The sequence below is a fragment of the Allokutzneria sp. NRRL B-24872 genome (assembly GCF_002155965.1).
GTDB lineage: Bacteria > Actinomycetota > Actinomycetes > Mycobacteriales > Pseudonocardiaceae > Allokutzneria.
This window is the reverse complement of the sequence record NZ_MUMH01000116.1, coordinates 1-57,671: the sequence shown is the minus strand read 5'-3', so window position 1 is coordinate 57,671 and position 57,671 is coordinate 1. Positions and strand designations below refer to the sequence as shown.

Sequence of the window (57,671 nt, the reverse complement as noted above, 5' to 3'; positions counted from 1 at the left end):
CCGCCCACGCCTCCGCCTCAGCGGTGGACTCCAGCGACAGCCGGTGCCACTGCCGGACGTCCGGATCGGCGAAGGCGACGAGCAGCGCGGGCGCGTCCTCGGCACGCCACGGCCGCAACTCCAAGTCCGCCGAGGTGATGACGGGCTGCGGTGATTTCGCGAGAGTTCCGGGTTCACAGACGGGGGCGACCAGGAGAGGCATGGTCGCCAGTCTGCCAATCCTCACGGCACAGCGGCAACAGTGGGAAGCTCCGTGGTGGCGCGCTGCTGGGGGAGGTCGACGGTGTCCGTGTCCGCGACCATGGACAGGTCGCCGTTGGTGATCGGCACGCGAAGCAGGTCCTCGGGCAGCTCGAACGCGGCGAGCAACAGGTCGACGTGCGGCGTCAGCTCCTCGCACAGTTCGTTGAGGCGCCCGGGGATCGACCGGACCTGAGCGGGGGTCAGCAACCCTTCGCAGAGGTACCACGCCGCAGCAGACTGGATCTCCGTCAGGGCGTAGAGCTCGGTCAGCGGGCGCAGCGCCGCTGCGGCCTCCGGAGAGTTCACAGTGGATACAGCCTCCAGGAAGCTCGCCAGGATCAGCCGGTTGCCGTGGGCCTCGACGAACTCCACGGCCTCGGTGAGGCTGTCGTGGGACTTGAGGGCGCGGTGGAGTTCGCGTTCGCGGGTGCCGAGCAGGCTGAGCCAGAGATCGCGGTCGAGCAGATCGGCCGACGGCGGCTCGTAGTGGTGGTCGGCGATCATCGACCGCGCGGCGTCGAGGCACAGCAGGAAGTTGTCACCCCCAGCGGCATTGCTGACGATGGCCAAGCCCTGGTAGTCCAGCAGGCGGTTGACCGTGAAGACACCGCGCGCGCCGCACCGCTGCCTGCACTCGGCGGTCAGGCGCTCGGTCTTCCACGTGGTGATGGCCTTGGTCAGCGACAAGGTCCTGGGCAGCGGGTCCAACGGCGACGGCGGGACCTGGCGGTTGGTGGAGTTGTGGATCATCGCCGTGGCCTTGGCGGCCTTCGCGCGGTTGGCGTGGCACGTCAGGGCGTAGGCGGTGGCGAGAGCGCCGTAGAGCGCGCGCTGCTGGGTGCGGTGGCGGATCACCGGGCCCCACGGGCTGTTCGGCTCCATGGCGGGGCGGTTCATCGAGTAGCGCAGCGCGATCTGAGCACTGGCGCGCGCGGCTGCGGCGAGCGCGGCGGTCTGGGCGGTGCGCACGCTCTGCGCGACGGTGAGCGAGCGCACCAAGCGCGCCTTCTGGTCGTCGATCGGGTCGTGGAAGTCACCGTCCTCGGCGATGGAGGCGCTGTCGTGCAGCAGCGAACTCATCGGCACGCGAACGTGGTCGAAGGAGATCACCGCGTAGTCCATCGGCACCTGCGTCGCCTCGGGCAGCTGGGTGATCGTCACGCCCGGGAGCAGCCCGTCATCCCCGCGCAGGTGCACCACGAACAGGAAGACACCACGGTCCTCGCCGCCGATGTTGAGCTGCGCGGCGACGGTCGCGAGCTTGGGCACACCGGGAAGGCCGACGTTGGGCATGAACTTGCGGGCGGCCTCATCCGGTGTGTGCAACACGAAGTCGCGGCGCTCGTGGTCGTAGGTCGCCCGTGTGCGCATGGAAACGTGGCTGTTGCCGTAGCCGAGCTCGGTGATCAGCAACGCGCCCGTCGAGGTCATCTTCTCCAGTGCGGTGACGTACTCGTCGAGGTCGTCGCGGCCCGCACCGAGTTCGCGGATCGCCGCCAAGGCGCCGCAGTAGTGCGTCACCATGGCGATGAACAGCGACGGGCTTACCACAGCGGAGAACTCCAGCAACGCGAACAGGCGGTGCGGGTGCTCCACCAGCTCCTCCGGGCTGACGTGGTCGTTGGCGAAGCGCATCCGCTCGTAGGTCAGCCGCAGCTCCTCCTGGTAGGTGAGCCCGTCGCGCCGGGCGAACAGCTCATCGCCGAAGATCTTGCGCAGCTCGTCGCGGAACTCGGGCTCACAGTCACCGTGCACCAACCGCGCCAACGCTGACAGGCTCTGATCGCTCACTGGCTTCTCCTTGTCTCGTTTCCACTCCGGACACCACGACGAGCACGGTCCCGGCCGCACTCGCCACGGCGGCACCGGAGCCGTCCGTGGTCAGCACGATCGACTTGCCGTGAAGGGAGAGGAGTTCGACGTCGTTGAACTCCGTGCGCAGTTCGACCATGCCGATGCGCACGGGGATCGCGATGCGCGGCAGCAACAGCAGCTGCACCAACGCGTCGACGAGCAGAACAGGGGCCCGGAAGGACGAGAAGTCCCATTCCGCCAACGACGGCGCGAACACCGCTGAAGCACCCGAATCGGAGATCTGGACATCGCGGAGCGAGGCGAACGGCCCGCTCAGCTCGACCTCTCCACCCGGCGAGTAGAAGGGCGGCGTGATCGCGGCCCCCACGACTCGCTCCACGGACGACCGGGACGACTGTCCGGCGTGGACGGTGCAGGTCATGTGCGCGCGAGGCGCCTTGAGCACCGCGAGGTCGCTCAGCACGGCGTCGGCCGTCACCCGGTAATCCGAGTCCGGCAGCACCGGCGCGTGGAACTCCAGGTCGGTGAGCACATCGCCCGGACGCGCGATCTGGTCGATGATCATCGCGGCGGGCACCACGGCGCGGCCACGGATGCGATGACAGGAAAGGAAATCACCGGAGGGCCGCCAGCGCAGGGAGACGAGGCGCCGCTCCGCAGGACCGAGGTAGGTCACCTCCGGCGTTCCATCCACAGTGGACAGTTCGCCGGCGAACAGCGCACTGCCGTCAATGTCGGAGAGCCCGGTCAGCGCGTTCTGCCGGAGCAGGAGATCGCGGATCACCGGCTGGGCGGCGAAACCCGACTCCGTCCACAGCGCCCAGGACAGCGTCGTCTCGTGCGTTCCGCCGAAGTTCCGCTGCCAGCTCGCCGCCGCGTTCAGGATGTCGTTGCCGGAGCAGTAATCCGCCTCCCCCGGCCAGCCGAGCACCGCGAGCAAGGAGCCGAAGTTGATCCACCGCGCCGGTTCGCGGCCCGCGAACGCGCGGCGCAGGTTGAGGTAGCCGAGCAACTTGGTGTCACGGACCGCGCGCGCCCGCTCCAGCGACACCGAGCGAACCCCACCGCCGTTGTGCAGCCCGGCGGCGTTGATCAGCAGGTCCACCCGCGCGGGGAGCTGGCCGACCGCAGCCGTGACGGCCTCCGCATCGGTGACGTCGCAGGGTATGTGGTGGACCTTCCCCTCGCCGCACAGCTCGGTGAGCGCCTCCAGCGTGCGCCGGGCCTCCGCTGCCGCGAGCCGCCGGTCGAACTCCGCCGAAGCCTCACGAACAGTCCACTGTGGATGCTCGGCGATGAACGCCTGCCGGGTCGCGACATCGGTTCCGGGCCCCGTCCGGCTCAGCACGTAGATCGTCGGCTGGTGCTCGCGGGCCAGATCGCCGAGCAACCGCGCGGTCAGCCCGCGCGCTCCTCCCACGGCGACGACGACGTCGATCGGCTCGACCGGGCCGGGAACGACCGGGGCCGGGCACAGCACGTGCTCCATCCGCCTGCCACCGGAGTACACCGCCACGGCCAGCTCGCGGTCCAGCGCGGACTCCGTTGCCAGCACGTCCGGAGTCATGTCCACCGAATCGGTGAGGACGGCGAAGGCGAACCTCTCCCTGGCGAGGCTCTTCACCAGCCCGGTGAACGGCGCGGTGGCGGGATGGACGACGCCGTCGCGCAGCGCGTCGACCATCAGCACCGCGAACGAGCCGTCCTCCTCCCACAACTGAGCCGCCTCGTAGGCCAGGTCGTGCACTTCTCGCAGGCGCGACAAGGCCGACAGGTCTTCTGGCGACGTCCGTGACGCGCCGATGTCGATGATCACGCGGACGTGCCGAGCGGCGGACACTGCCTCGGTCTCCTCCGTGATCACCAAGGCTCCGTCGGGGATGGCGGGCAGTGGTGGCCGGACCGGGCGCGGCGGCGCCTGCGCGAGGCGGCGCTCCATCCGCTCGACGGCAGCGGGCGGTGGCGCGAAGACGATCTTCGGTCCCCATTCGCACGCACCGCCGATCGTGCTCGACCGACCTGAAGCCAAGGCCGCGGTCATCACCAGCAGCGGGTCCGCGCCGAGGTAGGTGCGTCCGAGCCCGGCGAGCGGGCGAACTGCCTGCGGCCGGGAAAGCGGCTCCACAGAGCCGAGTTCCGTGCGAACGGTGCCGAGAACGGGCAGGCCGTGCCGCGCGGCGGTGGACTTCCTGGTCAGCACCACCATGAAAGCGCCCTCCGCGACCGGCGGGTGGTCGGCGATGACGGCCGCCAGCTCGGGGCCGCTGTTGCCGCTGACTCCGGCCACCACGGCGACGTCCAGGTCTCCGTGGCGGAGATACCGCTCCGCGCACCGGATCGCGTCGATCCCGGCGTCGACCCCGGTGTCCACGGTGAGGTTCAGCCCGTGCCAGTCGGCCAGCGCGGACAACCTGGCCGGGATCAGGTTCGGCATGATCCCGGGGAAGGCGTCCTCCGTGCTGGGCGGAACGGCCGCGCGCACCTCCCGCTCCAGTTCACCGAACCCGGGCTCCGATCCGGCGCAGGTGCGCAGATCGCCCAGGTAGCAGCGCAACGCGTACTGCACGGCGCGCCGGGTCGGCCCGGTGTGACCGACCACGACACCGGTCGTGTCCTTCAGCTCCTCGCACATCGCCCGCACCCGCGGGTCGAGCTGGCCGGCGGCGCGCAGCACCATGATCTGGCTGCGGTCCATCGTGCGCAGCGTCGCTGGCGGCAGCCGCACTTCCGCGAAGGAGGGCAACGGGTAGTCGGTGCCGAAGCCCACGGCCGGAGCGGCTCGGTCACCGCGGAGCCACGCGGAGGCCTCAGCGGCGTCGAAACCGGGCAGGTGCGCCGACCAGCCGACCACGACCAGCTCGTCGGTGGAGAGCGCGTCCTCGCGAGCCGTCGGGGTGTCGGAGAGCAGCAGGTGCGCGTTGGTTCCGCCGAACCCGAACGAGGAGACCGCCACGCGTCGAGGTTTCCTTGCTGGCAAAGGGGTTTCGGTGGTCATCGGCCGAAACCGGCTGCCCTCCAGGATCGGGATCGGTTGTTGGAGATAGCGTTGCGCCGGAACCGATCCGCGCTCCAGCCCGGACAGGGCCTGCACCAGCGACACGATGCCCGCGCTCCACCCGGTGTGCCCGACGATCGGTTTGTTCGACGACAACAGCGCGGGCGGGCCGGAGCCGGCGACCCGGTGCAGCGCGGCCAACTCCGTGCTGTCGCCCGCCTGCGTGCCCGTGGCGTGGCCGATCACCCACTGCACCGAAGCCGGGTCGGCACCAGCGCGTTCGTAAGCGCGGCGGAGCGCGAAAGCCTGCCCGGCCTCGTTGGGCGCGTAGATCGCCTTGCCGCGCCCGTCGCAGGACAGGCCGACGCTCTCGATCACACCGAGCACCCGATCACCGTCCGCACGTGCCCTGTCGAGCTGTTTGAGCACGACGACCCCGGCTCCGTCGGAGAACAGCACGCCGTCTGCGGCTCGGTCGAAGGAGCGGACCTGCCCCGACCTGGAGAGCCCGGAGAGCTTCGAGAAGAGCACCAGGTTCCGCGCGCTGTAGGCGAAAGTCCCACCGCACACCGCGACCTCGCACGAGCCCTCGCGCAGCGCCTTCATGCCCAGGTCGATCGCGTAGAGCGAGGACGAGCACGCCGTGTCGACCATGACCAGCTCGGTCCTGTCCGGCAGCAGTCCCGCGATGGCGTTGCGGCCGATGCGATGGGGCAGGTACTCCGAGGGGTCCGTTCCGCGGACGTAGCGATCACGGAGAACCTCGTTGTCCCCCAAGTGCTCCCGCGCACCCGCGTAGACCAGGTACTCCTCCAGCTCCTGGCTGCCGTCCGCCGTCGCACCGAACGCGGCGAAGCACCGGTCGCCGGTGCGCACGCCCGCCAACGCCGCGATCAGGCTGTGCCGCAACCACTGCGTGCTCCGGTCGGCCAACTCGGGATGCGGGTCGAACGACGTCACGAAGCCGGACCGCCGCGTGTACGTGCGGTCCTCGGCGGCCGGATCGGTGGAGTGGAAGGAGGAGATGTCGAAGCGCTCCGGCTCGACGAAGACGTTGTGCTCGCCGGAGAGCACCTTCCACAGCTCGACGGGGTCGGTCGCACCGGGCGCGACCACGCCCATGCCGACCACGGCGATCGCCCCCGGCACCGACTCGGGCTCATCGCGCCTGGGGGACAACGACATCGCGCCCAGTGACAGGCCGCCGTCGGCGATGACGGTCTGCCCGGTGATCCAGGACGCCTGCGGGGAGGCCAGGAAGACCACCAGCTCGGCCAGCTCCCGCTCGGTGCCGAGGCGGTTGCCCAGCGGCGTGGACGCCCGGACCTGGTCCGCGAGCGCTTGCGCGTCCGGGAACATCCCGGCGATCGCGTTGTCCAGCAGGCCACCGGAGGCGGTGTTCACCCTGATCCCGCGCCCGGCGTACTCGACGGCGAGGTAGCGGGTCAGCGACTCCACCGCGGCCTTGGTGGTGCCGACCGTGGCGTAGTCGCTGATCACCATGCCGCTGCCGAGCGAGGACAGGTTGACGATCGCCGGGTGCTCCCCCGTCATCAGCTCGACGGCCCTGCGCGCGCACCACAGGCTTCCGCGCACGTTGGTGTCGAAGGCGCGCTGCCAGTGCGAATCGTCCACTTCGGACAGTGGGAGCAGTGCTCCGGACGCGGCGTTGTTCACCAGCACGTCAAGCCGGCCGTGGCGTGCCGCGATCTCGTCGAACATCGCCTCGACCTGGCCCTGATTGGCCACCGATGCCCTGATCAGCTCGACCGGGTGGCCCAGCGCCGCGCATTCGGCCTCGAACGCGACCGCCTGCTCACGGGCGTGGAAGTAGTTGGCGATCACCCGGTCACCACGGGCGGCGAACGCGAGCGCGATGGCCTTGCCCAGCCCGCGCACGCCGCCCGTGACGAGGACGATCCGGCTCATGACAGAACCCGCTCTGCGCCCATGACGTGATCGGCGATCGCACCGAGCGACGGCAGTTCCCACACCCGCAGCTCGCCGGGCTGGTCGGGCAGGCCGAACTCCTCCACCACCCGCGACAGCAGAGCGGTCTGCTTCAACGAGTCCACGCCGAGTTCGGCTTCGAGCAGCGCCTGCTCGGTGAGCGCGTCCTCCGGGTACTCCAGCGCCGCCGCGTACAGCGCGCGCAGCTTCGCCAGCACGGCGTCCTTGCCGAGGGCCGTCTCGACCACCGGTTCCGGCTCGCGCGCGGCGGGGATCTCCACCGGCGCAACGACTGCGGAGGCGGTGTCGGTCCGCTGCGGGCGCACATCGGCCTCCCCGGTGAGCGCGCGCCGCAAACCCCCCGTCTCGTCAGCGGGATCGAGCAGCGGGGCGATCGTGCGCACCCCGGGCACCGTCAGCTCGACACAGCGCGTGAGCGCGTTGAGCGCTCCGGACTCCACGAACACCGTCGCCCCCGAGGAGTGCAGGTCGCGGACCGCGTCGGTGAAGCGCACCGGCAGCACCATGCACTCCGCGATGGCGTGCTTCAGGTCGTCGATGTCGGAGTACCACCGGCCGTGGACCGGCGAGTACACCCTGTGCTCCAAGGGTTTCTGCTCGATCCCCGACATCAGCCCGAGGAACCGCGCGACCGCGGGCCGGGCGCTCGGGTGGTGCGAGGCGTAGGGCAGGTGGAGCTTGGCGTAGAACAGCTCCAGCGCCTTGGCCACCCGCCCGGCGCGGTCGATCGCCTCGACCGGGCCGCTGATCACCGTCTGCCTCGGCGCGTTGAGGCAGCCGACCGCGAGCTCCGGCTCGTCCATCGCGCCGATCAGGTGCCGCACCACGGCCTCGTTCGCGCCGACGGCGGCCATCGCCCCCTTGCCCTCCCAGTCGGCGAGCGCCTCGGCGCGGGCGCACACCAGGCGCACCCCTTCGGCGAGGGTGAACGCGCCCGCGGACACGAGCGCGGCCATCTCGCCGAAACTGTGCCCCAGCAAGGCGTACGGCCGCAGCCCCGCCGCCGCGAGCACCCGGTGCGTCACCACCGACGCGCCGAAGATCGCCAACTGGAGGACCTCGGTCGGCAACGCCAGCATCTCGCGGATCGGCCGCGGCTCGTCCCGCAGAACCGCTTGCGCCACAGAGGGAACTCCGTGCTGGGCGGCGGCGCGGTCGATCTCGGCGAGGGTCCGTGAGACCTCCGGGTGCTCGCCGGCCGCCTGCCGCAGCATCCCCGTGGAGTACGCCCCGAGGCCGGGGAAGAGCAGGACCGTCCTGGCGCTCATACCGGTATCCGTCCCATCTCCATCAGCTCGATCAGCGTCGGGCCGCCGATCGTGCTCGTCATGCCGCCGTCGAGGGTCAGGCACGAGCCCGTTGTCATCCGCGCCGCGTCACCGGCCAGGTAGAGCACGGCGCCGACGACGTCCTCCGGATCGCCCCACCGCCGCGCGGGCACCGAACGCAGCAGGCCGTCGGAGATGTGCTCCTGCCCGGACATCGCGCTGGTCAGCTCGGTGGCGATCCAGCCAGGCACCACGCAGTTGACCCGCACCCCGCTCGCCGCCCACTCCGCGGCCAGCGACCTGGTCAGCGACGCCACCGCCGCCTTGGTCGCCGCGTAGTGCGAGAGCATCGGCACGCCGCCGACCCCGGACACCGAGCCGATGTTGATCAGCGAGCCGGAGCGCTGGCGCACCATCACCCGGCCCGCCTCGCGGCAGAAGTGCACGACGGACTCCAGGTTGAGCCGGATCGCGTCGGTCCAGTCCTGCGCGGTCAGCTCCAGGAACGGCCCGGCGAAGCCGAACCCGCCCGCGTTGTTGACCAGCACGTCGAGCCGGCCGAACTGCGCGACGGTGTCCGACACCGCGGCGCGCACCTGCTCGGCGTCGCCGACGTCGCAGGTCAGCACGACCGCGCGGCGGCCGAGCTTCTCCACGATCTCGGCGACCTCGCGCAGCGCGTCGCTTCCGCGCGCCAGCAGCGCCACGTCGGCACCCGCCTCGGCGCAGCCCAGCGCGATCGCCCTGCCGATCCCCCGCGAAGCGCCGGTGACCAGCGCCGTTCTTCCTTCCAGCGCGAACACGGCCCGCCCCCCCTCAGATCTCGCCGAAGAGCAGGTTCCCCGGCGAGGCGGGGTCGGTGCTCAGGTAGAAGTCGCAGAGCGCGTCGAGGATCTCCGCGACCGAGAGGGTGCCGCCGCCGTCGGTGTCGAGCCGGTCGAAGATCAGCCCGGCGTCGTCCATCGCCGCGGCGTTGAACAGACCGAGCAGGCGCGCGAACTCCTGCCGGTCGAGCTGGCCGTCCCCGTCGGTGTCGCACAGGTCGAGGTTGGTACGGGCCAGCGGGGCGATCATCCGCGCGAAGCCCTCGCGGTCCCCGGCGACGCGGGCCATGCCGGTGAGGAACTCGGGCTGGGAGATCCTGCCGTCGCCGTCGGTGTCGATCTCCCCGACCAGCGCCGAGCACAGGTCCTGGTAGCCCGCCCGCACGCGCTGGGCCTTCGCCGAGTCCGGGTCGGCACCGAGCCCCGCGATGAGCCGGTCGGCGAGCTGGGCGAAGTCCTCCGGCTCCAGGTGGCCGTTGCCGTCCACGTCGAACATCGCGAAGCGGCGAGCGTACTTGCGCTCCAGCAGGTTCTCCGAAGAGGTCGCCGGAGAGGCCGTCGAAGAAGTCATTGTGAACACTTCCCATCTTTTTTCGGGCATGCGAAAACGACGAGAGAAAGAATGTGAATTAATGACGCGGCCTGGCCGTGACCACGGCCGATCCAGCCATCATTCGACGTTAGTGCCGGGCGGGGAGGCCGGTAAGTCGCACGTTCGAGAATCATCCCCGTGCCACCAGGCGCACGTTTCGACTACGCAGAGTCGCCTGCGAACAATCCGGTCGTGAAAGGAACTGGAGAACTCCAAGATCGTTTGCAAAGGGCGCCGACCTGCTGCGATTAGTGGGCGTTAAGCGAACCTCCCTACGATGCGCGACGTGAGATTCCGGGTACTGGGCGCTCTGGACGTCCGCGACGCGGCCGGCGCGCCGGTCGTGCTGAACCGGCGCAAGCAGCGGGTGGCGCTGGCGATGCTGCTCGCCCGCGCCAACGAGCCGGTCAGGACCTCGGAGCTGGTCACGCAGCTGTGGGGGGACCAGCCGCCGCCCTCGGCCGCGGCGAACCTGCAGTCCTACCTCGCGGGTCTGCGCAAGGTGCTCGACGACGACGGCTCGGCGCCGCGGCTGCCCGCGAGCCGGGGCGGCTACCTGCTGCGGGTGGAGCCTGGTGAGCTGGACTCCGAGCGGTTCCAGGAGCTCGCGGCGGCGGGCGGGGAGGCGCTGGCGGCGGGCGATCCGGTGCTGGCGCTGGACCGGTTGACCGCCGCGCTGGAGCTGTGGCGCGGAGCGGTGCTGGAGGACCTGCCGCTGCCGCAGGCGCTGGAGGTCGAGGCGGCGCGGCTGGAGGAGCTGCGGCTGGACGCCACCGAGGACCGCTACGCGGCGCTGCTCGCGCTGGGCAGGCACGACGTGGCCGCCGCCGAGCTGCCGCTGGTGACCAACGCGAACCCGCTGCGGGAACGCCTGTGGGAGCTGGAGATGCGGGCGCTGCACCGCTCCGGGCGGCAGGCCGACGCGCTGGCGACCTACCGCAGGGCCGAGGTGCTGCTGCGCGAGGAGCTCGGCATCGAGCCCGGCGCCGCGCTGTGCGAGCTGCGGCGGCGCATCCTGGACGGCGACCCGTCGCTGAACCCGGCGCGGGCCAGCGCGGCGCTGCCCCAGCAACTGCCCCTCGCGGTACCGGATTTCGTTGGGCGCCAAGAAGAACTCGCCCTGCTGGACGAGGAGCCCGGCTCGCTGGTGGTGCTGACCGGGCCGGGCGGGATCGGCAAGAGCGCGCTCGCGCTGAACTGGGCGCACCGGGCGGCCGAGCGGTTCCCGGACGGCCAGCTCTACGCGGACCTGCGCGGCGGGGCGAGCACGCTGGACGTGCTCACCGCGTTCCTGGTGTCACTGGGCGTCCCGGCCACCGAGGTGCCGCCGAGCGTCGACGGCGCCTCGGCGCTGTTCCGCTCCGCGCTGGCCGACCGCAGGCTGCTGATCGTGATCGACGACGCCACCCACGCCGACCAGATCAGGCCGCTGCTGCCCGGCTCAGCACCGTGCACGGTGCTGGTGACCAGCAGGAACCGGCTCAGCGGGCTGGTCGCGCTTCAGGGGGCGGCCCGGGTGGAGCTGGGGCCGCTGCCCACCGCAGAGGCGGTCGCGCTGCTCGGCAGGGTCACCGGCGAGGCGCTGGTGATGACGGAGTACGACGCCGCCGCGGAGATCGCGCTGCTGTGCTGCGGGAACCCGCTCGCGGTGCGGATCGCCGGGGCCAACCGGTGCGGCCAGTCGCTCGCCGCGCTGGTCACCGACCTGTCCTCCGGCGACTTCTTCGCCGCGATGGTCATCCCCGGCGACGAGCTCGCCTCCGTGCCCGCGTCCTTCGCTCGCACCCAGGAACGGCTGACCTTCGCGGCGCAGCGGCTGCTGGCGCTGCTGGGGATGCTGCCGCGCGCCTCGTTCACGGTGGAGGACGCGGCCGGGCTGCTGCGCACCTCGGCGACGAGCGTGCGGCGGCCGCTGAGCGAGCTGGTCACCTGGAACCTGATCCGCGCGGAGGTGGACGGGTTCACGGTGGACCTGCTCACCCGGCGGCTGGCCGCGGTGCTCGGCGGGGCACCGAGCCCGACGCCGCTGTCCCCCACGCTCAGCCCTCGGCTGCCGTCGTGAGGACCTCGGGCAGGCCGAACGCGGCGTAGAGGCTGGTGTCGAGGAAGACGGCCGCGTGCGAGACACCGCCCGGCCCGATGGTCAGCACTTGGACGTTGAACGCGCGCATCACGCCGTCCGGCCCGCGCAGGTAGTTCGCGAAGCCGGGCTGCCCGTTGGCGCTGATCGGGATGAGCCGCTGGCCACCGGGCACGGCCGGGCAGCGGTTCGCGAGGTGCCACGCGATGTCCTCCCGCCCCTGGTACCAGGTGGCGAACGGCGGCATCTCCCAGACGGCGTCGGCGGTGAACAGCGCGACGATCGCGGCGACGTCCTTGGCCTCGAACGCGCGCACGTAGCGGTCGAGCAGTTCGCGCTGGTCCGATCGCTCCACGAGCTGGTCCTGTTGCGGCGCAACGGAATCCAGCTGAGCACGGGCGCGCTGGAGCAGGCTGTTCACCGCCGCGACCGACAGCTCCAGCGCCTCGGCGACCTCGGCGGCCCGCCACTGGAGCACATCGCGCAGCACGAGCACCGCGCGCTGGCGCGGCGGCAGGTGCTGCAACGCCGCGACCAGCGCGAGACGCAGGCTCTCCCGGCCGACGACGATGCTGGCGGGATCGTCGTCGCGGTCCGGGAACGGCTCCAGCCAGGTGATCTCCGGCGGCTGGAAGGGCTCCTCGCCGGGATCGCAGCGCGGGCCGCCGAGACCTGTCGGCAGCGGTCGCCGTCCCCGCCCTTCGAGCGCCGTGAGGCACACGCGGGTGGCGATGCGGTAGAGCCAGGTCCGCACCGACGACCGCTGCTCGAACCTGTCGTAGGCCCGCCACGCGCGCAGGTAGGTCTCCTGCACCAGGTCCTCGGCGTCGTGCACCGAGCCGACCATCCGGTAGCAGTGCGCCAGCAACTCCCGCCGGAACGGGTCGGCCACCGCGAGGAAGGCGTTCATGGCGCAGAAGGTAACCCGCGCCACCGACACTCAGCCGAAGGCCGAAGCGAGCCACTCCTTCCAGGCCGCGTTGTACGCGTCGACGTCGATCAGCGAGTACACGTGGTGCGCTACGGCCGCCGTCATGCCGAAGGGCACCCTGCAGTGGAAGCGCAGGAGCGAGTCGCCCGTGCGGATGCCGACGAAGCCCGGCATGACGATGTCCACGACACCCTCCTGCTTCGGCAGCCCCGGCACGGTCAACGACACCTCGTCGCCGACCTCGGTGGGACCGAGCGAGGCGATGAAGTGCTCCCACCCGGGCCAGGTCGCGGACCGCTCCGGCCCCTCGGCCTCGACGTAGACGGCCGGGCGCCCCGGGAAGTGCACGAGGTACTCCCGCAGCGCGTGCAGGTAGGTGCGCCAGCCCACCGAGGTCATGTCCTCGAACTCGTCCGGCCACCCGTCCCCGACGATGAGTCCACTGTGGACGAAGCGGAGCACGGTCGAGCCCTCGCGCCCCTCGATGAGGTACTCGTAGGCGTCGAAGGAGCCGTCCTCGCGCTCCGGCGCCTTGATCACCAGGTGCTTCGGCGGGTCCCAGACCTCGGCGGCCTCGGGCGAGACCGCGTGGCCGGACATGAACCAGGCGGCCTGGCCCTCCGGGGTGGCGACGGCGGTCCAGACCTCCTCCGGAGTGACCGGCAGGACGATCTCGTTGCTCAGCGAGAACTCACGGGTCATCTCAGACCTCCTGGTAGACCGAGCCGAGCCACGCCGCCCATGCCTTGCCGTACGCGTCGGTGTCGATCGGTGTGTACACGTGGTGGCCGACGGCGATCGGCATGCCGATGCGCGCCCGGCCGTGGAAGCGCACGAGCGAGTCGGCCGTGCGGATGCCGACGTAGCTCTCCTCGATGATGTCCACGACGCCGTCCTGACTGGGCAGCCCGGGCAACGGGATCGACGCCTTGTCGCCGACCGCGGCCACACCGAGCTCCGCGACCAAGCGGTCCCACGCCCCACTGTCCACAGAGGACTTCGGGGCCTCCGCCTCCACGTACAGCGCGGGGCGGCCGGGGAAGTGCACCAGGTACTCGCGCAGCGAGTGCAGGTAGGTGTTCCAGCCCATCGAGGTCATGTCGACGTACTCGTCCGGCCACGCCTCGCCCGACATTCCACTGTGGACGAAGCGGAGCACGGCGGTGCCCTCGCGGCCCTCGATCAGGTACTCGAAGGCGTGGAAGGAGCCGTCCTCGGCCTGCGGCGTCCTGATCACCAGGTGCTTGGGCGGGTCCCAGACCTCGGCGTCGGCCGGGGCGATGTCCTCGGTGCTCATGAACCAGGCGGCCTGGCCCTGCGCCGTGGCGACGGCCTGCCAGACCTGCTCCGGGCTCACCGGCAGCACGACCTCCTTGCGCAGCTCGAACTCGCGCCCCATGTCAGCTCCCCTCGAACTGCGTGCCCAGCCACGTCTTCCACGCCTCGGCGCAGGCGTCGGCGTCGACCGGGGTGAAGGCGTGGTGGCTGATCGCGACCGGCATGTTCTGCGGCATCCGGCCGTGGAAGCGCACGAGCGCGTCGGCCGTGCGGAAGCAGAGGAAGTTCTCGTTGATCAGGTCGACGACGCCGTCCATGGCCGGCAGGCCGGGCAGCGACACCGAGATCTTGTCGCCGACGGCGGAGACGCCCTGCGCCGCGACGAAGCGGTCCCACGCCGCGCGCTCGGCGGAGACGGCGGGCCCCTCGGCCTCGACGTAGACGGCGGTGCGACCGGCGAAGTGGGCCAGGTACTCCTCCAGCGAGTGCAGGTAGAAGTCCCAGCCGAAGGAGGTGATCACCTCGTAGTTCTCCGGCCAGCCGTCCCCGGTCCGTCCACTGTGGACGTAGCGGAGCGAGCTGCGGCCGTCCTCGCCGTCGATGACGTACTCGAAGCGGTGGAAGGACCCGTCCTCGCCGGCCGGGTTCTTGATCACCAGGTGCTTGGGCGGGTCCCAGACCTCGGCCTCGCCGGAGGAGATGTCCATCGGCATGAACCAGCCGGCCAGGCCGTTCGCGGTCGCGACCGCCGCCCAGACCGCGTCCGGGCTCACGGGCAGGGCGACTTCCTTGACGATCTCGTACTCGCGACCCATCTCTCTCAACTCTCCTTGACGCTCGGGTGCAACGCGACGACGACGCGGTGCGGTCGTCCGCCCTCTGCGGACTCATCGTGGTACTTGGCGACCAGGCTCCGCACGGCGAAGCCCAACTCCTCGGCGAAGGCCGCCCGATCGGTGGCGGTGGCGAAGCGGATCTCGCCGTCCACCGCGAAGGTGGCCAGGCGCTTGCGCGCCTTGGCGGCCCCGGTGATCAGCGCGCCCACGTCGCGGACGAGGCGCGCCGCCACGGCCAGCAGCCAGCGCGCCGACAGGTTGTCGCGCGCGCGGGCCGGATCGGGCTGGACCGGGGCCAGCGCCGCCGGGGAGATCACGTACGAGGCGGCGGTGGCGCGCAGGACCCGCTCGGTGAAGTTGCCCCTCGGCCGCTCCTCCACCAGCTCCACCAGCCCGTGCGCCTCGAGGGCGCGCAGGTGGTAGTTCACCTTCTGCCTGGTCAGGCCGACCTTGGTCGCCAACGTGGTCGCCGAGCCCGGTTCGGCCAGCTCGGCCAGCAACCGGGCGCGGATCGGGTCCAGGCAGACCTCGGCCGCCGCCGGGTCCTCGATCACCGCCACTTCGAACATGGCCCCACGCTGACACTGACAAATTTTTTTGTCAAGGGCAGGTTCACCTCGACGGATGACTGTGAGAGCGCTTACCATCCGATGCGGCAACACATTTCGCGGATGGCAACAAGCCGCCGGTTCCCTCCGCAACACCGAAGGGACCCTGCATGTTCAAGCGTCTGTTAGTGCTGTTCGCCGCCTTCCTGTTCCTGACCACGCTGCCCGCTCAGGCGGCTCCGCGCTTCAAGGTCCTCGCGCTCTACAGCGGGACCTGGGACGCCGCGCACATCAGCTTCGTCAAGGAGGCCAACGAGCGCTTCCCGCAGCTCGCGGCGCAGCACAACTTCTCCTACACCGCCTCGACCAACTGGAACCTGCTGACCTCGAACGAGCTGGCGCAGTACCAGGTGGTGATGTTCCTGGACAACCTGCCGCAGACCGCCGCGCAGCGCTCCGGCTTCCAGCGCTACATGGAGAACGGCGGCGGCTGGCTGGGCTTCCACGTCGCGGCCTTCACCACCGATCCTGGCGGGTGGTCCTGGTACCACAACACGTTCCTGGGCACGGGTTCCTTCCGCTCCAACACCTGGGGCCCGACGACCGCGACGCTGCGGACCGAGGACCGCGGTCACCCGTCGACCACGCGACTGCCCGCGACGTGGACCTCGGCGGTGAGCGAGTGGTACAGCTGGAACAACGACCTGCGCCGCAACCCGAACATCAAGATCCTGGCCTCGGTCGACTCCTCCAGCTTCCCGCTGGGCACCGACCCGAACCAGAGCTGGTACAGCGGCTACTACCCGATCATGTGGAGCAACAAGAACTTCCGCATGCTCTACGCCAACTTCGGGCACAACGCCATGGACTACCCGAACAACCGGCCGCTGTCCTCGACCTTCGGCAGCGAGGTGCAGAACCGGTTCCTGATCGACGGGCTCGGCTGGCTCGGGCAGCGCTGACCTTCACAGGATCTGCACAACTCGGCCGCGTGAGCACCACATCCGGTGCTTAGAGTCGGGTCCATGCAGCAGCGAGTGCTGGTCGTCGAGGACGATCTGACCATCGCCACCTCGGTGGCCGACCGGCTGCGGGCCGAGGGGTTCGCGGTGGAGCTGGCGCACGACGGCCCCACCGCGGTCCGCCTCGCCGAAGAGACCCTGCCCGACCTCGTGGTGCTGGACGTGATGCTTCCGGGCTTCGACGGCCTTGAGGTGTGCAGGCGCGTCCAGGCCACGCGGCCGGTGCCGGTGCTCATGCTGACCGCGCGCGACGACGAGGCCGACATGCTCGTCGGGCTCGCGGTCGGCGCCGACGACTACCTGACCAAACCGTTCTCCATCAGGGAGCTGGCCGCCCGGGTCCGGGTGCTGCTGCGCCGGGTCAGCCGCGCGGCAGCGCCCGACCTCGGCGACCTGCGCATCGACGCCACCGAGCGGCGCGTGCACCGCGCTGGCGAGGAGGTGCACCTCACGCCCACCGAGTTCGACCTGCTGGTCTGCCTCGCCGAACGCCCGCGCGCCGTGCTGCCGCGCGAACAGCTTCTGCGCGCGGTGTGGGGCTGGAGCGACGCCAACGGCAGCCGCACGGTCGACAGCCACGTGAAAGCGTTGCGCCGCAAGCTCGGCGCCGATCTGATCCGCACCGTGCACGGCGTCGGCTACGCGCTGGAGGTGCCCCGGTGATCCGCGCCTGGCTCGACCGCGTTCCGCGCCCGCTGGACGGCGTTCCGTCGATCAAGTTCAAGCTCGGCGTCGTCGTGGCCGGCTCGATCACCGTCTCTCTGCTGTTCTTCTGGTACCAGATCGGCTGGCTGCCACCACGCACCGCTTTGACCGCCGTGCTGATCGCTCTGGTGGCATCGCAGGTGTTGGCGCACGGCATGACCCGGCCGCTGCGCGAGATGACCTCCGCCGCCAAGTCCATGGCGCGCGGCGACTACGAGCGCCGCGTCCGCGACACCGCCCGCGACGAGGTCGGCCAGCTCGCCACCGCGTTCAACCGCATGGCCGCCGACCTCGGCGGCGCCGACCAGCAACGCCGGGACCTGATCGCCAACGTCTCGCACGAGCTGCGCACGCCCATCAGCGCGCTGCGCGCCGTGCTGGAGAACGTCGTGGACGGCGTGACACAGCCTGATTCCGCGACCATGCGCACCGCGCTCGCGCAGACCGAGCGCCTCGGAAACCTGGTCGCTGAGCTGCTCGACCTCTCCCGCATCGACGCCGGAGCGCACAGGTTGGACCGCACCGTCTTCCTCGTCGAGCCGCTGCTGGAGTCCGTCGTCGCCGAGGCCCGCGTCATGGCGCCCTCCGCCCGTTTCGTGCTCGTCGTCGCTCCCGGTGCCACCGTCCACGCCGACCGCGCACGACTGCACCAGGTCGTCGTGAACCTGCTCGACAACGCCGCCCGCCACGGCCCTCCCGACGGCTCCGTCCGGCTCGTCGCTTCGACGCGCGGCGCCGACCTGGTGCTCGAAGTGCACGACGAGGGCCCCGGCATCCCACCCGAGGACCGCGACCGCGTCTTCGAGCGCTTCACCCGCGGCGAGCGCGCTGGTGGCGGTGGCACCGGCCTCGGCCTGGCCATCGCGCGCTGGATCGTCGACCTGCACGGCGGCACCATCGCCGCCCTCGGCAGCCACATCCGCGTAACCCTCCCCGCCACCTCCCCCTGACTCCCCTCCTCCACGCCCAACATCAACGCCTAGTTCGGTGCGCCCAACTCCCCGAACGACCCCTTCAGGTACTTCAACTCCCTGAACGACCCTTTCAGTGCGTTCAAGTACCCAAACGACCCGTTCAGGGCGTTCTCCCCAGCCCTGAACGGCCCGTTCAGTGCGCTCAACGCACCAAACGACCCGTTCAGGGCTCTCCCCCCAACCACCTCAATGACTCGTTCAGCACGCTCAACCACCTGAATGACTCGTTCAGTCCGTTCAACCACATGAATGAGTCATTGAGGCGTTCAACCCTGCCCAAGACAAGGAGTGTCCACAGTGGATAAACAAGCAGTGGATAGCAAAGCAGCGGCTCCTCCGGTGCTGGCCGCGGTCGTCACGAGCGGCGTCGTCGCGGCGCTCGCGCTGAGCCCGGGCCGCCCGGGGCTCGGCTGGCTGGTCGCGGCGCTGGCGGTGACGGGCGCGGTGATCGTCACGGCGCGGTGCACGGAAACGAGCGCCAGGAAGAGGAATCCGGTCTGGGCGGTGTTCGCGGTGGCCCTGATCGCGGTCGGCGTGTTCCGCGACTCGCGGTGGTTGTTCACGCTGTGCGTGCTCACGGCGCTGGCCGCGGCGTCGCTCGCGGTGGCCGGAACTTCCTTGCGCGGAGCGGTCGAAGCGCCGATCAACGCGTTGACGCGACTGCACTGGATCAAGCGCGGCGTCCAAGCGATTCGTCCGCGCGGCAACACGAGGACGATACTCGCGATCGCGGTGTCAGTGGTGCTGCTCGTCGTGTTCGGCGGATTGCTCGTCAGCGCAGACCCGGCGTTCGAAGCACTCGTGAAGAACCTCGTGCCCACAGTGGACGGTTCGTCGTTCACGTCGGTCACGGTGTTCGTGCTGGCCGCGCTGTTCACGACGGGGCTGTGCTGGGCGCTGACCCAACCGCAAGCGGATTCTTCCTTTCAGGTGAAGCGAATCAGCCTCCGCCGGATCGAGTGGGTGCTGCCGATCAGCGTGCTCGTGCTGCTGTTCGCGGCCTTCGTCTCGGTGCAACTGCCCGCGTTGTTCAGCGTCGTCGGCGACCTGTCCTACGCGGAGTACGCGCGCCGCGGCTTCTGGCAGCTGCTGGTCGTCACGGCACTCACCCTCGGCGTGATCGCGCTAGCTTCTCGTTTGGCGCCAAGGGAAACGTCCGCTGACCGGGCTTGGCTGCGCGCGCTGCTGGGGGCCTTGTCGTTGCTGTCCTTGGTGATCGTCGCGGGCGCCGCCGTCCGGATGTGGATCTACCAGCAGGAGTACGGGTTCACCGTGCTGCGCGTCCTGGTGCTCACCTGCGAGCTGTGGCTGGGCCTGGTCTACCTCCTCGTGATCACGGCAGGGGTGCGGCTGCGCGGATCGTGGCTGCCGGGCGTCGTGGTGGCCACCGCGATGGCGACGCTGCTCGGGCTCGCAGCTCTGAACCCGGAGCGGTTGATCGCCGACCGCAACCTGGACCGCTACGAGCGGATCGGGCGCATCGACTACCACTACCTGCTGGGCCTGTCAGCCGACGCGGCACCGGCGCTGGCACGGCTGCCCGAGCCGCAGCGCACGTGCGTGCTGAGCTGGCCCACGCGCGAGCTGGAGAGAAACCCGGACAGCCTGCGGGAGTTCAACCTCGCCCGCTCACAAGCACGCCGTTGGTTGGTCGCGCAGCCCGTGCCGTGCCGAGACGTCTCGTTCCGTAATTGAGTGGAGGGCCCGTGCGACCATCTGCCCATGCACGTCTTCCTGGAGACCGAACGCCTGGTGCTGCGCCGGTTCACCGAGTCCGATGTGGACAAACTCGTCGAGCTGGACGGCGACCCCGAGGTCATGCGCTACATCGACAGCGTGCCCACCCCGCGCGAAGAGGTCGAGAACCGGATTCTGCCGGGCTTCCTGCGCGAGGACTCCGGCTACTGGGCGGCCGAGGACCGCGATGGCCAGTTCCTGGGCTGGTTCGCCCTCAGCCCCAACGAGGGCGCGCCGGATGGCGAGCTCGAACTGGGCTATCGGCTGCGGAAGTCCGCGTGGGGCAAGGGGTACGCGACCGAGGGCTCACTCGCGCTGATCGGCTGGGGCTTCCGCGAGGCGGGCCTTCAGCGCGTCACCGCGAACACGATGTTCGTGAACTCCGGGTCGCGGCGCGTGATGGAGAAGTGCGGGCTGAAGCACATCCGCACCTATCACGAGGAGTTCGAGGACCCGCTGCCCGGCACCGAGCACGGCGAGGTCGAGTACGCGCTGACCAAGGACGAGTGGCTCACTGCACGAGCAGGTGGATGACGGCAGCGACGCCGACCACGACGATCACCCCGCGCAGCACGGTCGGCGAGAGCTTCCTGCCGATCTTCGCGCCGAGCACGCCGCCGAGCACCGAGCCCGCGGCGAGCAGGCCCACCACCGGCCAGCTCACCGGCGCGACGAAGGCGTAGATCGCGCCCGCGACCACGTTCACCACCGCGGAGAGCACGTTCTTGATGCCGTTGAGGCGTTGCAGGGGCTCCGCCATCAGCATGCCCATCACCGCGACCAGCATCACGCCCTGAGCGGCGGTGAAGTAGCCGCCGTAGATGCCGATCAGGAAGATCAGGAACAGCAGCAGGAAGCCGCTGCCGGTCGCGGCCGCGCTCTTGCGGGAGGCGACCCACTTCGACACGCGCGGCTGGATGACCACCAGCACCACGGCCAGGCCGACCAGCACCGGCACGATGGCCTCGAAGGCGTCCTTGGGCAGCGACAGCAGCAGGACGGTGCCGCCGATCGCGCCGAGCAGCGAGGCGGCGCTGAAACGCAGCAGCCTCGGGCCCTGCCCGCGCAGCTCCTCGCGGTAGCCGATGGCGCCGCTGATGGTGCCGGGCGCGAGGCCGATCGCGTTGGACGTCGTCGCCGTCACCGGCGGGTAGCCGAGCGCGACGAGCACCGGGAAGGTCACCAGGGTCCCCGAGCCGACGACCGTGTTGATCGTGCCCGCCCAGACCCCGGCGACGAAGATGACGACCGCGTGCCACCAGATCACCGTGCAATCCTTAGCATGCTGAACGGTCCGGGCGCGGTAAGCGGGCGAGCAGGATCACAGGAATGCCCCGCCACCTTCACGCGTTGGGGATCAGCAGAGGCAAGAGCAAGAGTCGGTCGGGTACTGGGAGGCAGCGGTGGCACTGGAACCGGAACAGCTGGTGGAGGTGGACTCCGACGTCCCCGACCTCGACGGCGCCGTGCTGCTGCACAACCTGGACGGGTTCATGGACGCCGGCGGCGCCGGTCGCGTGCTGGCCGAGCACCTGGTGGACTCGCTCGAAGGCCGTGTCATCGCGCGCTTCGACGTGGACTCCCTGATCGACTACCGCTCACGCCGCCCCGCGATGACCTACGCGACCGACCACTGGGCCGCCTACGAGGCTCCCGAGCTGGTCGTTCGGCTGATGCACGACACCGCGGGCACGCCGTTCCTGCTGCTCACCGGCCCTGAGCCGGACAACCAGTGGGAGCGCTTCATCGCGGCGGTGCGCGGCCTGATCGAGCGCTGGGGCGTCCGGCTGACCGTGGGCTTCCACGGCATCCCGATGGGCACTCCGCACACCCGCCCGCTCGGCGTCACCGCGCACGCGACGCGTGGCGAGCTGGTCGCGGACTACGCCCAGGTCTTCAACCGCATCCAGGTGCCGGGCAGCGCGTCCGCTCTGCTGGAGCTGCGTCTCGGCGAGGCCGGTCACGACGCGATCGGTTACGCAGCGCACGTGCCGCACTACCTGTCGCAGTCGGTCTACCCCGAGGCGGGTCTGCGCCTGCTCGACGCCGTCGGCTCCGTCGCCGCTCTTGAGCTGCCCGACCGAGGCCTGCGCGAAGCCGCCGAGCGCACCAACGAGGAGATCGAGCGCCAGGTCTCGGAGTCCGACGAGGTCTCCGAGGTCGTGCGCGGCCTGGAGCGCCAGTACGACACCTTCACCGAGGCGGTCGGCGAGCGCAGCCTGCTCGCGGAGTCCAACGAGCGCATGCCCACCGCCGACGAGCTCGGCGAGGAGTTCGAGCGCTTCCTCGCCGAGCAGTCCGACGGCAAGTGAGCTACCAGCCGGGCATGGGCGGGGTCTTGGCGTCGTAGAGCCAGGAGCGGAGGAAGGCCGTCAGGTCGGTGCCGGACTCCCGTGAGGCCAGCGCGATGTAGTCGGCCGTGCTCGCCGCCTTGTCCCGGTACTGGGCGACCCACGCGCGCTCGATCTTCTCGAAGGTGGCGGCGCCGACCTTCTGGCGCAGCGCGTAGAGCACCAGCGCGGAACCGTCGTAGACCATGCGGCTGAACAGCTTCGGCTCGGTCGGCTTGGCGGGCGGGCCGTAGGTGGAGCGCCACGAGTCGTGCTGCGAGTGGATCTCGCGCATCTTCGACTCCAGGTTCTCCCAGCCCTTCTCGGCGGCGTAGAGGCGTTGGTAGAACTGCGCGTGGCCCTCGGAGAGCCACAGGTCCGACCACTGCCGGACGGTGACGCTGTTGCCGAACCACTGGTGCGCGAGCTCGTGGATCATGTCCTTCTCGGCCGCGCTCTCGGAGCCGGCGAGGTCGCCCTCCGGGAACATCGACAGCGTCTGCGTCTCCAGCGCGACACCGAGATCCGTGTGCGCCACAAGGATTCCGTAGTTGTCGAAGGGGTACTTGCCGACCCGCTTCTCCATCCACTCCAGGTGCCCGGGAGTGCGGGTGCGGTACTTCTCGACCTGCTGGACGAGGTCGGTCGGTACGACGTCGCGCAGCGGCAGCCCGTTGGGCCCGGTGCTGTTGGTGACGGTGAACTTGCCGATCGCGAGGCCGATGAGCTGCGTCGCGACGGGCTGCGGCGAGTCGTAGCTCCAGCGAACGCGGTTCCCGGCGATCGCCGTGCGGGATTTCAGGGTTCCGGTCGCCACGGCGGTGATGTCGGCCGGGGTGGAGATCGTGATCGAGATCGGCGCCTTCTGGCTCGGGTGGTCGTTGTTGGGGAAGATCAGCCGCGCGCCGTTGGGCTGCGGGTAGACGACGGTGCCGTCGGGCGTGGGAATCCAGCCGTAGACGCTGATCGCATCGCTTCGCCTGCGTTGCAAGGTCGGATCGGCGGTGTAGCGGACGGTCGCGGTGAAGCGCTGTCGTGCTGCAACGGCTTTGGCCGGGGTGACGGTGAGCTTGTCGCCCACGCGCTTGGTCGTCGCGGCGGCACCGTCCACTGTGACCTCGCGGAGCTGGTTGCCCGCGAAGTCGAGGGTGAAGCTCGACAGCGCCTGCGTCGCCTCGGCCTCGACGGTCGCGGTGGCCTCGAACGGCCTTTTCGGTGCCTGCCAAGCGAAGTCGAGCGCGTAGTGGGTGACGCGGTACCCGGTGTCGCCGTCGTTGGGGAAGATCGGGTCGCCGAGCCCGGCCGCGTGCGCGGGCGGCGCGATGAGGACCAGCGCGAGGGCCAGTGCCACGAGATGACGAATGTGCTTCACGCGTCTTGTACGCCGTCAGCGTGACGCGCGGTTGTAGGCGGCCGAGCATTCGTCCCGCGCCGAAGCCTGGCCGCGACGCCCTGCACGCCCTCGGGTTCGCCGGTCTTCAAGCCCTCGGCGCCGTGGCCCCATCGTCGGCACGCCTCGCCCGCGCCGGTTTGGCGGCGGCTCCCCTCGGCTCACGCGGGGTACGCGGCGGTCAACGATGATCGACAAGGGGGTTTGCTGGTCTTCAAGCCCCCCAACCCCCGCTGCGGCGGTCTTCAACCACCACAAACCCTCGCGTCACGTGGATTCGTGCTGGTTGGTCATGATCGACAGTGGAGCACACCCGTCTGCCACGCCGGGGTTCGCGGTGATCGAACGAAGGGCTTTGAAGACCGGCAAACCCGGCGCGGCGCGCTCAGCTCGCGGCGCGGGAGCCGAGAAGACGGTGTGCGCCAACGGTGATCCGCTCGGCGGGAGTCTCCTCCTGCACCACGTCGGCGACCACGCAGGTGATGTTGTCCGGCCCGCCCGCGCGCACGGCCAGCGTGATCAGCCAGTGCACGGCCTCGGCCGGTTCGGCCGCGGAGGCCAGCGCCTCGCGCACGGCGTGGTCGCCGACGACGTCGGTCAGGCCGTCGGAGCACAGCAGGAAGCGGTCGCCCACGTGGGCGTCGACGCGGAACAGGTCCGGCTCGAAGGCGTTGCCCGCCTGGAGGGTGCGCATGAGCACGGAGCGACGCGGGTGCCGCTCGGCCTCCTCCGCCGTGAGCCGCCCCGCGTCGACGAGGGACTGGACCATCGTGTGGTCGTGAGTGATCTGGCCGAGCAGGCCGTCACGCAGCACGTAAGCGCGCGAGTCCCCGACGTGGGCCACCGCGAAGCCGCTGCCGTCCCAGAGCAGCGCCGTGACCGTGGTCCCCATGCCGCGCAGCTCGGGATCGGCGTCGGCCAGCACGTCCAGTCGGCGCGCCGCCTCGGCCACGCCGTCCCGGACGAGGCCGAGCGTGTCGCGTTCGCGCAGGTCAACGCCCTCGGTCCAGGTGTCGAGGTCGACGAGGGCGCCGATGGTCGCCGAGCTGGCCACCTCGCCGTGGACGTGACCGCCCATGCCATCGGCGACCGCGAGCAGGCTCCGGCCGAACAGCGCGGAGTCCTCGTTCTCCGCTCGGTGCGGCCCGGGGTCGGAGCCGATCGCGACGCGCAAGCTGTGTGTCATGCCCCCAGTAGAACACCTGTGAACTGAGTTCACAAGCAAGTCGGCTGTGCATGCGCGCGCTGCTACATTGGGCGGATGAGTGAGGCCACGGTCAACGCGGGTGACATCGCGCGTCTCGTCGACGTGGGCCGTGCCGCGGTGAGCAACTGGCGGCGCCGCCACGAGGACTTCCCGCAGCCGGTCGGCGGCACGGCGACCAGCCCGCTGTTCTCGCTGCGCGAGGTCGAGGACTGGTTGCGCCGCAACGGCAAGTCCTACGAGCTGTCCCTCGCCGACCGCGCGTGGCAGCGGCTGCGCGCGGAGGGCGACGATCTCCGGCTCGGCGAGTTGGTCGCCTCGGCCGCGGTCCTGCTGCTGCGCGAGGCGGGTTTCTTCACCGCGGGCGCCATGCCCAACGACACCGAGGCGATCCTCGACCTGGCCAGGGAGAACGGCCCGGCGACCGCGCTCGACCTGCTCTGCGAGCGCTACGTGGAGGCGCACTCGCGGCGGCTGACCGTCACTTCACCCGAGGTCGCCGAGCTGATGATCCGCTTGACGGGCGCGGGCACCGGCACGGTGCTGGACCCGGCGTGCGGACTGGGCACACTGCTGCTCGGCGGCTCTCCCGACCGGGTTTTCGGCCAGGACATCGATCCCGTGCAGGCCAAGATCGCCGAGGCGCGCCTGGTCCTGCACGGGCTCTCGTCCGAAGTCGTGTGCGCGGATTCCTTGCGACAGAACGGTTTCCCCGACCTTCAGGCCGATGCCGTTGTGTGCGAGCCGCCGTTCGGCGACACCAAGTGGGGCTATGCGGAGCTGACCGGCGACCCCCGCTGGGAGTACGGTCTGCCGCCGCGCGGGGAGCCGGAGCTGGCGTGGGTCCAGCACTGCCTCGCGCACGTGCGGCCCGGCGGACGCGTCGCGATCCTGTTGCCCAGCGCCGCCGCGAGCCGTCGTCCCGGTCGGCGCATCCGAGGCAACCTGTTGCGCGCGGGGGCACTGCGCGCGGTGGTGACGCTCCCGGCGACGGGCTCGGACCTGTGGCTGCTGCGCCGCCCGGAGCCGCAGGAACGCCCGCCGTCCCAGCTGATCCTGATGGAGGCCGACGCCGATCTGTCCACAGTGAACCTCGATGCCGGTGACCAGGTCCGCATCATCGACCTCCTCGATGACGACGTGGACGTCAGCCCGGCGCGGCACCGGGGCGGCAACCGCGATCTCGGCGGCGAGTTCTCCTCTGCGCTGCAACGCTTTCGCGACCTGGCACCAGCGGCTGCCCCCGAGCTTGACGTGTTCGCGCGCCGCAGGTCGCTGCCCACCACGACGCTCGGCGAGCTGCTGAAGGCCGGGTTGGTGTCGGTGCGGCACTCCCCCGCCAGGATGAGCGACGGCGACCAGCTCGTGCTCACCTTCGACGACCTCGCCGACGGCCTCACCCCGACCGGCCGCGCTGGCGGTTCCGACCTGGTCACGGCCGAGCCCGGCGACGTGATCGCTTCGCCGCTCGGCATCGCGCGCGTGGCCACCGCGCCGGTCACGCTCGGCGCGCACCTCGCGGCGTACCGGGTCGACCCCGAGCGGATGGACGCCGACTTCCTCGCCGGAGCGCTGCGTGCGGGCGACCACCGCGCTCACCTCGGCTCCAGCCGCGTCGACGCGCGACGCACGCAGCTGCCCCGGCTCTCCCTCGCCGAGCAGCGCGCGTACGGTGCCGCGTTCCGCCGCCTCGCCGAGCTGGCCGACGCGCTGCGCGAGACCGCCGCCGCCGGGCAGGCGCTTGTCCGGCTAGGCTTCGACGGACTCGTCGATGGCAGCCTGGGACCGAGGAGCTAGTGGATGCTCGTCGCCGACCGCTATCTGCTCGAAGACCTGCCGCTCGGGCGCGGCGGGATGGGCGCGGTGTACCGGGGGCACGACAAGCACCTCGACCGACGCGTCGCGGTGAAGTTCCTCCAGTTGCCCGGTGGTCCCGACGACGAGCTTGAGCGGCGTTTCGTCCGCGAGGCGCGCATCCTCGCTCGCTTGGAGCATCCTGGCGCGCCCGTGCTCTACGACTTCGGCACCGTGGATCACCGGCTGTTCCAGGTGATGCAGTTCATCGACGGCGTCACCGTCTCCGATCTCGTCGGTGAGCTCGGTCCCGTTCCCGTCCCGTGGGCCGCGTCCGTCGCCGCGCAGGCGTGCGCCGTGCTGACGGCCGCGCACGCGCTGGCGATCTGTCACCGGGATCTCAAGCCCACCAACCTGATGCTGTGCCCTGACGGCAGCGTGAAGGTGCTCGATTTCGGTCTCGCCGTACTTCGGGAGAGCGATGTCGCCCAGTTCACGCGTGCCGGCCAGCTCCTCGGCACCCCGTCGTACATGGCTCCCGAGCAGATCCAGCGCGGTGTCGCCGGTCCGCGCAGCGATCTCTACGCCCTCGGCTGCGTGCTGCACGAAATGTTGACGGGGCACCAGCTCTTCACCGGCCCCACCGCCTACGCGATCTTCGAGAAGCAGGTGAAGGAGCGGCCTCCCGCCGTCCTCGGCGTCCCGCAGGAGCTCAACGCGCTCGTGCTCCAACTGCTGGAGAAGGACCCCGAGCACCGCCCCGCCGACGCCGTCGAGCTGTACCAGCGGCTGCGACCCTTCGCCGCGAATGTGCCTTCCCTACCGGGTTTCCTCACTCCGCCGACCACTCCGAGCCCTGGCCGGATGTACGCCCGCGTTGTCGGCCAGGCGGAGCCGGAAAACCGCTAGCCCCACCCGCCCCCGCGCCGCTACGGTCCCGCTGACCGAGTTGTCCAGCCAGGGATGTGCCGTTGTACGCCTAGTGAGACCTCCCGAGCACGTGCGCGCCGCGCTCTAGCGCCGCCGCGCTTCTTCTTGCTGCGGATTTCTCACTGAAACGGGTGTATTCCTGTGCTCGAACTGCAATGGGTGGTCGTTCCCACCTGCCCTCCGCTCGTCGTCCGGCATTGTCACGTGTGCGCTTCCGATCGTTTCGAGGCGAGCGGCAAGTTCCGCGTCAACGCCCATCACAAGGTCCTCGACGCCTGGCTCCTCGTGCTCTGCACCGTGTGCGGTGACACCGCGAAGCTCCGGCTCGCCGAGCGCGCGAACGTGCGCTCGATCAGTCCAGAACTGCTGAACCGATGGCACGACAACGACCCCAGCCTCGTGACCGAACTGCTCCAAGCCCCGGATGTGCAGCGCCGCAACCGCTTCACCCTGGATTGGGACAACACCTGGCGGCTCGACACCGGCGGCAATTCCCTGCCGGATCGCGAGGTGATTGACGTCCGTGTGCGCTTCGCGGCACGGATACCTGTCCGACCGGTGCGGTTGATCGCCGAGGGCTGCGGTCTGTCGCGGGGTGAGGTCGAGAGACTGATCGCGGAGGGGAAGCTCGTTTCGGCCGTGCGGCTGAGCGGCAAGCTCTCCGATGACTTCACGTTCACGCTGAAGCGCTGAGTCTTTCTAGGGCCCCTCCCCGTGGAGGGGCCCTAGAAAGGTGCCGGTTCGGCGATGGGTTCGGGCTTGGTTTCGTAGGTGTGGCCCCTGGGTGTGGTCCAGGTGTGGACGCCGTCTTCGCCGTTGGCGCACTGCCAGTTGGTGTGGGTCTTCATGCGGTGGTGACGCCTGCATTTGGGTCGCAGGTTCGTGATCGTGGTGTTCGAGCCGTTGTAGGGGCGGCAATGGTCGTAGTCGCAGCGGTGAGCGGGTTGTCTGCAGCCGATCGCGGTGCAGGTCGGATAGCGGGCGGCGATGAGTTCGCGCTGTTTGGCGGTCGGGCGGTAGACATCGCTGATCTCTTCAGCCATGCCGGTGACCGGGTCGGTCAAGATCCGCTTCCAGACGCCACCGGCGGCGATGTCCCTCGCCAAGGGTGCGGGGAGGGGGCCGTAGCCGGTGAGCATCCCCGGATCGTCAGTCAAACCCAGCGCTGAGGTGACCGGCATCGTCAAGTACACCACCGTCTGCCCCTGCGGCGCTGCAGTTTCCTTACCGTGCAACAGGTCACGGGCAACGTCGGAGCGCTTCTGATCCAGCGTGCGATCGTCTTTGGGCAAGGCCTTAGCGATGCGGTCAACGCGGTCGTAGGACAGGGCGGCGTCGTGGGCAGTCATCGTCAGACGCAGGGAGGACATGCCGTCTTCGAGGTTGAACTTCTCCACCAAACGGGCCTTGTGCTTCTCCGCATGGCGACGTTCGGCGGCCTTGGGGTCGAGGCGGTGGATGAACCGGACACCGTACTGACGGGTCGCGGAGTAGGTGTTGGTCGTTGCGTGGGTGACCAGGGCTTCCTCGACGATCGCCGCTTGGGTTGCGGGGAGGGTACGCAACAGGTCGAGGATCATGAGTGACTTGCCCTGGTCAATTCGGCCTTCGGCCATCGCCTCGAAGACCACGCGGTGCTCCACCAACTCCACCGCGCTATCGATCAACCGACCCGCTTTGATGGGCGACACCTTCAACACGGGCGCGATGAAGTTATCGGCAAACTCACGATCACGAGAATCCAAACCCGCGAGGTAGTCGACCAGCGTTGCGGAGAACGTCGCGACAGCTTCAGAGATGGCCGCGTACGCCGCTTTTACGTCAGCTTCGTCCATACCTTCTATTCTACGCCTTTTAAATAGTCGATCATGGCCCTAAAGGATGAAATCCCAGGCGCCCGCCACGCCGAAAACGCAACCCCCGCGAAACAGAACGCGCGGCTGGAATGGTCGGCTTTACCTGGGGTGCGCGTGCCATACGCTCACGCGAGGGCCGGGTTCACCACCCGTGCCCCTGTAAGGCCCAGGGGCACGCGCAAGGGGCCCCCAGGTCAAGCCGACCCCATCCACACCCCCGCGAACCCAACCCAACCGGGCAGACCAGCCGCACCCCGCTGGAAAGAGCTAAAAAAGAGGGCGCCCCCCAAAGAGGACGCCCCCAAACGCAAACCTCAACCCAACGTATACAGCAACCGATTAGGCGACCCACTCCCAGGATTCCGAACAACCCCAGGTGTCCCAGCAGCTACCAACGCCGCCGAAACCTCCGCAGGCGTAGCCCCAGGATGCGAAGAAAGCCACAAAGCAGCCCCTCCAGCAACATGCGGACTGGCCATTGAAGTCCCGCTCATCGTCGCCGTACCACTGTCGCTCGAATGCGACGCCGACGTGATCCCCGACCCGGGCGCGAAAATGTCCAAGCATCGCCCGTAGTTCGAGAAGAACGCCCGGTTGTCAGAGCTGTCCGTCGCACCAACGGTGATCACCGCGGGCACCCGGGCCGGTCCGGCCGTACACGCGTCCGTCGAGCTGTTGCCCGCCGCGACCACGAACGGCACTCCGGCCGCGGTCAGTCGACCGATCGCCTCGTCACCGATACCCGGCGTGTCGAAGGTGAAGCTGCCGTTGACCACCGCGGGTTTCACGGCGTTCTTGGCGATCCACTCGATGCCTTCGACGCCGTCGGAGTCCGGCGCGCTGCCGTTGCAGCCGAGGATTCTGACCGCGACGAGCTTCACCTTCTTCGCCACACCCCAGGTCTTGCCGCCGACCGTCCCGGCCACGTGGGTGCCGTGGCCGTTGCAGTCCTGGGCGACGGGGTCTTCGTCGACGAAGTCGTAGCCGTCCGCCGCGCGGCCCTCGAAGTCTCTGTGCGACTTGCGAATGCCGGTGTCGAGGATGTACGCGGTCACGTTCGACGCGGTGGTGTTGTAGGTGTACTTCTTGTCCAGCGGCAGGTTCCGCTGGTCAACGCGGTCGATGCCGTAGGTCGGATTCGTCTGCGTGTCCGCGACACGCGCGGTTCCGTCCTGGAAAACCTTGCGCACCAACGGGTCTGCGGCCATGCGGCGAGCGGCTCCGTCGGACAGGCCGCGAACGACGAAGCCGTTCATGGCCACGGTGAGCACCGACTTCACGGTCCCGCCGTACTTCTGCGTCAACGAAGCAGCCGCGGAGGGGCCGTCCTTGAGGGACACGAGGAAGCTGCCGGGCACGGGGTTCTTCGCCGGGACGAAGTCGGCCGCTGCCCCGGCGGTGCCCGGAACTCCCAGGGAGAGCAGGAGCACCGCCGCGAGCAGCTTCACTACCGCGCCCCGGTGAAGAGCAGCTTGTTCGGGGAGCCGTTGCCCGCGTTCTTCACGACGCCGTTGGTGGCGGCGCCGGTGAGCGCGGTGGCGACCTGCGCCGGGGTGGCGGAAGCGTTGCCGGCCAGGTACAGCGCCGCGGCGCCGACGACGTGCGGGGTGGCCATCGAGGTGCCGCTGATGGTGTTGGTGCCGCCGGTGTGCCACGCCGAGGTGATGCTCGAACCCGGCGCGAAGATGTCCAGGCAGCGGCCGGTGTTGGAGAACGACGACCGGTTGTCGGCGTTGTCGGTGGAGCCGACGGTGATCGCCTCGGGGGTGCGCGCGGGGCTGGTGTTGCAGGCGTCGGCGCCGTTGTTGTTGCCCGCGGCGATGCCGAAGGTCACGCCGGACTGGATGGCCTTGCGCACGGCGTCGTCGATGGAGGAGTTCGCGCCGCCGCCGAGGCTCATGTTGGCGACAGCGGGCTTCTTGGCGTTCTTGGCGACCCAGTCGATGCCGCCGATGACCTGCGACCACTGGCCGGAGCCCTGGCAGTTCAGCACGCGGACGCCGACGAGCTTGACGCCCTTGGCAACGCCGTAGGTGGTGCCGCCGACGGTTCCGGCGACGTGGGTGCCGTGGCCGTTGCAGTCCTGCGCGACGGCGTCGTTGTCGATGAAGTCGTAGCCGTCGCTGGCGCGCCCGCCGAAGTCGCTGTGCGCCTTGTGAACGCCAGTGTCCACAATGTACGCGGTGACGTTCTCCGCCTTGGTGGCGTAGTTGTACTTCTTGTCCAGCGGCAGGTTCTTCTGGTCGACGCGGTCAAGGCCCCACGTCGGGTTGTTCTGCGTGTCGCTGGCGTAGGCGTAGCCGTCCTGCTCCACGTACTCGACGGCCGGATCGGCGGCGAGGCGCTTGGCGGCGCTCTCGTCCATCCTCGCCGAGAAACCGCGCAGGGCGGCGGTGTACTCGCGCTCGACCGCGGCGCCGACCTTCGAGGCGACACCGGCGGAGCTGATGCCGGGCCCGTCCTTGAGCACGACGATGTAGCTGCCGGGCACCGAGGTGGGCTGGTTGGCGTTGCGGATCGAGCCCTCGGCGGGCGCGGAGCCAGCCTGGCCCGCGGTCACCACGAGGGCCGCGAGGGCGGTGATGGTGGCGGCAGCGATCTTCTGACGTCGCATGGTTCGCACTCCGTTCACACAGGTGGCCGTCGGGCAGGGGGTCAACTTGCAGGGGTTAACTGACAGCCACGCAGTCATCACCTTCTGACGGGTACTCCCGTTCGAACAATCCGGGTAGGCATACGTAGGCATACGGATTCTTATCCGCGAGCGAACCGGAGGTGGACACGTGACGCGCTCATCGGTGTTCGTCGGCCGCACCGCGGAACTGGAATCGCTGCGCGCGCTGTTGCTGCCGCGCGGGAGCGCCGCGTTCGCCGTGGTCGAGGGCGAGGCCGGGATCGGCAAGAGTCGCCTGGTCAGGGAAGCACTTGACCGAGTCGACCGCACCGTCCTCATGGGACGCTGCGGCCATCCGTTCCCGTACGGCGCGATTCTTGATGCGCTGAACGGTCTAACGGAAACGGCCGAACAGCCCAGTCGGATAACGGGAGTGCTTCGAACACTCCTACCCGAGATCACGCGATTATTGCCTCCGGAGCCCGCTCCGGTCGGCGATCGACGGTTCGACCGGCACCGGATCTTCCGCGCCGTGCGCGAACTCCTCGCCTCGCTCGGCCCGGCGGTGCTGGTGATCGAGGACCTGCATTGGGCCGATGACGACACCAGGCAGCTCGTCGGCTTTCTGATCACCGATCCGCCGCCGGAGCTGGCCGTCGTGGTGACCTTCCGCCGCGAGGAGCTGCCCGGCGGGCTGGGCGGTCGTCGCCCGCCGGAACACGTTGCGCGCACGCAGATCTCGTTGCGGCCCTTCACCATTGCCGAAGTGCGCGCTCTCATCGGCGAGGAACCCGTCTCCGCCGAGGTGCTGCACGAGCGCACCGCGGGCATCCCGTTCGTGGTCGAGGAGGCGCTGCGCTGGGGCTCCGACGGCGTTCCGCCGATGGTGCGCGAGGACGTGCTGGAGCGGCTGGCACGGCTGCCGATCACCGCGAACCGCGTCGCTCAGGCGGCGGCGGTGCTCGGCGTCGCTGAGACGGCGGAGGTCATCGGCGAGGTCGCGGGCCTGACACCGCAGCGCTGCCGCGTGGCCCTGACCGCCGCGCTCGCCGCCGGAGCGCTCCGCGAGGTGGGCGATTGCCGCTACGGCTTCCGGCATTCCTTTGCCCAGCAATCGGTTCACGACACCGTGGCAGGTCCGGACCGTCGCGAGCTGCACCTCCGCGCACTGCGCGTGCTCGAACGACGTGAGCCGAAACCGTTGCTGCGCTTGGCCGAGCACAGCCGCCGCGCCGGAGTGCTGACGAACTGGATGCGTTACGGGGAAGCCGCGGCGGCACAGGCGACGGAGTCCGGCGACCACGCCACGGCGACGGATCTCTTGCAGCGCCTGCTGGAGGAGCCTGAGCTGGCGGCGGCCGACGTGAACCGGCTCGCCGTGCGACTGGGCCAGTCCGCGCACGTGGGCATTGACCAGCTCGACCCGATCACGACGCTGCGACGGCTGCTCGGTGACCGTCGACTGGCCACGGCCGTGCGCGGCGAAGTGCGGCTGTTCCTGGGAATGCTGCTCATCCGCCAGGACGGCAATCTCTCCGCCGGGCTCGCCGAGATCGAGCTGGCCGTGCGCGAACTCGCCGAGCGACCGAATCTCGCGGTCAAGGGCGTCGCCGTGCTGGCGCAGCCGTTCCTGGGCTCGGCGCAGCTGCCCGTGTTGCGGCGCTGGCAGAAGCAGCTGCACGACGGAGTCTTCGACTGCGTCGACCCCGAACTGCGTGTTTCCTTGCTGGCGAGCCATCTTCCGGCGCGGTTGCACATCGGCGAGGGCGGCGGAGTGCGGGAACTGCTCGCCGCGTTGCCCGAGGACGTGGCGACGCAGGGCGAGCAACGGCAGCTCGCGCGGGCGCACTGCAACCTCGCGGACGCGTGCGCTTCCATCGGCCATTACGAGTGGGCGGGCAGCCTTCTGGTCAGCGGATTGCGGCTGGCCAACGACTGCGGAGCGCCGTTCGTGGTGAGCACCGCGCGGGCGACTCAGGCCCGGCTGGACTGGTTCACCGGCGCGTGGTCCGGGTTGGCGGACCGCTGCGTGCGGCTGCTCGACGAGTACCACGACCTGTTCCCCGTCGCCAGCGAGCTGTCGTTGGTGCTGGGCCTGCTCGCGGTGGCGCGCGGCGAATGGGACGAGGCCGCGCGGTGGTTCGCCGCGACGGGGGTGACTCGGCCGCGCGAGGCAATCGGGCCGGTGGCGATCGACGCGTGCGCGGGCCTGACCAGGATGTGGCTGTCCAAGGGCGAGCCCGAAGCCGCCGCGCAGGCCGCGGATGACGGACTGAAGCTCCTGCGGGACAAGGGGATCTGGTCCTGGTCGGGCGATATTGCCCCGGTCGCGGTGACCGCGCTGCTCGGCACGGGGCGGGAGCACGACGCCTACCGGGTGGTCGACGATCTGGAAACCGGCATCGCCGGGCTGGACGCGCCGCTGCCCACTGCCGCCCTGCTCACCTGCCGGGCTCAGCTGGCCGAGGCGCGCGGCGACCGCTCCGGCGCGATCGAGCTGCACCGCGCGGCGACCACGCGCTACGAGAAGATCGGCGCGCCGTACTTCGCCGCGCTGGCGACCGAGCGCGAACTGTTGTGCCGCATGGGCGGTGACCGCAGTCAGGAGGAGCTGGCCGCGCTCGCCGAGACCTTCGACGACTTCGGGGCGACCAGGGACGCCGCGCGGTGCAGGCACCTGCTGCGCGGGCTCGGCGGCGGAACGCCCTCGCGGCGCGGCAGGCGGGGCTACGGCAACGAGCTCTCGCCGAGGGAGCAGGATGTGGCGCGGTTGCTGGCGCAGGGCCGGACGAACAGGGAGATCGCCGAGGTGTTGTTCCTTTCTCCACGCACGGTCGAGCAGCACGTGGCACGGGCACTGCGCAAGCTCGGCGTGAGCTCGCGCGGCGAGCTGCTCACGTGAGCGGGCGCGAGGTGCGGATCGACCAGTGGAACGCCTTCGACGTGAAGCGGGCGGGCATCGGCTCGGCGGCCTTCCCGCTGTCGATCGAGGTCGTGCAGCAGGGCGGGACCTGGCTCGTGCACGGCACGGCGTCGACCGCCTACGACATCGTGGACGCGTTGCCGTGGGCCGAGAACGTCGCGGTGCTCAACGTCGGCCAGAACAGCTGGCTGGACGAGGACCTGCGCAGCCTGCGCCCGCACGAGATCGCCGAGGAGCAGAACGTTCCCTCGGTGGCGCACGACATCGGTGACGCGGCACCGCTGCTCGTGCTGGCACGCCAGGACCTGCGCGCCTTCTTCTCGGACTGGACCCTCTACGGGGTCGACATCGTGGACTGGACCGGTGAGCTGGCCCCCGAAGCGGTCGCGCGCGGGGACCTTCGCGGTACGCACCTGCACAGCGAGCACGACAGCTACCTCAGCGTTCGCAGCGACGATTCTTCAGTTGCACCAAGGGTTTTCGCTCGATTACTCGCCCTGCTCGCGGCGAGCGCGCTCGGTGTCGAGGACGGTGGGACGATCACCGAGCCGCCGTGGGAGCTGTGCGCTCAATTGCTCGACCGGAGCCCGTTCTGGACCGGTCGCGTCACCGGGACCGGCCCCTACGGCGTGGAGATCGGCCTGGCGCCACAGGGGTGGCGGCCCAACGATCCCGGGCCGAGGGCGTTTCCCGTGCAGGTCAAGCATGATCGCGTGACGGGGATGTGGAACGGGGCCGGTGGCTGACACCACCGGCCCCGCGTCTGGCTGGAACTACCTGAGACCGTTGCTCATCGCGGTGATCAGCTCACCGTTGGAGGTGTCTCCGGAGAGCTCCCAGAAGAACGCTCCGCCGAGGCCCTGCGTCTTCGAGTAGTTCATCTTGCCGCCGATGGTGGCGGGGGTGTCGTAGCTCCACCACTCGTTGCCGCACTTGGCGTAGGCCGTGCCGCCGACGGTTCCCGTCGCGGGGCAACGCGTCTTGAGCGTCTTGTAGTCGGCGATGCCCGCCTCGCCCTGGTCGCCCGGGGCCGGCCCGGTCGCGCTGCCGCCGGGGGCGTCCTGGGTCACGCCGGTCCAGCCGCGACCGTAGAAACCGATGCCCAGCAACAGCTTCGACGCCGGAACGCCCTTGCTCTTGAGCTTCTGGATCGCCGCGTCCGAGTTGAAGCCGTCGGTCGGGATGCCCGGGTAGGAGGTCAGCGGCGAGTGCGGGGCCGTCGGGCCCTGCGGGCTGAAGCCGCCGAAGTAGTCGTAGGTCATCACGTTGTACCAGTTCAGCGAGGCCGCGGCGCCACCGTAGTCGGCCTTGTCGATCTTGCCGTTGTTGCTGCCGTCCGCGGTGATCGCGGCGGTGACCAGGTAGCTGGAGCCGAAGCGGCCGCGCAGCGCCTCCGAGAGCACCTTGAACGAGCCGAACCCGCTGTTGTCACAGGTCAGACCGCAGGCGTTCGGGTACTCCCAGTCGATGTCGATGCCGTCGAAGACATCGGCCCAGCGCGGGTCCTCGACCAGCTTCTGGCAGGACTCGGCGAAGGCGCCCGGGTTCTGCGCGGCCTGGCCGAAGCCGCCGGACCAGGTCCAGCCGCCGAAGCTGTAGAGCACCTTGATGTGCGGGTACATCTTCTTCAGCTTGCGCAGCTGGTTGAAGTTGCCGCGCAGCGCTCCGGCGTCCCAGCTGTCCGCCACGCCGTCGACACTGGCGCCCGCGTCGTAGAACTTGTCGATGTCCGCGTCACGGTCGCCCATCACGCACTGGCCGTTGCTGACGTTGCCGAAGGCGTAGTTGATGTGCGTCAGCTTCGCGGCCGAGCCCGAGGTGTGGATGTTCTTCACGTGGTAGTTGCGGGCGTAGACCGTCCACTGCGCGAAGTACCCGAGGTTGATCTTGCCGCTCGGACCGGGGTTGTTCGTCGTGGTCGTCGTCGGCGGCGGGGTGGTCGTCGTCGGCGTGACACCCGTGCCGTCACAGGTCCCGCCGTCGATGCGGCAGTAGACCGGGTTGCCCGAGTTGCCGGAGTAGGTGGCGTTGAAGCCGAAGCTGGCCGACGCGCCGGGGGCCACGTTGCCGTTCCACGTGTTCTTCACCGTGACGCGGTTGCCGTTGGTGGTCTTCGCGCCGTCCCACACCGAACCCACGGTGTGCCCGGCGGGCAGCTCGAACTCCACGGTCCACGAGCTGATGGCGGAGGTGCCGCCGTTGGTGATCGTGTACTTGCCCTCGTACCCGGAACCCCAGTCCGAGGACTTCGAGAAGGTGGCGGTGACGCCGGTGGCACCGCTGGCCGGTGCGACAGCGATCAACCCCAGAACCAATGCGGTCACAACGCCAAAACACAAGGAGGCAAGGTGCCTTGCTGATGCTCGACCCCGCAGGCGGGTCGTCGGGCTGACCTTGGTCATCAATTCCTCATTCCGAACCGGGCGGCGGCGCGGACAAGTTGGCCAAAGATGTGGTCTAGACCACCGCGAGGTCAAGACGCGAGCCCCTTTCGCGACCCGATTGCCGCCGAACGGCCCATCCGGCTGCCCCGTTGGAACCACGGACGCAGAGCACGCGACAGCCCGCGACGCAAGCGGCGCGCCGCGCGAGCTTCAGGCATGTGCAGATGTGAGGTCACGACCACGTCGAGCCGCACCCACGAAACAGACTCGTCGATAACGAGCGACCCGCGGCCGCGGACGAACCAGGTACTGCTGACCACCCTGGAGGCGACGTGTCATCACGAGGCAGAGGGCTGTACGACGGGTTCGAGGCGTACCGGACGCCGACCGCCGATCACTACCGAGAGGCGATGACCAAGGGCGTCGTCGTGCTCGACACGAACGTGCTGCTCAGCCTTTACCGGGTCAGGTCGGAGACGAGCAGGTCACTTCTCGAAACACTGGAGAAGCTTGGTGACCGCCTGTGGATACCCCACCAGGTCCTCGTCGAGTTCTGGAAGAATCGCGAGTCAGTGCTGAACGATCCGCAAAAGACCCAGGGCACGATCAAAGAGCTGACCTCACTGAACGAAGAGACCAGACAGGTCATCCGAACCTGGGCGAATCAGATCAGCCTCGGCCCGGCGGACAAGGAGAGGCTGATACGAGAAGCCGACGAGAACTGGGGCAACACGCTCACCGCAGTCAGGCAGCTGGCGGACGGCGATCCGACAAGCACGAAAGACACCGGCGACGACGCGGTTCTCGAAAGGCTGGAGAACATCCTCCAGAACCGCGTGGGACCTCCTCTGCCGGACGACGAGCACAACGCGGCCGTGAAAGAGGCCGCGCGCAGACGCGAGGCCAAAGTTCCTCCCGGATTTCGCGACACCCGCCCCGGCGACTACCTGATCTGGAAGCAGGTCCTCATCGAGTCGAAGCTGCGATCCGCGAGCAGCGTGCTGCTGGTAACCGCCGATGTGAAGGAGGACTGGTGGCGCTACGAAGACCGCAGCCGCAGGGGACCTCGGACGGAGCTGGCAGAAGAACTCCGGAGCAACTCGGGCTCAAGCCTGTACATGCTGCGCACGGACGACTTCCTCAAGCGAGCGAGTGTGGCGCTCTCCGTCGCGGTGAGCGAGAACTCCTTCTCCGATGTCGGACAGGTGGCCGAGTCCGCATCCGACGGCGAAGCGAGCTGGACCCAGCAAGCAGCCGACCTCCTGCTCGAAAGACTGCGATCGGAGGGGTGGAAAGCTCAGGCTGACACGATCGCCGTCGCCGCCGAGAACGGCGGATTCATCAACCGGCAGACCGTCTACGCTCTCGGCGAGTTTCACGAGAACCGTCTGCTTCGGGGCTTCACCCGGCCGGTCAACCGGATCACCGAGTACCTCCGCACCGAAGGCATGCTCTCCGCGATCGCCCCGGATGCGCTGACTGCCGTCTACGACGACGCCAACTCCAGTCTCGGAGCCGGATACGCCACAGGCTTCAGGGTCACTCCCCAACTCGTCGCACTCTTCGCCAAGTCCGCGTGAACCGACGCCGGGGGGTCAAGGAAATCCGCGTGACACCGCGCGTTAGCCTTGGCCCCACAGGCGTTGATCCGGACATCACCGGGGAGCCTCCGGAAGAACGGGGCCAGCCCTCAGTAGAACCGGACGGGTCGGCCCGTCACAGCCTTGTCAAGAGTGGCCCCGTTCGCGGGGCAAGCGGGGTGGTACCGCGGAGCGCGCCGGGCACGGCGGGGCTTCGTCCCCGCGGTTTGTGCACGAGACGAACCGCGAGGAGCGCCACGATGGCCTACCCCAAGGCGAGCGCCGAACAGAACCAGGGCGCTGTCGCGCCGCAGCCGTCCTTCCCCGAGCTGGAGAAGCACGTCCTGGCCTACTGGGAGGCCGACAAGACCTTCCAGGCCACGATCGACGCGCGCGATGCCGGGGTCAACGGCGCCAACGAGTACGTCTTCTACGACGGCCCGCCCTTCGCCAACGGCCTGCCCCACTACGGGCACCTGCTGACCGGCTACGTCAAGGACATCGTGCCGCGCTACCAGACGATGCGCGGCAAGCGCGTCGAGCGCCGCTTCGGCTGGGACACCCACGGCCTGCCCGCGGAGCTGGAGGCCGAGCGGCAGCTGGGCATCACCGACAAGTCGCAGATCGACGAGATGGGCGTGGCGGCGTTCAACGCGGCCTGCCGCGAGTCGGTGCTGCGCTACACCGACGAGTGGCAGGAGTACGTCACCCGGCAGGCCCGCTGGGTGGACTTCGACAACGACTACAAAACGCTCGACGTGAGCTACATGGAGTCGGTGCTCTGGGCCTTCAAGCAGTTGTGGGACAAGGGCTACGTCTACGAGGGCTTCCGCGTCCTGCCGTACTGCTGGCGCGATGAGACGCCGCTGTCCAACCATGAGCTGCGGATGGACGACGACGTCTACAAGAGCCGTCAGGACCCGGCGATCACCGTCGGGTTCCGCCTGTCCGGCAACGACTCCCCCGTCGACGGCGCGCAGCTGCTGATCTGGACCACGACGCCGTGGACGCTGCCGTCGAACCTCGCCGCCGCCGTGCACCCCGAGGTCTCCTACGTCGTCGTGCGCACCGAGGACGACCGCCGGTTCCTGTTGGCGGAAGCGCGTGTCGGCGCCTACGCGAAGGAGCTGGGCGAGGACCCCGAGGTCGTCTCGCGGCACACCGGCGCGGAGCTGCTGGACCTGCGCTACGAGCCGCCGTTCCCGTACTTCGTCGGTCACGAGGGCGCGCACCGTGTGCTCGCGGCGGACTACGTCACGACCGAGGACGGCACGGGCATCGTGCACATCGCGCCGGCCTTCGGCGAGGAGGACAAGGCGGTCACCGACGCGGTCGGCATCGTGCCGGTCACGCCCGTCGACTCCAAGGGTCGCTTCACCGCCGAGGTCAGCGACTACGCGGGCCAGCAGGTCTTCGACGCCAACCCGCAGATCATCAAGGACCTGAAGCAGCGCGGCGTGCTGCTGCGCCACGAGACCTACGAGCACTCCTACCCGCACTGCTGGCGCTGCCGCAACCCGCTGATCTACCGCGCGGTGTCCTCGTGGTTCGTGAAGGTGACCGCGTTCAAGGACCGCATGGTGGAGCTCAACCAGGAGATCACCTGGTACCCCGAGCACATCAAGGACGGCCAGTTCGGCAAGTGGCTGGAGAACGCGCGTGACTGGTCGATCTCGCGGAACCGGTACTGGGGAACGCCGATCCCGGTGTGGGTCTCCGACGACCCCGCGTACCCGCGCACGGACGTCTACGGCTCGCTGGACGAGCTGGAGCGCGACTTCGGCGTGCGCCTGACCGATCTGCACCGCCCGTTCATCGACGAGCTGACGCGGCCCAACCCGGACGACCCGACCGGGAAGTCCACCATGCGCCGCGTGCCGGACGTGCTGGACGTGTGGTTCGACTCGGGCTCGATGCCGTACGCCCAGGTGCACTACCCGTTCGAGAACACCGAGTGGTTCGAGCACCACTACCCCGGTGACTTCATCGTGGAGTACATCGGCCAGACCCGCGGCTGGTTCTACCTGCTGCACGTGCTGGCCACGGCGCTGTTCGACCGGCCCGCGTTCCGCACCTGCGTCTCGCACGGCATCGTGCTGGGCTCCGACGGCCAGAAGATGTCGAAGTCACTGCGCAACTACCCCGACGTCAACGAGGTCTTCGACCGCGACGGCGCCGACGCCATGCGGTGGTACCTCATGGCGAGCCCGATCCTGCGCGGCGGCAACCTCGTCGTCACCGACCGCGGTATCCGCGACTCGGTGCGCCAGGCCGTGCTGCCGCTGTGGAACTCGTGGTACTTCCTCAGCCTGTACGCGAACGCGGCGGGCGTCGAGGGCACGTGGCGCACGGACTCCACGCACGTGCTCGACCGCTACGTGCTGGCCAAGACCAACCAGCTCGTCGCGGACGTGCAGCGCGGCATGGACGTCTGCGACGTCGCGGGCGCGTGCCAGTCGGTGCGCGAGTTCCTCGAAGTGCTGACGAACTGGTACGTGCGCCGGTCGCGCGACCGCTTCTGGGCGGGCGAGAAGGACGCGATCGACACGCTGCACACCGTGCTGGAGGTGACCTGCCGGGTCATCGCGCCGCTGCTGCCGCTGACCTCGGAGGCGGTGTGGCGCGGGCTCACCGGCGAGCGCTCGGTGCACCTGACCGACTGGCCCGCCGCCGACTCGGTTCCGGCCGATGACGCGCTGGTGACCGCGATGGACCGCGTGCGCCAGGTGTGCTCGTCGGCGTCGTCACTGCGCAAGGCCAACAAGCTGCGCGTGCGGCTGCCGCTGTCGCGCCTGCTCGTCGCGGCCGAAGACGTTGCGGCGCTTGAGGAGTTCGCGGACATCATCCGCGACGAGGTCAACGTGAAGTCCGTCGAGCTGGACACCGACGTGGCCACCCACGGCGCGTTCGAGGTCGCGGTCAACGCCCGCGCGGCCGGGCCTCGCCTCGGCAAGGACGTGCAGAAGGTGATCAAGGCGGTGAAGGCCGGGGAGTGGACCACCTCCGGCTCCGGCGCCGTGGTCGCTGCCGGGATCGAGCTGCTGGAGACGGAGTACGACCGCCGCCTGGTCGCGAAGGACTCCGGCGCAGCCGCTGAGCTGCCCGGCGGCTCCGGCCTGGTGCTGCTCGACACCGACGTCACGCCCGAGCTGGCCGCTGAGGGTGTCGCGCGTGACCTGGTGCGGATCGTGCAGCAGGCGCGGCGCGACGCAGACTTCGACGTGTCCGACCGCATCTCGCTGACCGTGGACGCGCCCGCCGAGGTCGAGGCCGCGGTCAAGGCGCACGAGGCGTTCGTGGCTCAGGAAACCCTGGCCACCTCGGTCTCCTACGCGCCCGTCGAGGGCTTCGCCGGGACCGTCGGTGACAGCGTGAAGGTCACTGTGGCGGTTGCGAAGCAGTAGTCCTACTCCACCTCGGCGCGCTCGCAGCGACGAGCGCGCCGAGGAGCAGGACGACCACCGGGCCCAGGTAAACCCTTGCGGTGAGCCAGAAAACGTTCAGCTGGTCGAACTGCTCCTGGGTGAGGATCTGGAACCCGCCGCCGTAGTCGATCGTCCACTGCGGCCACCACAGCACCACGAGGTACACGGCGGAGGTTGCGGCGAGCACGGCGCTGCGCTCGGCGACCGCGTAGGCCATCAGCACCGCGAAGACCACCAGCATGAACCCGTCGACCGGGCGCAACACCGTCGCGGCCAGGCTCGCCCCGAGCACTCCGGCCAGGCCCCACCACCGGTCGCGGCGGTAGAGGTACAGCGCGAGGCAGATCAGCGCCACGCCCACCACGACGAAACCCATCGCAACGGCGATGTTGTTGAAGGACAGGGACTTCACCGCCGACAGCACTGCGAGGAAGACCAGGAAGATCGGCAGCGGGAGCCACGCGTTGCCCCGGTGCTTCCACCAGGAACAGCCCACGGCGACCGCGAGCACGAGCACGGCGAGGCCGAGGGTGCTCCAGTGCAGCGGCGGCACGTGGTTGTCGTCGGCGCGGTCGAAGACGCCCAGGTTCAACACCGCCCACCACGTCTCGTCGCGGCGGGTCTCGGTGAAGTCGCGCAACGGGAACACATTGCGCAGCACCGCGTAGAGCGTCACGAGCAGCGCGAAGGACAGGGGCGGGAGCCAACGGGTCACCGCTTCACCGTAGTAGCCCGTGCAGGTGCTCCGGCGTCACGCACGCGTTCGCGGCCAGCGTCTCGATGAACGCACTGGTCAACGGGTCCGGCGTGCCGCGCGTGTACGCGACGAGGCTCCGCCGGATCGGCGGTTCGGGTCGCAGGACGCACCCGTCGAAGTGCGGCGGGATCACGTTGGCCGGAGCCAGTGCCGGGCCGAGTCCCGCAGCCGCCAGGATCGGCGCGGTCGCGGTCTGCTCTGTCCGCACCGCCGCGCGCGGCTGGAATCCCGCTGCGGCGCAGTGCTGATCGAGCACCGTCGCGAGCCCGTGGCCCGGCGCGTAGTGCACCCAACTCCGCTCCGCCAGCGCGCTCAGCTCCACGGTGCTCGCTCCCGCGCACGGGTCGTCGGGCGCCACGACCACGACGAACTCCTCCTCACCGATCGTCCTCATAGGACCGTCCCAGTCGGAAGGCGTTGGCCCCACGGCGATATCGGCTTCGCCCGCCGCCATGGCCTCGCGCAGCTCGTCCGCGTGCCGGTGCTCGAAGAGCCGGATGTGCACGTCCGGGTACTCGCGCCGCCAGCACCGCAACACGGGTGGGAGCACGCCGAGGCTGACGGAGTACACCGTCGCCAGCTGGAGCTCTCCGCACTCCAGCCCGGAGGCCTGCCTCGCCGCACAACGCCCGCGCTCCGCCGCCGCAAGCGCTGCCCTGGCGTGCGGCAGCATGGCCCGGCCCATCGGCGTCGGCCGCACCATCCTCGGCAGCCGCTCCAGCAGCGGCCCGCCGACCGTCCGCTCCAGCGCGCGCATCTGGTGCGACAGCGCGGGCTGCGTGACGTGCAGCAGTTCGGCGGCCCGGGTGAACGACCCCTCGTCCACCACCGTGACCAGGTACTCCAGCTGACGCAGGCTAGGCATGAACGAAGCTTATTACTTTCATGAGAACTAAGCCTTGGACTTATCTGTACTGGTGGACGGAGGGTAGGGGTATGCAGAACGAACGCAAGGTCGCCCTCGTGGTCGGGGCGAACGGGGTCATCGGCCGCAACCTGATCGAGCACCTGACGACGCTGCCCGACTGGGAGGTCATCGGCCTCTCGCGGCGCGGCGGCCACGCGGTGTCAGACTCCGGATCGATCCGGCACGTGGCCGTCGACCTGCTCGACGCCGAGGACACCCGGGCCAGGCTCAGCGGCCTCAGCGAGGTCACGCACGTCTTCTACGCCGCCTACCAGGACCGCCCGAGCTGGGCCGAACTCGTGCCGCCCAACCTCGCCATGCTCGTCAATGTCGTCGACGCGATCGAGCCCGCCGCGCCGGGGCTGCGACACATCAGCCTGATGCAGGGCTACAAGGTCTACGGCGCGCACCTCGGCCCGTTCAAGACCCCCGCGCGCGAGGACGACGCCGGGCACATGCCGCCCGAGTTCAACGTCGACCAGCAGCAGTTCCTGGAGCGGCGCCAGGTCGGCAAGCAGTGGACGTGGTCGGCGATCCGCCCCTCCGTCGTCGCCGGGTTCGCGCTCGGCAACCCGATGAACCTGGCCATGGTGATCGCCGTGTACGCGTCCATCTCCAAGCAGCTCGGCCTGCCGCTGCGCTTCCCCGGCAAGCCCGGCGCCTACCACTCGCTGCTGGAGATGACCGACGCCGGACTCCTCGCCAAGGCCACCGTGTGGGCCGCGACCGACCCGCGCTGCGCCAACCAGGCCTACAACATCAACAACGGCGACCTGTTCCGGTGGAGCGAGCTGTGGCCCAAGATCGCCGCGTTCTTCGGCATGGAGGTCGCGCCGCCGCTGCCCATGTCGCTGTCAGTGGTGATGGCCGACAAGGAACCGTTGTGGGAAGCCATGATCGCCGAGCACGGCCTGGCACCGCACTCCTACTCGTCGGTCTCGTCGTGGACCTTCGGCGACTTCGTCTTCTCGTGGGACTACGACATGTTCGCCGACGGCTCCAAGGCCCGGCGCGCCGGTTTCCACGAGTTCGTCGACACCGAGCGCATGTTCCTCGACATCTTCACCGACCTCCGCGCCCGCAAGGTGATCCCCTGACTCCTGCCCCGCCCCCATACCCTCGCTCACCAGCTAGAATCTCCTCATGCACCCCACCGCCCCGCTCCCCTCATCGCGCGTGGCCGTGGTCTGAACCATCCCGTTTCGTACTCCTAACGGTTCTTGGGAGCGCTCTTTCTCCCGCTAGGAGTACGAAACGGAGCTTTGGCGACCCCGGCGGAGGTTGAGCGGGAGCGGCGGTGAAGGCTCGCGGACGCGCACCCGGGCGTTCGGCGCACCCGCACTCCGACCCCACGCCAATGCCTCGTTTGGTGCGCTTGAGCGTCCTGAATGAGTCATTCAGGGCGCCATTGCCACGAACCTTCACGGCCGCCCACTACCCGAGCCACCAGTTCGGCGTCGGCGTCACGTCGGACGGCGAGCGCGCTTACCTGCACTACGCGTGGCGCGTCGAAGCGACACCGGTCGAACCGGTCAGCGAAGAGGACCAGGTCGAGTTCACCCGTGTGCTGGCCGCACGGCTCGCAGCGACGCGGGATGGCGCACGGGCAGAAGTCCTGGCGAACTTCGAGCACCTGCTCTGACGCGTCAGGGACGGCGGGCGAGCGCAGGCGGCAGGGTGAAGGTGCCGTCGGGGTTGGGCGGGAAGTCGTGCACGCCCACCACGAGCGGCACGGGCAGCTCGCCGTAGAGGTGCGGGAACCACGGCCCGCCGGGCGCCTCGCCGGTGCCGGGCTCCCACCGCAGCGGAACGTCCACAGTGGACGGATCGACCTCCAGCAGGACGAGGTCGGTGCGCCCGGCGAACAGCGCGGTGGCCGGGAGGTGCACCGTGCCGGGGTCGGAGAAGTGGATGAACCCCTCCGACTCCAGCGACGGGTGCCGGTAGACGCCGCTCGCGAGAGCGGCGTCCCAGTCCGACCGGGGGCAGAAGTGCAGGATCACTTCTTTTTCTTCTCGCGCACCCGGACCGAGACGCGGATCGGGCTTCCGGTGAAGCTGAAGTCCTCGCGCAGCTTGCGCTCGATGAACCTGCGGTAGCCCGCCTCCAGGAAGCCGGAGGTGAACAGCACGAAGGTCGGCGGCCGGGTCCCGGCCTGGGTGCCGAAGAGGATCTTCGGCTGCTTGCCGGAGCGCACCGGCGGCGGGGTGGCCGCGGTCAGGTCGGACAACCAGGTGTTGAGCTGGCCGGTCGGCACGCGGTAGTCCCACGAGTTGAGCGCGGTGCGCAGCGCGGGCGCGAGCTTGGCGACGGCGCGGCCGGTGCGGGCGGAGACGTTGACGCGCTCGGCCCACGGGATGCGGGCGAGGTCGCGGTCCATCTCCTTGGCCAGCTGGAGCCTGCGGTCCTCGTCGACGAGGTCCCACTTGTTGAAGGCCACCACGAGCGCGCGGCCGGACTCGGCGACCATGCCGATCACGCGCTGGTCCTGCTCGCTGATCGGCTGGCTGGCGTCCAGCAGCACGATGCCGACCTCAGCGGACTCGATGGCCCCCTGGGTGCGCAGCGAGGCGTAGTACTCCGCGCCCTGCGCGTGGTTGACCCGGCGGCGCAGACCGGCGGTGTCGACGAAGCGCCACACCTGCCCGTCCAGCTCCACCAGCGAGTCGACCGGGTCGACGGTGGTGCCCGCGACGTCGTGGACGACGGAGCGCTCCTCGCCGACGAGCTTGTTCAGCAGGCTGGACTTGCCCACGTTCGGCTTGCCGACCAGCGCGACGCGGCGCGGGCCGCCCTCGCCGCCGAAGACCTCGCGCGGGGTCTCGGGCAGCACCTCCAGGATCTTGTCCAGCAGGTCGCCGGAGCTGCGGCCGTGCAGCGCGCTGACCGCGTAGGGCTCACCGAGGCCGAGCGACCACAGCGAGGCCACCTCGGACATCAGCCGCTGGTCGTCGACCTTGTTCGCCACCAGCAGCACGGGCCGCTTCGAGCGCCGCAGCACGCGGGCGACGGCCTCGTCCGTGCTGGTCGCGCCCACGGTGGCGTCCACAACGACGAGGATCGCGTCCGCGGTCTTCATCGCGTACTCGGCCTGGAGCGCGACGGCTCCCTGAAGCCCCTTGGCGTCCGGTTCCCACCCACCGGTGTCCACGACGGTGAAGCGGCGTCCGCTCCACAGCGCGTCGTAGGCCACCCGGTCGCGAGTCACCCCGGGCACGTCCTGCACCACGGCTTCCCGGCGTCCGAGGATGCGGTTCACCAAGGTGGACTTGCCGACGTTCGGCCTGCCGACGATGGCCAGCACCGGCTGCGGGGCCTCCGCGCTGGTGTCGGCCCCCGCCTCGGCGGCAGCCTCGATGGCCGCCCAGTCCGCCTCGTCGGTCCACGTGCCGTCCAACCCGGTCACGCCCGTTCCCCTTTCGCCTTCTTCGGTGCGCCGAGCTCGCCGGCCAGTAGCCGGTCGAGCTCGCTGACGAGCCCGGAGAGCTCGGAGCGCACCCGTTCGGTCGCGGCGGCGAGCACCACCCGACCCTTGCCGACAGGCACCGCGAACGGCTCCCCGACCAGCACGTCCACCCTGGGGCGGAAGCGCGGCCACGAGCCCGGGGGCCGCCGGATTCCCCGACAGGCCACCGGCAGCACCAGTGCTTCTCCGGAGCGGGCCAGCCACGCGGCGCCGTGCTGCGCCCTGGCGACCTCTCCGGTACCCCTGGTGCCCTCCGGGAACACGGCGACCACCCCACCGGAGCGCAGCAGGTGCACAGCGGTGAGCAGCGGCGTGCGGTCCGGCGCGCCACGGCGCACCGGGAGTTGACCGAGGCGACGCAGGAACCGGCCCAGCGGGCCGCGGTAGTTCTCGTGTTTGACCAGGAAGACCGAACGCCGCCGCAGGACGCAGAACAGCACGGGGCCGTCCAGGAAAGCGGTGTGGTTGGACACCAGGACCAGCGGGCCGGTCCGCGGGATGAACTCCCCGCGGTGCACCCGCACCCGGAATACTACGTGCACCAGCAGACGGCCCAGTCGGCGGCACGCGTCGTGCAGGCGCGGCCACGCCCCGTCCGGCAGACCGGAACCGCCCGCCGCGCTCATCCGGTCCGCAGTCCGAGCGGCCCCGCGAGCTCCAGCAGCCGGGCCAGCACGCCGTCGATGTCCAGCTCGGTCGTGTCGACCTCGACCGCGTCCTCGGCCATCCGCAGCGGCGAGACGGAGCGGGTGGAGTCGTAGCGGTCCCTGCGCTGCACGTCGGCCAGCGTAGCGTCCACAGTGGACACTCGCCCGGACGCGGTGTCCTGCGCGGTGCGCCTGCGGGCGCGGGCTTCGGCGGAGGCTGTCAGGTAGATCTTGAGCGGCGCGTCGGGCGCGACCGTGGTCCCGATGTCGCGGCCCTCCACGACGATGCCCTGCCCGGCGGCCGTGGCGTCGGCGATGATCGCCCGCTGCTGGCCGACCAGCAGCTCGCGCACGCGCGCGACCGCCGAGACCGGGGACACGGCGGTGGTGACCTCCGGCCCCCGGATCTCAGCGGCGACGTCGTCTCCGTCCAGGCGCACGGTCGGAGCGGCGGGCGAGGTGCCGATCTCCAGTCGCGCGCGCTCGGCGACCTCAGCGACCTTCTCGGCGTCGGTCGGGTCGATCCCCGCGCGCAGCACGGCCAGCGTGACCGCGCGGTACATCGCGCCGGTGTCCAGGTAGCGGGCGCTGAGGGCGGTGGCCAGCCGCCTGGAGACGGTGGACTTGCCCGTACCGGAGGGACCGTCCATCGCAACGACTCCCACTGGTGTGCCCTCCTAGAACAGTCACGGTGAAGCTTGCTCCGTGATTCTGCACTGAGGGCCGGACGTCAGCGCTTGCGGGCGAGGGTGACGCCGTCGCGCACGGGGAGCATGACCGAGTCGACGCGGTCGTCGGCCATGACGATCTCGTTCATCCGGCGCATCGCGATGTCGCCCTCGTTGGCGCTGTTCCCGTCGAGCACGCCGCCGCCCCTGAACACGTTGTCGAGCACGATCAGCCCGCCTTGGCGCAGGCGCGGCACCAGTTCCGCGTAGTAGTCGGGGTAGCCGACCTTGTCCGCGTCGATGAACGCCATGTCCAGCACGGGGTCGCTCGGCAGGGAGCGCAGCGTCTCCAACGCGGGCGCGATGCGCAGCTCGATGCGGTCGGTCAACCCGGCGCGCTCCCAGTAGCTGCGCGCGATCGAGGTCCACTCCTCGCTGACGTCGCAGGCGAGCAGGTGCCCGTCCTCGGCCATGCCGCGCGCGATGCAGATCGAGGAGTACCCGGTGAAGACGCCGACCTCGACGACGCGGCGGGCGCCGATCAGCCGCGTGATCATCGTCAGGAACTCGCCCTCGTCGTGCGAGATCTGCATCATCGCCGCGTCGGGCAGCTTCGCCCGCGTCTCCTCGGCCAGCTCGCGCAGCAGCTCGTCGGCGGGCGTGCAGTTCTCCAGCAGGTAGTCGCTGATGGCGGGGGCAAGGATGTCCACGGATGTCCTCCCAAGGCGGTAAGTGTCGACCATCCTAGACGCTTTCGGCGTGTCCTGTGCCAGGCTGTTCGGGTGGAGACCAGCCCCTCGGCGAGCAGACCTGTCGTGCTGAGCACGCCCGAGCAGTTCAAGGCGCTCGGTCACCCGCTGCGGCATCGCATGGTGATCACCCTGCGGCAGCGCCCGGCGACGCTCGCGCAGCTGGCAGCGGCGCTGGGCTCGACCAAGGGCACGGTCGGCTACCACGCGGGCGTGCTCCAGGAGGCGGGCCTGGTGCGCGTGGCGAGCACGCGGCGCGTCCGGGGCGGGACCGAGCAGTACTACGAGCCGGTCGGCAGCGGCCTCGTCGTGAGCCCGGACGCCGAGCCGGGCGCGGGCACCCGCGTGATGATCAGCACCGCGCTCGCCGAGCTGCTGCCGGGCGAGCCGTCCACGACGCGGCTGCGTCACCTGCGGATCACCCCGGAGCGCGCCGCTGAGCTGGCCGAACGGCTCGGCGAGTGGGCCGAGCAGGGCACGCTGCCCGACGAGGAGGGCGGGCTGGCCTACACGTTGCTGCTGAGCCTGCACCGCGCCGACATCCCGGCCCTGCCCCCGGATTCGGGCGAACCGGACTGTTGAGCACGCAATTGTTAGGGTGGTCTCCGTGCATGTCGAGGTGACGCCGCTTCCGGGGATCGGCACCCGCCAGGACTTCCAGACCCGTTCCGGTCGCCGGATCGGGATCGTGAGCTACCGCGACGGTCGGCACGAGCTGATCGTCTCCAAGACCGACGACCCGGACGCGTGCGTGGCGTCCATACCGCTGGTCCCCGAGGAGATCAGCACGCTGGCGAGCCTGCTCGGCGCCCCGCAGCTGGTCAACCACCTGGAGCGGCAGCACGCCGAGGTCAGCGGCATCTCCACCGCGCAGCTGCCGATCACGCCGGGCTCGCGCTTCGACGGCGGCACGCTCGGCGACACCGAGCTGCGCACCCGCACCGGCGTCTCCGTCGTCGCGGTGATGCGCGCGGCGGCGGCCCACCCCTCGCCAACGCCCGACTTCCGCTTCGTCGGCGGTGACCTGCTCGTCGTGGTGGGTACCCCGGACGGGATCAGCAAGGCCGCCGAGCGGCTGGACAGGGGCTGAGAGGGGCCGCATGCACAACGTCGCGCTGTCCCTCATCGAACTGGGCGCCGTGTTCTTCGGCCTCGGCCTGCTCGGCAGGCTGGCGTGGAAGATCGGGATCTCGCCCATCCCCCTCTACCTGATCGGCGGGCTGGCCTTCGGCCACGGCGGCGTGCTGCCGCTGGACGGCATCGAGGGCTTCACCGAGCTGTCCGCGGAGCTGGGCGTCGTCCTGCTGCTGCTCTTACTGGGCCTGGAGTACTCGGCCGCCGAGCTGGTCACCGGTCTGCGCCGGTCGTGGTCGGCCGGGCTGATCGACCTCGTGCTCAACGCGCTGCCCGGCGCGGTGGTGGCGCTGATGCTGGGCTGGGGCCCGGTCGGCGCGCTCGTCATGGCGGGCGTCACCTACATCTCCTCCTCCGGCATCGTCGCCAAGGTGCTCGGCGACCTGGGCCGACTCGGTAACCGGGAGACCCCGGTCATCCTGTCGGTCCTGGTCTTCGAGGACCTCGCGATGGCCGTGTACCTGCCGATCCTGACCGCGCTGCTGGCCGGGGTGAGCTTCGTCGGCGGACTCACCACCGTCGGCATCGCGCTCGTCACCGTGACCGTGGTCCTCGTGGTGGCGCTGCGCTTCGGCCGCTTCGTCTCCGCTCTGGTCGACTCGCCCGAGCCCGAGGTCTTCCTGCTCCGCGTCCTCGGCGCCGCACTGCTCGTCGCGGGCGTCGCTTCGCAGTTGCAGGTCTCCGCGGCGGTCGGCGCGTTCCTGCTCGGCATCGCGATCTCCGGCTCCACCGCGGAGAACGCCACGCGGATGCTCGAACCGCTGCGCGACCTCTTCGCGGCGGTCTTCTTCGTCGTGTTCGGCCTCAACACCGATCCGAAGGCCATCCCGCCCGTGCTCGGCGTCGCGATCGCGCTGGCCCTGGTCACCACCGCCACGAAGATGCTCACCGGCTGGTTCGCCGCCAAGCTCCAGGGCATCGCCCGCCTCGGCCGCCTCCGCGCCGGAGCCGCCCTGGTGGCACGCGGTGAGTTCTCCATCGTCATCGCCGGCCTCGCCGTCGCCAGCGGCGCCGTCGACCAGGGCCTGGCTCCGTTGGCCACCGCCTACGTCCTGCTCATGGCCGTCTTCGGCCCCGTCGCCGCGCGCGTCGTCGAACCCATGGCCCGCTGGGCGTGGTCCCTCCGCCAACGCCGCCTAGCCGGCGCCGAGTCCTGAACGACCCCTTCAGGTACTTGAACGCACCAAACGACCCGTTCAGGACCGCCGACGCACTGAACGGGTCGTTCGGGTACTTGAACGCACTGAACGGGTCGTTCGGAGCGAGCTGAACGGGTCGTTCAGGGCTCCCAACGCACCAAACGAGCCGTTCACTGGGAGCCGCCGAACTCCCTGAATGACTCATTGAGGTGGTTGAACGGACTGAATGAGTCATTGAGGGAGTTCAAGTACCCGAATGACTCATTCAGCACGTTCAACCACACAAACGCGGCATTGGCGGAGGGGTGGTTGCCTGAACGTCCCGCATCGTGGGTCGGGGAGACGGTGATGGGGGAAGATGCGGGGCATGCGTGCTGTCACTGCGTTGTTCGCCGCCGTGCTCGTCGTGGCGGCGGGGTGTGCTCCGGTCGAGGAGCAGGGTCCCGCTGCCGGAGGTCCCGCCACCGCGGGGGCCGGGGACTGCGCCAAGGCGGCGTTGAAGACGAGAACCCCGGGCAAGTTCACCTTCGGCACGGACCAGCCGGTGTACGAGCCGTGGTTCTCCGGCGACGACCCGAGCAACGGCAAGGGGTTCGAGTCGGCCGTGGCCTACGCGGTCGCCGGGAAGCTGGGCTACGCCAAGGCCGAGGTGGACTGGGTGCGCGTGCCGTTCAACGCCGCGATCCAGCCGGGGCCGAAGTCCTTCGACGCCAACCTGAACGAGTTCTCGATCACCGAGGACCGCCGCAAGGCCGTTGACTTCTCCACCCCGTACTACGACGTGACGCAGGCCGTCGTCGCGTTCAAGTCCTCCCCCGCGGCGAAGGCGACGACGGTCGCGGCGCTCAAGGAGTTCAAGCTCGGCGCGCAGGTCGGCACGACGAGCTACGACGCGGCGGCGAAGCAGGTGCAGCCGACGCAGCAGGTCGCGGTCTACAACAACAACGACGACGCGAAGCAGGCGCTGCGCAACAACCAGGTGCAGGCGATCGTGGTCGACCTGGCGACGGCGTTCTACATCACCTCGGCTGAGCTGACGGACGCGGCGATCGTCGGCCAACTGCCCGCGAGCGGCGGCAAGGCCGAGCAGTTCGGCATCGTGCTGGACAAGGGCAGTTCGCTGACGCGCTGCGTCTCGGCGGCCGTGGACGCGCTGCGCGCGGACGGGACGCTGACGCAGGCGGAGAAGCAGTGGCTGGCCGAAGCGGGCAAGGCGCCGAAGCTGACGTGAGCGCGCCCAGCCAACTCCACCTGGAGCGCTTGGCGTACAAGCGTTCCCGCGCACGAAGGTCCACAGTGGTCGCGTTCGCCTCCACTGTGGTCTTCGCGGTCGCGGCCTGGTTGACGATCACCAACGCGCCGGGCTGGCCCAGGGTCCAGGACTCCTTCTTCGACTGGGAGACGGCCAAGAAGTCGTTCCCGGCGCTGCTGGACGGGCTGTGGCTCAACGTCCGCGTGCTCGTCGTGTGCGGAATCCTGATCCTGGTCATCGGCCTGGCGATCGCCGCCCTGCGCACGCTGCGCGGGCCGGTGTGGTTCCCGTTGCGCGCGCTCGCGACCGCCTACGTGGACCTGTTCCGAGGGCTGCCGCTGATCATCTGCCTGTACCTCATCGGTTTCGGCCTTCCTGGCCTGAGGCTGGGCGGCATCCCCAACGACCCGGTCGTGCTGGGCTCGATCGCGCTCGTGCTGGTCTACTCCGCCTACGTGGCCGAGGTCTTCCGCGCGGGCATCGAGTCGATCCACCCCTCGCAGCTGGCGTCGGCGCGCTCGCTCGGGCTGACCCACGCGCAGACGATGCGCATCGTGGTGATGCCGCAGGCGGTCCGGCGCGTGCTCCCACCACTGCTCAACGACTTCGTGGCGTTCCAGAAGGACTGCGGGCTGATCTCCGTGCTCGGCGCGGTGGACGCGGTTCGCGCGGCGCAGATCGAGTCGGCGACGTCCTACAACTTCACCCCGTACGTGGTGGCGGGGTTGCTCTTCGTGCTGCTCGCGGTGCCCTCCAGCCGGTTGGCGGACTGGGCTTCCCGGCGCGCGGCGCGGCGGCAGAACGCGGGAGGCCCCGGTGCTTGAGGTCCGCAACCTGGTGAAGCGCTACGGCACGCACCTGGTGCTCGACGGCGTCGACCTGGACGTCGCCGAGCACGAGGTGGTCGTGCTGATCGGCTCCTCCGGCTCGGGCAAGTCCACGTTGCTCAAATGCGTGAACCTGTTGGAGGACATCGACGACGGCCGGATCGTGCTGGACGGCGTCGACATCTCCGATCCGCGCACGAACCCCGACCACGCGCGGCGCGGCATGGGCATCGTGTTCCAGGCGTTCAACCTGTTCCCGCACCTGAACGTGCTCGACAACGTGATGCTCGCACCGAAGGTCGTGCACAAGGTGCCCGAGGAGCAGGCCCGCGAGCGCGCACTGGAGCTGCTGGCGAAGGTCGGTCTCGAAGAGAAGGCGAAGTCCTACCCCGACCGGCTCTCCGGCGGTCAGCAACAGCGCGTGGCGATCGCGCGCGCCCTGGCTTACGACCCGAAGCTGTTGCTGCTGGACGAGATCACCAGCGCGCTCGACCCGGAACTGGTCGGCGAGGTGCTGACGTTGGTGCGGGAGCTGGCCGCGAGCGGGACGACGTTGCTGATGGCGACGCACGAAATGGGCTTCGCCAAGCAGGTCGCCGATCGCGTCTGCTTCCTCGACGGCGGCGCGCTGATCGAGTCCGGGCCACCGTCCCAGATCCTGGAAGCCCCGGAACACCCTCGTACGCAACAGTTTCTGTCACGAATCATCCAGGCGGGGCGGTTGTAGCTGCCGAATCGGCCCCGGCGGTGCAGGATGGCCTTCCCTAGCCAAGGAGAACAGCACCGAGGAGGCGCGCTGTGACTTCGATCCATCCGCCGGGGCCCGACATCCTCCGCTGGCCGGGGCTCGCCGCTCCCCCGCCCAGCCCGCTGCGCGCGGGCATCGCCGAGCGGCTGTTCCGGCACGCGGTGCGCACGCTGCCGGTCCAGGTCCACTTGCCGGGCGGGCAAGTGCTCGGCGCGGGCGGGCCGGACTCCCCGGTGATGCGGGTGCTGCGGCCGACCACGTTCTTCCACCGGATCGGGCTGGACTCCAAGATCGGCTTCGGCGAGTCCTACATGGCCGGGGACTGGACGAGCACCCGGCTGGCCGATCTGCTGACCCCGTTCGCGCGGCGGATGGCCACGCTCGTTCCCAAGCCGCTGCAAGCGTTTCGCCGCGTGGTGGACCACGAGCAGCCGCAGGAGGAGCACAACACCGTCGACGGCGCGCGCGAGAACATCCACCGCCACTACGACCTGTCCAACGAACTGTTCGCCACGTTCCTGGACGAGACGATGACGTACTCGGCCGCGTGGTTCACCCCGGGCTCGACCGATCTCGCGCAGGCCCAGCGCCGCAAGATCGACGGCATCCTCGACTACGCCGGGGTGCGCGGGGGCACGCGGATGCTGGAGATCGGCACGGGCTGGGGCGAGCTGGCGATCCGGGCGGCACAACGCGGCGCCGAAGTGACGTCGCTGACGTTGTCCGGTGAGCAGAAGTCCTTGGCGGAGCAGCGGATCAGCTCCGCAGGGGTCAACGACAAGGTCGAGGTGCAGCTGCGCGACTACCGGCACGCAGAGGGCCGTTACGACGCGATCGTGTCCGTGGAGATGATCGAGGCGGTTGGCCGTGAGTACTGGCCGATCTACTTCGGCGCGCTGGACCGGTTGCTGGTGCCCGGCGGACGGATCGGGTTGCAGGCCATCACGATGCCGCACGACCGGATGCTCGCCACGCGCAGCACCTACACGTGGATTCACAAGTACGTCTTCCCCGGCGGGCTGCTGCCGTCCTTGCGCGCCATCGAGGACAACCTCGCGCCGACGAGCCTGCGGCTGGTGGAGCAGCGTTCGCTCGGCCCGCACTACGCGCAGACGCTGCGCGAGTGGCAGGAGCGCTTCGCCGAGCGGTGGAAGCAGGTCGCCGAACTCGGCTTCGACTCCACGTTCCGGCGGATGTGGGAGTTCTACCTCGCGTACTGCGAGGCCGGGTTCCGCGCCCGCTACATCGACGTCTGGCAGCTCGGCATCACCAAGACCGCCTGAGCGCGCGCGAGGCCCGGCCGTCACCGTCACGGGGAACGGCCGGGCTCTCGCTCGCGGTGCTCAGAGCTTGACGAGCATCTTGCCGGTGTTGGCCCCGCGCAGCAGGTCGATGAAGGCCGTCGGCGCGTTCTCCAGGCCCTCCACCACGGTCTCGCGCGCGACGATCTTGCCTTCGGCCAGCCAGGCGCCGACCTCGGCGAAGAACTGCTCCTTGAGGTCGCTGTACTCCGCGACGATGAAGCCGCGCATGTTGATGCCCTTGCCGATCGCGGCGAAGAGGTTGTTCGGGCCGCCGGTCAGCTCCGTCGCGTTGTACTGCGAGATCGCCCCGCACAGCGCGAAACGCGCGCCCTTGTTGGAGACGGCGAGCGCGGCCTCCAGGTGGTCGCCGCCGACGTTGTCGAAGTAAACGTCGATGCCCTCCGGAGCGGCCTTCTCCAGCTGCTCCCGCACGGGGCCGTCCTTGTAGTTGAACGCCTCGTCGAAGCCCAGGTCGTCCTTGAGGTGCGCGACCTTCTCCGCGCTACCCGCCGAGCCGATCACCTTCGAGGCCCCGCGCAGCCTGGCGATCTGCCCGACCAGCGCGCCGACCGCGCCCGCAGCGCCGGAGACGAACACGACGTCGCCCTCGCGGAAGTCAGCCGCCTTGAGCAGGCCGGCGTAGGCGGTCAGCCCCGGCATGCCCAGAACGCCGAGAAAAGCACCCAGTGGAGCCAGGTTCGGGTCGACCTTGACCGCGCTCGCCGCGTCCAGAACGGCGAACTCGCGCCAGCCAAGGCTGTGCAGCACGACGTCGCCCACCGCCAGGTCCGGCGACTCCGAGGCGATGACCTCGCCGACCGCGCCGCCTTCGAGCGCCTTGCCCAGTTCGAAGGCGGGGATGTAGGACTTCGTGTCGTTCATCCGGCCGCGCATGTAGGGGTCGACGCTCATCACCAGGTTGCGCACCAGCACCTGACCAGCGCCGACGGCGGGCACCTCGGCCTTGGCCACGGCGAAGTCCGCCGGCGTCGGCCAGCCGTCGGGGCGGGCGGCCAGGCGGATCTCGACACCGTGCTCCGGAAGCGTCATCACGAACTCCTCTGAAAACCTTGTCACCGTAATTCTGTCACCGACTGACAAAAAACATACCATGACACCTTCCGGCTTGCGAGGTGGCACAATCGGGGTGTGACCACCGAGCCAGGACTGCGCGAGCGGAAGAAGCGGCGCACCCGTGCGGCGCTGACCGACGCCGCCCTGGAGCTGTTCTCCGCCAAGGGCTACGACGCGACGAAGGTCGAGGAGATCGCCGCCGCCGTCGAGATCTCCCCGCGCACGTTCTTCCGCTACTTCGACGGCAAGGAGGACGTGGCGCTCGGCCAGCTCTCCGCCATGGACGAGGACGCGATCACCGCGCTCGCCACGCGCCCCGCCGACGAGGCCCCCCTGGTCGCGCTGCGCGCCGCGCACAGCGCCATGCTCGACCGGCTCTACGAGGAGGAGGGCGGATCGGAGCGGTTCAGCGCCACGCACGGCCTCATCGCGCAGAGCCCCACCCTGCTCGCCGCGTCACTGCGCCGCGACGCCGCCACCGAGGACCGCCTGACAGTGATCATCGGTGAGCGCCAGTGCGTCGACCCCGAGCAGGACATCCGCTGCCGCCTGCTGGTCCGCCTGGTCTTCACCAGCGCGCGCCTCGGCGTGGAGACCGCGTGCCGCCGCAACACCTGCGAGCCCGCCCAACTCCGCGCGACCGTCGACCAGGCACTCCGCCTGGCCACCGCGACACTCCCCGCCGAGTGGTCCGCCTGGCACTAGAGCCACGACGGCTGGGCGGACGTCAGGCGGTCACGGTGGGGATGG

General features: G+C 69.8%; 49 protein-coding genes and 1 pseudogene (1 of these 50 running past the window's edge). 24 read left to right on the top strand and 26 right to left on the bottom strand.

Annotated elements, in window-relative coordinates:
• The 6 genes in view from CCN37_RS27440 to CCN37_RS27415 are tightly spaced (at most 20 nt apart) and all read right to left on the bottom strand, a layout consistent with a single transcriptional unit that may run on beyond the window.
• A protein-coding gene (locus CCN37_RS27440) for a GNAT family N-acetyltransferase (RefSeq protein ID WP_086826234.1) crosses the window boundary here: on the bottom strand, positions 1-202 show its start. It extends 374 nt beyond the left edge of the window; the window shows 202 of its 576 coding nt (coding positions 1-202); its start codon is at positions 200-202; the stop codon falls past the left edge of the window.
• A gap of 20 nt (positions 203-222) precedes the next feature.
• On the bottom strand, positions 223-2,034 hold the full coding sequence (locus tag CCN37_RS27435) for an acyl-CoA dehydrogenase (protein WP_086826232.1): 1,812 nt from the start codon (positions 2,032-2,034) through the stop codon (positions 223-225).
• Positions 1,988-6,982: an SDR family oxidoreductase gene (locus CCN37_RS27430; RefSeq protein ID WP_086826230.1), complete on the bottom strand. Its 4,995-nt coding sequence runs from the start codon at positions 6,980-6,982 to the stop codon at positions 1,988-1,990. The genes CCN37_RS27435 and CCN37_RS27430 overlap by 47 nt, the downstream gene beginning before the upstream one ends.
• Entirely contained in the window at positions 6,979-8,292 is a 1,314-nt protein-coding gene (locus CCN37_RS27425) for an acyltransferase domain-containing protein (RefSeq protein WP_086826229.1), read from the bottom strand. Before CCN37_RS27425 ends, CCN37_RS27430 begins: the two co-directional genes overlap by 4 nt.
• Positions 8,289-9,095 (bottom strand): SDR family NAD(P)-dependent oxidoreductase, encoded by an 807-nt coding sequence (locus CCN37_RS27420; RefSeq protein ID WP_210408227.1) that lies wholly within the window; start codon positions 9,093-9,095, stop codon positions 8,289-8,291. Before CCN37_RS27420 ends, CCN37_RS27425 begins: the two co-directional genes overlap by 4 nt.
• Before the next feature lie 13 nt (positions 9,096-9,108).
• On the bottom strand, positions 9,109-9,687 hold the full coding sequence (locus tag CCN37_RS27415; protein WP_168200888.1) for an EF-hand domain-containing protein: 579 nt from the start codon (positions 9,685-9,687) through the stop codon (positions 9,109-9,111).
• Positions 9,688-9,994: 307 nt separating this feature from the next.
• On the opposite strand from CCN37_RS27415, the gene CCN37_RS27410 reads away from it, so the two are divergent.
• Positions 9,995-11,770, top strand: coding sequence for a BTAD domain-containing putative transcriptional regulator (locus CCN37_RS27410; protein WP_168200887.1), 1,776 nt, complete (start codon positions 9,995-9,997; stop codon positions 11,768-11,770).
• Here CCN37_RS27410 and CCN37_RS27405 read toward each other — a convergent pair.
• Genes CCN37_RS27405 through CCN37_RS27385 form a run of 5 tightly spaced genes read right to left on the bottom strand, consistent with a single transcriptional unit; the run spans position 11,748 to position 15,402 of the window.
• Positions 11,748-12,698 (bottom strand): sigma-70 family RNA polymerase sigma factor, encoded by a 951-nt coding sequence (locus CCN37_RS27405; RefSeq protein WP_086826246.1) that lies wholly within the window; start codon positions 12,696-12,698, stop codon positions 11,748-11,750. The genes CCN37_RS27410 and CCN37_RS27405 overlap by 23 nt on opposite strands.
• Before the next feature lie 30 nt (positions 12,699-12,728).
• Entirely contained in the window at positions 12,729-13,421 is a 693-nt protein-coding gene (locus tag CCN37_RS27400; RefSeq protein WP_086826223.1) for an SRPBCC domain-containing protein, read from the bottom strand.
• Between the two features lies 1 nt (position 13,422).
• Positions 13,423-14,118 carry an SRPBCC domain-containing protein gene (locus CCN37_RS27395; RefSeq protein ID WP_086826221.1) on the bottom strand — a complete coding sequence of 232 codons (696 nt, stop codon included), beginning with the start codon at positions 14,116-14,118 and terminating at the stop codon, positions 13,423-13,425.
• A gap of 1 nt (position 14,119) precedes the next feature.
• A complete protein-coding gene (locus CCN37_RS27390; protein WP_086826218.1) occupies positions 14,120-14,812 on the bottom strand; it encodes an SRPBCC domain-containing protein in 693 nt (230 codons plus the stop codon).
• Positions 14,813-14,817: 5 nt separating this feature from the next.
• Positions 14,818-15,402 (bottom strand): helix-turn-helix domain-containing protein, encoded by a 585-nt coding sequence (locus CCN37_RS27385; protein ID WP_168200886.1) that lies wholly within the window; start codon positions 15,400-15,402, stop codon positions 14,818-14,820.
• 149 nt (positions 15,403-15,551) lie between these two features.
• Here CCN37_RS27385 and CCN37_RS27380 point away from each other — a divergent pair, with 149 nt between their 5' ends.
• The 5 genes from CCN37_RS27380 (at position 15,552) to CCN37_RS27360 (ending at position 20,353) form a co-directional block, all read left to right on the top strand.
• A complete protein-coding gene (locus CCN37_RS27380; RefSeq protein ID WP_086826216.1) occupies positions 15,552-16,343 on the top strand; it encodes a ThuA domain-containing protein in 792 nt (263 codons plus the stop codon).
• Positions 16,344-16,406: 63 nt separating this feature from the next.
• A complete protein-coding gene (locus tag CCN37_RS27375; RefSeq protein ID WP_086826214.1) occupies positions 16,407-17,066 on the top strand; it encodes a response regulator transcription factor in 660 nt (219 codons plus the stop codon).
• The gene (locus CCN37_RS27370; RefSeq protein ID WP_086826212.1) at positions 17,063-18,058 is read left to right on the top strand and encodes an ATP-binding protein; all 996 of its coding nucleotides are present in this window, start codon (positions 17,063-17,065) and stop codon (positions 18,056-18,058) included. Before CCN37_RS27375 ends, CCN37_RS27370 begins: the two co-directional genes overlap by 4 nt.
• A 336-nt stretch (positions 18,059-18,394) precedes the next feature.
• A complete protein-coding gene (locus CCN37_RS27365) occupies positions 18,395-19,777 on the top strand; it encodes a DUF4153 domain-containing protein (protein WP_143261838.1) in 1,383 nt (460 codons plus the stop codon).
• Between the two features lie 27 nt (positions 19,778-19,804).
• Positions 19,805-20,353, top strand: coding sequence for a GNAT family N-acetyltransferase (locus CCN37_RS27360; RefSeq protein WP_086826208.1), 549 nt, complete (start codon positions 19,805-19,807; stop codon positions 20,351-20,353).
• On the opposite strand, the gene CCN37_RS27355 is transcribed toward CCN37_RS27360, so the two are convergent.
• Entirely contained in the window at positions 20,331-21,086 is a 756-nt protein-coding gene (locus CCN37_RS27355; protein ID WP_086826205.1) for a sulfite exporter TauE/SafE family protein, read from the bottom strand. The genes CCN37_RS27360 and CCN37_RS27355 overlap by 23 nt on opposite strands.
• Positions 21,087-21,222: 136 nt before the next feature.
• On the opposite strand from CCN37_RS27355, the gene CCN37_RS27350 reads away from it, so the two are divergent.
• Positions 21,223-22,131: a proteasome assembly chaperone family protein gene (locus CCN37_RS27350; protein ID WP_086826204.1), complete on the top strand. Its 909-nt coding sequence runs from the start codon at positions 21,223-21,225 to the stop codon at positions 22,129-22,131.
• 1 nt (position 22,132) lies between these two features.
• Here CCN37_RS27350 and CCN37_RS27345 read toward each other — a convergent pair whose 3' ends face one another.
• Together CCN37_RS27345 and CCN37_RS27340 are read right to left on the bottom strand one after the other, a co-directional pair.
• Positions 22,133-23,500, bottom strand: coding sequence for a M1 family metallopeptidase (locus tag CCN37_RS27345; protein WP_210408226.1), 1,368 nt, complete (start codon positions 23,498-23,500; stop codon positions 22,133-22,135).
• A 424-nt stretch (positions 23,501-23,924) separates the two neighbouring features.
• Positions 23,925-24,725 carry a PP2C family serine/threonine-protein phosphatase gene (locus tag CCN37_RS27340; RefSeq protein WP_086826202.1) on the bottom strand — a complete coding sequence of 267 codons (801 nt, stop codon included), beginning with the start codon at positions 24,723-24,725 and terminating at the stop codon, positions 23,925-23,927.
• A 75-nt stretch (positions 24,726-24,800) separates the two neighbouring features.
• Here CCN37_RS27340 and CCN37_RS27335 point away from each other — a divergent pair, with 75 nt between their 5' ends.
• The 3 genes from CCN37_RS27335 to CCN37_RS27325 all read left to right on the top strand — a co-directional run bounded on the left by CCN37_RS27335 (position 24,801) and on the right by CCN37_RS27325 (position 28,160).
• On the top strand, positions 24,801-26,540 hold the full coding sequence (locus CCN37_RS27335) for an N-6 DNA methylase (protein WP_086826200.1): 1,740 nt from the start codon (positions 24,801-24,803) through the stop codon (positions 26,538-26,540).
• Positions 26,541-26,543: 3 nt separating this feature from the next.
• Positions 26,544-27,446 (top strand): serine/threonine-protein kinase, encoded by a 903-nt coding sequence (locus tag CCN37_RS27330; RefSeq protein ID WP_086826198.1) that lies wholly within the window; start codon positions 26,544-26,546, stop codon positions 27,444-27,446.
• Positions 27,447-27,608: 162 nt separating this feature from the next.
• Complete coding sequence (locus CCN37_RS27325; RefSeq protein WP_210408225.1) at positions 27,609-28,160, top strand: DUF1062 domain-containing protein; 552 nt, start codon at positions 27,609-27,611, stop codon at positions 28,158-28,160.
• A 32-nt stretch (positions 28,161-28,192) separates the two neighbouring features.
• On the opposite strand, the gene CCN37_RS27320 is transcribed toward CCN37_RS27325, so the two are convergent.
• The 3 genes and pseudogenes from CCN37_RS27320 to CCN37_RS27310 form a co-directional block, all read right to left on the bottom strand.
• The gene (locus CCN37_RS27320; protein WP_086826196.1) at positions 28,193-29,302 is read right to left on the bottom strand and encodes an HNH endonuclease signature motif containing protein; all 1,110 of its coding nucleotides are present in this window, start codon (positions 29,300-29,302) and stop codon (positions 28,193-28,195) included.
• A 335-nt stretch (positions 29,303-29,637) separates the two neighbouring features.
• Positions 29,638-30,771, bottom strand: a complete 1,134-nt coding sequence (locus CCN37_RS27315) for a S8 family peptidase (RefSeq protein ID WP_086826194.1) — start codon at positions 30,769-30,771, stop codon at positions 29,638-29,640.
• A gap of 8 nt (positions 30,772-30,779) precedes the next feature.
• A pseudogene (locus tag CCN37_RS27310) lies at positions 30,780-31,937 on the bottom strand (S8 family peptidase); the annotation flags it as partial.
• Positions 31,938-32,106: 169 nt separating this feature from the next.
• On the opposite strand from CCN37_RS27310, the gene CCN37_RS27305 reads away from it, so the two are divergent.
• Together CCN37_RS27305 and CCN37_RS27300 are read left to right on the top strand one after the other, a co-directional pair.
• Positions 32,107-34,839 (top strand): AAA family ATPase, encoded by a 2,733-nt coding sequence (locus CCN37_RS27305; protein ID WP_246843345.1) that lies wholly within the window; start codon positions 32,107-32,109, stop codon positions 34,837-34,839.
• Positions 34,836-35,606, top strand: coding sequence for a hypothetical protein (locus CCN37_RS27300; protein ID WP_086826190.1), 771 nt, complete (start codon positions 34,836-34,838; stop codon positions 35,604-35,606). The genes CCN37_RS27305 and CCN37_RS27300 overlap by 4 nt, the downstream gene beginning before the upstream one ends.
• A gap of 27 nt (positions 35,607-35,633) precedes the next feature.
• On the opposite strand, the gene CCN37_RS27295 is transcribed toward CCN37_RS27300, so the two are convergent.
• Positions 35,634-37,262, bottom strand: a complete 1,629-nt coding sequence (locus tag CCN37_RS27295; protein WP_086826188.1) for a glycosyl hydrolase family 18 protein — start codon at positions 37,260-37,262, stop codon at positions 35,634-35,636.
• 314 nt (positions 37,263-37,576) lie between these two features.
• Here CCN37_RS27295 and CCN37_RS27290 point away from each other — a divergent pair, with 314 nt between their 5' ends.
• Complete coding sequence (locus CCN37_RS27290) at positions 37,577-38,824, top strand: PIN domain-containing protein (protein ID WP_086826186.1); 1,248 nt, start codon at positions 37,577-37,579, stop codon at positions 38,822-38,824.
• Between the two features lie 260 nt (positions 38,825-39,084).
• A complete protein-coding gene (ileS, locus tag CCN37_RS27285; protein WP_086826184.1) occupies positions 39,085-42,228 on the top strand; it encodes an isoleucine--tRNA ligase in 3,144 nt (1,047 codons plus the stop codon).
• On the opposite strand, the gene CCN37_RS27280 is transcribed toward ileS, so the two are convergent.
• Together CCN37_RS27280 and CCN37_RS27275 are read right to left on the bottom strand one after the other, a co-directional pair.
• A complete protein-coding gene (locus CCN37_RS27280) occupies positions 42,203-42,964 on the bottom strand; it encodes a hypothetical protein (protein WP_086826182.1) in 762 nt (253 codons plus the stop codon). The genes ileS and CCN37_RS27280 overlap by 26 nt on opposite strands.
• A 4-nt stretch (positions 42,965-42,968) precedes the next feature.
• Positions 42,969-43,871 carry a LysR family transcriptional regulator gene (locus CCN37_RS27275; RefSeq protein WP_086826181.1) on the bottom strand — a complete coding sequence of 301 codons (903 nt, stop codon included), beginning with the start codon at positions 43,869-43,871 and terminating at the stop codon, positions 42,969-42,971.
• A 71-nt stretch (positions 43,872-43,942) separates the two neighbouring features.
• Here CCN37_RS27275 and CCN37_RS27270 point away from each other — a divergent pair, with 71 nt between their 5' ends.
• Both CCN37_RS27270 and CCN37_RS27265 read left to right on the top strand, forming a co-directional pair.
• Entirely contained in the window at positions 43,943-45,010 is a 1,068-nt protein-coding gene (locus CCN37_RS27270; RefSeq protein ID WP_086826179.1) for an SDR family oxidoreductase, read from the top strand.
• A 311-nt stretch (positions 45,011-45,321) separates the two neighbouring features.
• On the top strand, positions 45,322-45,555 hold the full coding sequence (locus tag CCN37_RS27265) for a hypothetical protein (protein WP_086826177.1): 234 nt from the start codon (positions 45,322-45,324) through the stop codon (positions 45,553-45,555).
• Positions 45,556-45,559: 4 nt separating this feature from the next.
• On the opposite strand, the gene CCN37_RS27260 is transcribed toward CCN37_RS27265, so the two are convergent.
• The 5 genes from CCN37_RS27260 to CCN37_RS27240 all read right to left on the bottom strand — a co-directional run bounded on the left by CCN37_RS27260 (position 45,560) and on the right by CCN37_RS27240 (position 49,404).
• Positions 45,560-45,916, bottom strand: a complete 357-nt coding sequence (locus CCN37_RS27260) for a DUF952 domain-containing protein (RefSeq protein ID WP_086826176.1) — start codon at positions 45,914-45,916, stop codon at positions 45,560-45,562.
• A complete protein-coding gene (gene der / locus CCN37_RS27255) occupies positions 45,913-47,319 on the bottom strand; it encodes a ribosome biogenesis GTPase Der (RefSeq protein ID WP_086826175.1) in 1,407 nt (468 codons plus the stop codon). Before der ends, CCN37_RS27260 begins: the two co-directional genes overlap by 4 nt.
• The gene (locus CCN37_RS27250) at positions 47,316-48,005 is read right to left on the bottom strand and encodes a 1-acyl-sn-glycerol-3-phosphate acyltransferase (protein WP_086826174.1); all 690 of its coding nucleotides are present in this window, start codon (positions 48,003-48,005) and stop codon (positions 47,316-47,318) included. The genes der and CCN37_RS27250 overlap by 4 nt, the downstream gene beginning before the upstream one ends.
• Positions 48,002-48,676, bottom strand: coding sequence for a (d)CMP kinase (cmk, locus tag CCN37_RS27245; RefSeq protein WP_086826173.1), 675 nt, complete (start codon positions 48,674-48,676; stop codon positions 48,002-48,004). Before cmk ends, CCN37_RS27250 begins: the two co-directional genes overlap by 4 nt.
• An 80-nt stretch (positions 48,677-48,756) precedes the next feature.
• On the bottom strand, positions 48,757-49,404 hold the full coding sequence (locus CCN37_RS27240; RefSeq protein ID WP_086826172.1) for an O-methyltransferase: 648 nt from the start codon (positions 49,402-49,404) through the stop codon (positions 48,757-48,759).
• A 72-nt stretch (positions 49,405-49,476) separates the two neighbouring features.
• On the opposite strand from CCN37_RS27240, the gene CCN37_RS27235 reads away from it, so the two are divergent.
• The 7 genes from CCN37_RS27235 to CCN37_RS27205 all read left to right on the top strand — a co-directional run bounded on the left by CCN37_RS27235 (position 49,477) and on the right by CCN37_RS27205 (position 55,826).
• Positions 49,477-50,025, top strand: a complete 549-nt coding sequence (locus tag CCN37_RS27235) for a winged helix-turn-helix domain-containing protein (RefSeq protein ID WP_143261837.1) — start codon at positions 49,477-49,479, stop codon at positions 50,023-50,025.
• A 25-nt stretch (positions 50,026-50,050) separates the two neighbouring features.
• On the top strand, positions 50,051-50,533 hold the full coding sequence (locus CCN37_RS27230) for a cation:proton antiporter regulatory subunit (RefSeq protein ID WP_086826238.1): 483 nt from the start codon (positions 50,051-50,053) through the stop codon (positions 50,531-50,533).
• A 10-nt stretch (positions 50,534-50,543) separates the two neighbouring features.
• Positions 50,544-51,734 carry a cation:proton antiporter gene (locus tag CCN37_RS27225; protein ID WP_086826168.1) on the top strand — a complete coding sequence of 397 codons (1,191 nt, stop codon included), beginning with the start codon at positions 50,544-50,546 and terminating at the stop codon, positions 51,732-51,734.
• Between the two features lie 349 nt (positions 51,735-52,083).
• Entirely contained in the window at positions 52,084-52,947 is an 864-nt protein-coding gene (locus tag CCN37_RS27220) for an ABC transporter substrate-binding protein (RefSeq protein WP_086826167.1), read from the top strand.
• A complete protein-coding gene (locus tag CCN37_RS27215) occupies positions 52,944-53,792 on the top strand; it encodes an amino acid ABC transporter permease (protein ID WP_210408223.1) in 849 nt (282 codons plus the stop codon). Before CCN37_RS27220 ends, CCN37_RS27215 begins: the two co-directional genes overlap by 4 nt.
• Entirely contained in the window at positions 53,785-54,522 is a 738-nt protein-coding gene (locus CCN37_RS27210; protein WP_086826162.1) for an amino acid ABC transporter ATP-binding protein, read from the top strand. The genes CCN37_RS27215 and CCN37_RS27210 overlap by 8 nt, the downstream gene beginning before the upstream one ends.
• 71 nt (positions 54,523-54,593) lie before the next feature.
• Positions 54,594-55,826, top strand: a complete 1,233-nt coding sequence (locus tag CCN37_RS27205) for a cyclopropane-fatty-acyl-phospholipid synthase family protein (RefSeq protein ID WP_086826160.1) — start codon at positions 54,594-54,596, stop codon at positions 55,824-55,826.
• 60 nt (positions 55,827-55,886) lie between these two features.
• Here the strand turns inward: CCN37_RS27205 and CCN37_RS27200 are convergent, their stop codons facing one another.
• Positions 55,887-56,897 (bottom strand): NADP-dependent oxidoreductase, encoded by a 1,011-nt coding sequence (locus CCN37_RS27200; RefSeq protein ID WP_086826158.1) that lies wholly within the window; start codon positions 56,895-56,897, stop codon positions 55,887-55,889.
• A gap of 99 nt (positions 56,898-56,996) precedes the next feature.
• On the opposite strand from CCN37_RS27200, the gene CCN37_RS27195 reads away from it, so the two are divergent.
• The gene (locus CCN37_RS27195; RefSeq protein ID WP_086826157.1) at positions 56,997-57,626 is read left to right on the top strand and encodes a TetR family transcriptional regulator; all 630 of its coding nucleotides are present in this window, start codon (positions 56,997-56,999) and stop codon (positions 57,624-57,626) included.
• Positions 57,627-57,671: the final 45 nt, after the last annotated feature.

Excerpts from the sequence above, each read along its gene's own strand:
- CCN37_RS27430 (WP_086826230.1), bottom strand. The coding sequence starts at position 6,982 with ATGAGCCGGATCGTCCTCGTCACGGGCGGCGTGCGCGGGCTGGGCAAG.
- CCN37_RS27425 (WP_086826229.1), bottom strand. The coding sequence starts at position 8,292 with ATGAGCGCCAGGACGGTCCTGCTCTTCCCCGGCCTCGGGGCGTACTCC.
- CCN37_RS27415 (WP_168200888.1), bottom strand. The coding sequence starts at position 9,687 with ATGACTTCTTCGACGGCCTCTCCGGCGACCTCTTCGGAGAACCTGCTG.
- CCN37_RS27405 (WP_086826246.1), bottom strand. The coding sequence starts at position 12,698 with ATGAACGCCTTCCTCGCGGTGGCCGACCCGTTCCGGCGGGAGTTGCTG.
- CCN37_RS27400 (WP_086826223.1), bottom strand. The coding sequence starts at position 13,421 with ATGACCCGTGAGTTCTCGCTGAGCAACGAGATCGTCCTGCCGGTCACT.
- CCN37_RS27395 (WP_086826221.1), bottom strand. The coding sequence starts at position 14,118 with ATGGGGCGCGAGTTCGAGCTGCGCAAGGAGGTCGTGCTGCCGGTGAGC.
- CCN37_RS27390 (WP_086826218.1), bottom strand. The coding sequence starts at position 14,812 with ATGGGTCGCGAGTACGAGATCGTCAAGGAAGTCGCCCTGCCCGTGAGC.
- CCN37_RS27385 (WP_168200886.1), bottom strand. The coding sequence starts at position 15,402 with ATGTTCGAAGTGGCGGTGATCGAGGACCCGGCGGCGGCCGAGGTCTGC.
- CCN37_RS27380 (WP_086826216.1), top strand. The coding sequence starts at position 15,552 with ATGTTCAAGCGTCTGTTAGTGCTGTTCGCCGCCTTCCTGTTCCTGACC.
- CCN37_RS27375 (WP_086826214.1), top strand. The coding sequence starts at position 16,407 with ATGCAGCAGCGAGTGCTGGTCGTCGAGGACGATCTGACCATCGCCACC.
- CCN37_RS27360 (WP_086826208.1), top strand. The coding sequence starts at position 19,805 with ATGCACGTCTTCCTGGAGACCGAACGCCTGGTGCTGCGCCGGTTCACC.
- CCN37_RS27340 (WP_086826202.1), bottom strand. The coding sequence starts at position 24,725 with ATGACACACAGCTTGCGCGTCGCGATCGGCTCCGACCCCGGGCCGCAC.
- CCN37_RS27335 (WP_086826200.1), top strand. The coding sequence starts at position 24,801 with ATGAGTGAGGCCACGGTCAACGCGGGTGACATCGCGCGTCTCGTCGAC.
- CCN37_RS27330 (WP_086826198.1), top strand. The coding sequence starts at position 26,544 with ATGCTCGTCGCCGACCGCTATCTGCTCGAAGACCTGCCGCTCGGGCGC.
- CCN37_RS27320 (WP_086826196.1), bottom strand. The coding sequence starts at position 29,302 with ATGGACGAAGCTGACGTAAAAGCGGCGTACGCGGCCATCTCTGAAGCT.
- CCN37_RS27295 (WP_086826188.1), bottom strand. The coding sequence starts at position 37,262 with ATGACCAAGGTCAGCCCGACGACCCGCCTGCGGGGTCGAGCATCAGCA.
- ileS (WP_086826184.1), top strand. The coding sequence starts at position 39,085 with ATGGCCTACCCCAAGGCGAGCGCCGAACAGAACCAGGGCGCTGTCGCG.
- CCN37_RS27275 (WP_086826181.1), bottom strand. The coding sequence starts at position 43,871 with ATGCCTAGCCTGCGTCAGCTGGAGTACCTGGTCACGGTGGTGGACGAG.
- CCN37_RS27270 (WP_086826179.1), top strand. The coding sequence starts at position 43,943 with ATGCAGAACGAACGCAAGGTCGCCCTCGTGGTCGGGGCGAACGGGGTC.
- CCN37_RS27250 (WP_086826174.1), bottom strand. The coding sequence starts at position 48,005 with ATGAGCGCGGCGGGCGGTTCCGGTCTGCCGGACGGGGCGTGGCCGCGC.
- cmk (WP_086826173.1), bottom strand. The coding sequence starts at position 48,676 with ATGGACGGTCCCTCCGGTACGGGCAAGTCCACCGTCTCCAGGCGGCTG.
- CCN37_RS27225 (WP_086826168.1), top strand. The coding sequence starts at position 50,544 with ATGCACAACGTCGCGCTGTCCCTCATCGAACTGGGCGCCGTGTTCTTC.
- CCN37_RS27220 (WP_086826167.1), top strand. The coding sequence starts at position 52,084 with ATGCGTGCTGTCACTGCGTTGTTCGCCGCCGTGCTCGTCGTGGCGGCG.
- CCN37_RS27200 (WP_086826158.1), bottom strand. The coding sequence starts at position 56,897 with ATGACGCTTCCGGAGCACGGTGTCGAGATCCGCCTGGCCGCCCGCCCC.